General features: G+C 65.3%; 56 protein-coding genes and 8 pseudogenes (2 of these 64 only partly in view). 35 read left to right on the top strand and 29 right to left on the bottom strand.

Annotated features, from left to right (window positions below):
* Both M5I08_RS01805 and M5I08_RS01800 read left to right on the top strand, forming a co-directional pair.
* On the top strand, nt 1–824 hold the 3' portion of the coding sequence (locus M5I08_RS01805) for a carbamate kinase (RefSeq protein WP_219070856.1). The gene continues 133 nt to the left of window position 1, outside the view; 824 of the gene's 957 nt are visible here — the last part of the coding sequence; the start codon falls outside the window, past its left edge; it ends in the stop codon at nt 822–824.
* Nucleotides 825–860: 36 nt separating this feature from the next.
* A pseudogene (locus M5I08_RS01800) lies at nt 861–1,856 on the top strand (Acg family FMN-binding oxidoreductase).
* Between the two features lie 439 nt (nt 1,857–2,295).
* Here M5I08_RS01800 and M5I08_RS01795 read toward each other — a convergent pair.
* Complete coding sequence (locus M5I08_RS01795) at nt 2,296–2,715, bottom strand: group II intron maturase-specific domain-containing protein (RefSeq protein WP_219070855.1); 420 nt, start codon at nt 2,713–2,715, stop codon at nt 2,296–2,298.
* A 36-nt stretch (nt 2,716–2,751) separates the two neighbouring features.
* Here M5I08_RS01795 and M5I08_RS01790 point away from each other — a divergent pair, with 36 nt between their 5' ends.
* The 9 genes and pseudogenes from M5I08_RS01790 (at nt 2,752) to pgl (ending at nt 11,816) form a co-directional block, all read left to right on the top strand.
* Nucleotides 2,752–3,042, top strand: a complete 291-nt coding sequence (locus tag M5I08_RS01790; protein ID WP_249763042.1) for a transposase — start codon at nt 2,752–2,754, stop codon at nt 3,040–3,042.
* The gene (locus M5I08_RS01785; protein WP_249762864.1) at nt 3,039–3,962 is read left to right on the top strand and encodes an IS3 family transposase; all 924 of its coding nucleotides are present in this window, start codon (nt 3,039–3,041) and stop codon (nt 3,960–3,962) included. The genes M5I08_RS01790 and M5I08_RS01785 overlap by 4 nt, the downstream gene beginning before the upstream one ends.
* A 198-nt stretch (nt 3,963–4,160) precedes the next feature.
* On the top strand, nt 4,161–5,048 hold the full coding sequence (locus M5I08_RS01780) for a fructose bisphosphate aldolase (RefSeq protein WP_219069158.1): 888 nt from the start codon (nt 4,161–4,163) through the stop codon (nt 5,046–5,048).
* A 223-nt stretch (nt 5,049–5,271) separates the two neighbouring features.
* Nucleotides 5,272–5,616 (top strand): annotated as a pseudogene (locus M5I08_RS01775) (thiamine pyrophosphate-binding protein); the annotation flags it as partial.
* 79 nt (nt 5,617–5,695) lie between these two features.
* Nucleotides 5,696–7,330 carry a transketolase family protein gene (locus tag M5I08_RS01770; protein WP_370328555.1) on the top strand — a complete coding sequence of 545 codons (1,635 nt, stop codon included), beginning with the start codon at nt 5,696–5,698 and terminating at the stop codon, nt 7,328–7,330.
* On the top strand, nt 7,327–8,403 hold the full coding sequence (tal, locus tag M5I08_RS01765; RefSeq protein ID WP_219069157.1) for a transaldolase: 1,077 nt from the start codon (nt 7,327–7,329) through the stop codon (nt 8,401–8,403). Before M5I08_RS01770 ends, tal begins: the two co-directional genes overlap by 4 nt.
* A 35-nt stretch (nt 8,404–8,438) precedes the next feature.
* Nucleotides 8,439–10,076: a glucose-6-phosphate isomerase gene (gene pgi / locus M5I08_RS01760; RefSeq protein WP_219069155.1), complete on the top strand. Its 1,638-nt coding sequence runs from the start codon at nt 8,439–8,441 to the stop codon at nt 10,074–10,076.
* Between the two features lie 17 nt (nt 10,077–10,093).
* Nucleotides 10,094–11,107 (top strand): phosphogluconate dehydrogenase (NAD(+)-dependent, decarboxylating), encoded by a 1,014-nt coding sequence (gnd, locus tag M5I08_RS01755; protein ID WP_219069167.1) that lies wholly within the window; start codon nt 10,094–10,096, stop codon nt 11,105–11,107.
* Nucleotides 11,108–11,114: 7 nt separating this feature from the next.
* Nucleotides 11,115–11,816 carry a 6-phosphogluconolactonase gene (pgl, locus tag M5I08_RS01750; RefSeq protein WP_219069153.1) on the top strand — a complete coding sequence of 234 codons (702 nt, stop codon included), beginning with the start codon at nt 11,115–11,117 and terminating at the stop codon, nt 11,814–11,816.
* Here pgl and rpiA read toward each other — a convergent pair.
* Nucleotides 11,791–12,450: a ribose 5-phosphate isomerase A gene (gene rpiA, locus M5I08_RS01745; protein WP_219069151.1), complete on the bottom strand. Its 660-nt coding sequence runs from the start codon at nt 12,448–12,450 to the stop codon at nt 11,791–11,793. The two genes, pgl and rpiA, sit on opposite strands and share 26 nt — an antisense overlap.
* A 115-nt stretch (nt 12,451–12,565) precedes the next feature.
* Between rpiA and zwf the strand changes: the two genes are divergently transcribed.
* On the top strand, nt 12,566–14,005 hold the full coding sequence (gene zwf, locus M5I08_RS01740; protein WP_219069150.1) for a glucose-6-phosphate dehydrogenase: 1,440 nt from the start codon (nt 12,566–12,568) through the stop codon (nt 14,003–14,005).
* A 2-nt stretch (nt 14,006–14,007) separates the two neighbouring features.
* Nucleotides 14,008–14,820 carry a Cof-type HAD-IIB family hydrolase gene (locus M5I08_RS01735; protein ID WP_249763040.1) on the top strand — a complete coding sequence of 271 codons (813 nt, stop codon included), beginning with the start codon at nt 14,008–14,010 and terminating at the stop codon, nt 14,818–14,820.
* Here M5I08_RS01735 and M5I08_RS01730 read toward each other — a convergent pair whose 3' ends face one another.
* The 5 genes from M5I08_RS01730 to M5I08_RS01710 all read right to left on the bottom strand — a co-directional run bounded on the left by M5I08_RS01730 (nt 14,821) and on the right by M5I08_RS01710 (nt 18,185).
* On the bottom strand, nt 14,821–16,200 hold the full coding sequence (locus M5I08_RS01730; protein ID WP_219069146.1) for a dihydrolipoyl dehydrogenase: 1,380 nt from the start codon (nt 16,198–16,200) through the stop codon (nt 14,821–14,823).
* A 37-nt stretch (nt 16,201–16,237) separates the two neighbouring features.
* Nucleotides 16,238–16,621: an NAD(P)/FAD-dependent oxidoreductase gene (locus tag M5I08_RS01725; protein WP_219069144.1), complete on the bottom strand. Its 384-nt coding sequence runs from the start codon at nt 16,619–16,621 to the stop codon at nt 16,238–16,240.
* A 343-nt stretch (nt 16,622–16,964) separates the two neighbouring features.
* Nucleotides 16,965–17,717 (bottom strand): sulfite exporter TauE/SafE family protein, encoded by a 753-nt coding sequence (locus M5I08_RS01720; RefSeq protein ID WP_219069142.1) that lies wholly within the window; start codon nt 17,715–17,717, stop codon nt 16,965–16,967.
* Nucleotides 17,678–17,854, bottom strand: coding sequence for a hypothetical protein (locus M5I08_RS01715; RefSeq protein WP_249763039.1), 177 nt, complete (start codon nt 17,852–17,854; stop codon nt 17,678–17,680). Before M5I08_RS01715 ends, M5I08_RS01720 begins: the two co-directional genes overlap by 40 nt.
* 52 nt (nt 17,855–17,906) lie before the next feature.
* The gene (locus M5I08_RS01710; RefSeq protein ID WP_249763038.1) at nt 17,907–18,185 is read right to left on the bottom strand and encodes a YgaP family membrane protein; all 279 of its coding nucleotides are present in this window, start codon (nt 18,183–18,185) and stop codon (nt 17,907–17,909) included.
* Nucleotides 18,186–18,768: 583 nt separating this feature from the next.
* Between M5I08_RS01710 and sqr the strand changes: the two genes are divergently transcribed.
* Genes sqr through M5I08_RS01695 form a run of 3 tightly spaced genes read left to right on the top strand, consistent with a single transcriptional unit; the run spans nt 18,769 to nt 20,830 of the window.
* Nucleotides 18,769–20,010: a type III sulfide quinone reductase, selenoprotein subtype gene (gene sqr / locus M5I08_RS01705; RefSeq protein WP_219069140.1), complete on the top strand. Its 1,242-nt coding sequence runs from the start codon at nt 18,769–18,771 to the stop codon at nt 20,008–20,010.
* A 14-nt stretch (nt 20,011–20,024) separates the two neighbouring features.
* Nucleotides 20,025–20,342, top strand: coding sequence for a TusE/DsrC/DsvC family sulfur relay protein (locus tag M5I08_RS01700; RefSeq protein ID WP_219069138.1), 318 nt, complete (start codon nt 20,025–20,027; stop codon nt 20,340–20,342).
* 17 nt (nt 20,343–20,359) lie between these two features.
* Complete coding sequence (locus M5I08_RS01695) at nt 20,360–20,830, top strand: DsrE/DsrF/DrsH-like family protein (RefSeq protein WP_219069136.1); 471 nt, start codon at nt 20,360–20,362, stop codon at nt 20,828–20,830.
* Between the two features lie 5 nt (nt 20,831–20,835).
* On the opposite strand, the gene M5I08_RS01690 is transcribed toward M5I08_RS01695, so the two are convergent.
* The 5 genes from M5I08_RS01690 to M5I08_RS01670 all read right to left on the bottom strand — a co-directional run bounded on the left by M5I08_RS01690 (nt 20,836) and on the right by M5I08_RS01670 (nt 25,776).
* Nucleotides 20,836–21,558 (bottom strand): hypothetical protein, encoded by a 723-nt coding sequence (locus tag M5I08_RS01690; protein ID WP_219069135.1) that lies wholly within the window; start codon nt 21,556–21,558, stop codon nt 20,836–20,838.
* The gene (locus M5I08_RS01685) at nt 21,555–22,097 is read right to left on the bottom strand and encodes a hydrogenase maturation protease (RefSeq protein ID WP_249763037.1); all 543 of its coding nucleotides are present in this window, start codon (nt 22,095–22,097) and stop codon (nt 21,555–21,557) included. Before M5I08_RS01685 ends, M5I08_RS01690 begins: the two co-directional genes overlap by 4 nt.
* On the bottom strand, nt 22,081–22,797 hold the full coding sequence (locus M5I08_RS01680; RefSeq protein WP_219069131.1) for a cytochrome b/b6 domain-containing protein: 717 nt from the start codon (nt 22,795–22,797) through the stop codon (nt 22,081–22,083). Before M5I08_RS01680 ends, M5I08_RS01685 begins: the two co-directional genes overlap by 17 nt.
* Entirely contained in the window at nt 22,797–24,404 is a 1,608-nt protein-coding gene (locus M5I08_RS01675) for a nickel-dependent hydrogenase large subunit (RefSeq protein WP_219069129.1), read from the bottom strand. The genes M5I08_RS01680 and M5I08_RS01675 overlap by 1 nt, the downstream gene beginning before the upstream one ends.
* A 115-nt stretch (nt 24,405–24,519) precedes the next feature.
* Entirely contained in the window at nt 24,520–25,776 is a 1,257-nt protein-coding gene (locus tag M5I08_RS01670) for a hydrogenase small subunit (RefSeq protein ID WP_219069128.1), read from the bottom strand.
* Nucleotides 25,777–26,055: 279 nt separating this feature from the next.
* Between M5I08_RS01670 and M5I08_RS01665 the strand changes: the two genes are divergently transcribed.
* Complete coding sequence (locus tag M5I08_RS01665) at nt 26,056–26,367, top strand: HypC/HybG/HupF family hydrogenase formation chaperone (protein WP_219069126.1); 312 nt, start codon at nt 26,056–26,058, stop codon at nt 26,365–26,367.
* On the opposite strand, the gene M5I08_RS26095 is transcribed toward M5I08_RS01665, so the two are convergent.
* The 4 genes and pseudogenes from M5I08_RS26095 to M5I08_RS01650 form a co-directional block, all read right to left on the bottom strand.
* Nucleotides 26,337–26,474 (bottom strand): TSUP family transporter, encoded by a 138-nt coding sequence (locus tag M5I08_RS26095; RefSeq protein WP_219069124.1) that lies wholly within the window; start codon nt 26,472–26,474, stop codon nt 26,337–26,339. The two genes, M5I08_RS01665 and M5I08_RS26095, sit on opposite strands and share 31 nt — an antisense overlap.
* Nucleotides 26,456–26,848 (bottom strand): sulfite exporter TauE/SafE family protein, encoded by a 393-nt coding sequence (locus tag M5I08_RS01660; RefSeq protein WP_219069121.1) that lies wholly within the window; start codon nt 26,846–26,848, stop codon nt 26,456–26,458. The genes M5I08_RS26095 and M5I08_RS01660 overlap by 19 nt, the downstream gene beginning before the upstream one ends.
* Nucleotides 26,849–26,928: 80 nt before the next feature.
* Nucleotides 26,929–27,231: pseudogene (locus M5I08_RS01655) on the bottom strand (IS256 family transposase); the annotation flags it as partial.
* Between the two features lie 156 nt (nt 27,232–27,387).
* The gene (locus tag M5I08_RS01650; RefSeq protein WP_219069119.1) at nt 27,388–28,809 is read right to left on the bottom strand and encodes an NAD(P)H-hydrate dehydratase; all 1,422 of its coding nucleotides are present in this window, start codon (nt 28,807–28,809) and stop codon (nt 27,388–27,390) included.
* A gap of 31 nt (nt 28,810–28,840) precedes the next feature.
* On the opposite strand from M5I08_RS01650, the pseudogene M5I08_RS01645 reads away from it, so the two are divergent.
* Both M5I08_RS01645 and M5I08_RS27225 read left to right on the top strand, forming a co-directional pair.
* Nucleotides 28,841–29,393 (top strand): annotated as a pseudogene (locus M5I08_RS01645) (class I SAM-dependent methyltransferase); the annotation flags it as partial.
* Between the two features lie 77 nt (nt 29,394–29,470).
* Nucleotides 29,471–29,848, top strand: coding sequence for a hypothetical protein (locus M5I08_RS27225; protein ID WP_440271471.1), 378 nt, complete (start codon nt 29,471–29,473; stop codon nt 29,846–29,848).
* Here the strand turns inward: M5I08_RS27225 and M5I08_RS01635 are convergent.
* Genes M5I08_RS01635 through M5I08_RS01620 form a run of 4 tightly spaced genes read right to left on the bottom strand, consistent with a single transcriptional unit; the run spans nt 29,813 to nt 31,828 of the window.
* On the bottom strand, nt 29,813–30,124 hold the full coding sequence (locus M5I08_RS01635) for an Ig-like domain-containing protein (RefSeq protein ID WP_219069118.1): 312 nt from the start codon (nt 30,122–30,124) through the stop codon (nt 29,813–29,815). The genes M5I08_RS27225 and M5I08_RS01635 overlap by 36 nt on opposite strands.
* Nucleotides 30,125–30,170: 46 nt before the next feature.
* Nucleotides 30,171–30,368, bottom strand: a complete 198-nt coding sequence (locus M5I08_RS01630) for a hypothetical protein (RefSeq protein ID WP_219069116.1) — start codon at nt 30,366–30,368, stop codon at nt 30,171–30,173.
* Nucleotides 30,369–30,415: 47 nt separating this feature from the next.
* Entirely contained in the window at nt 30,416–30,985 is a 570-nt protein-coding gene (locus tag M5I08_RS01625; protein ID WP_219069114.1) for an IS607 family transposase, read from the bottom strand.
* Nucleotides 30,986–31,027: 42 nt separating this feature from the next.
* Nucleotides 31,028–31,828, bottom strand: a complete 801-nt coding sequence (locus M5I08_RS01620; RefSeq protein WP_249763034.1) for a transposase family protein — start codon at nt 31,826–31,828, stop codon at nt 31,028–31,030.
* Nucleotides 31,829–32,204: 376 nt separating this feature from the next.
* On the opposite strand from M5I08_RS01620, the pseudogene M5I08_RS01615 reads away from it, so the two are divergent.
* The 3 genes and pseudogenes from M5I08_RS01615 to M5I08_RS01605 all read left to right on the top strand — a co-directional run.
* Nucleotides 32,205–32,550 (top strand): annotated as a pseudogene (locus M5I08_RS01615) (cbb3-type cytochrome c oxidase subunit I); the annotation flags it as partial.
* A gap of 11 nt (nt 32,551–32,561) precedes the next feature.
* Nucleotides 32,562–33,296 (top strand): peroxiredoxin, encoded by a 735-nt coding sequence (locus M5I08_RS01610; RefSeq protein ID WP_370328554.1) that lies wholly within the window; start codon nt 32,562–32,564, stop codon nt 33,294–33,296.
* 321 nt (nt 33,297–33,617) lie between these two features.
* Nucleotides 33,618–35,420 (top strand): potassium channel family protein, encoded by a 1,803-nt coding sequence (locus M5I08_RS01605; RefSeq protein ID WP_219070012.1) that lies wholly within the window; start codon nt 33,618–33,620, stop codon nt 35,418–35,420.
* A gap of 123 nt (nt 35,421–35,543) precedes the next feature.
* Here M5I08_RS01605 and M5I08_RS01600 read toward each other — a convergent pair.
* From M5I08_RS01600 to M5I08_RS01585, 4 genes and pseudogenes are all read right to left on the bottom strand, one after another.
* Nucleotides 35,544–35,651, bottom strand: a pseudogene (locus tag M5I08_RS01600) (hypothetical protein); the annotation flags it as partial.
* A 387-nt stretch (nt 35,652–36,038) separates the two neighbouring features.
* Entirely contained in the window at nt 36,039–36,674 is a 636-nt protein-coding gene (mobA, locus tag M5I08_RS01595; RefSeq protein ID WP_219070013.1) for a molybdenum cofactor guanylyltransferase, read from the bottom strand.
* Entirely contained in the window at nt 36,655–38,187 is a 1,533-nt protein-coding gene (locus M5I08_RS01590) for a molybdopterin dinucleotide binding domain-containing protein (protein ID WP_249763279.1), read from the bottom strand. Before M5I08_RS01590 ends, mobA begins: the two co-directional genes overlap by 20 nt.
* Before the next feature lie 33 nt (nt 38,188–38,220).
* Entirely contained in the window at nt 38,221–38,625 is a 405-nt protein-coding gene (locus tag M5I08_RS01585; protein ID WP_219070015.1) for a pyridoxamine 5'-phosphate oxidase family protein, read from the bottom strand.
* A 339-nt stretch (nt 38,626–38,964) separates the two neighbouring features.
* Between M5I08_RS01585 and M5I08_RS01580 the strand changes: the two genes are divergently transcribed.
* Nucleotides 38,965–40,536, top strand: a complete 1,572-nt coding sequence (locus tag M5I08_RS01580) for a PPE family protein (protein WP_219070032.1) — start codon at nt 38,965–38,967, stop codon at nt 40,534–40,536.
* 137 nt (nt 40,537–40,673) lie between these two features.
* Complete coding sequence (locus M5I08_RS01575) at nt 40,674–41,999, top strand: cupin domain-containing protein (RefSeq protein ID WP_219070034.1); 1,326 nt, start codon at nt 40,674–40,676, stop codon at nt 41,997–41,999.
* Between the two features lie 137 nt (nt 42,000–42,136).
* On the opposite strand, the gene M5I08_RS01570 is transcribed toward M5I08_RS01575, so the two are convergent.
* Complete coding sequence (locus tag M5I08_RS01570; RefSeq protein ID WP_219070017.1) at nt 42,137–42,559, bottom strand: TOBE domain-containing protein; 423 nt, start codon at nt 42,557–42,559, stop codon at nt 42,137–42,139.
* A 119-nt stretch (nt 42,560–42,678) separates the two neighbouring features.
* Here M5I08_RS01570 and moaA point away from each other — a divergent pair, with 119 nt between their 5' ends.
* Together moaA and M5I08_RS01560 are read left to right on the top strand one after the other, a co-directional pair.
* A complete protein-coding gene (moaA, locus tag M5I08_RS01565; protein WP_219070019.1) occupies nt 42,679–43,758 on the top strand; it encodes a GTP 3',8-cyclase MoaA in 1,080 nt (359 codons plus the stop codon).
* A 1-nt stretch (nt 43,759) separates the two neighbouring features.
* Nucleotides 43,760–44,017, top strand: a complete 258-nt coding sequence (locus M5I08_RS01560) for a MoaD/ThiS family protein (RefSeq protein WP_219070020.1) — start codon at nt 43,760–43,762, stop codon at nt 44,015–44,017.
* 8 nt (nt 44,018–44,025) lie between these two features.
* Here the strand turns inward: M5I08_RS01560 and M5I08_RS01555 are convergent, their stop codons facing one another.
* On the bottom strand, nt 44,026–44,451 hold the full coding sequence (locus M5I08_RS01555) for a molybdenum cofactor biosynthesis protein MoaE (protein ID WP_219070021.1): 426 nt from the start codon (nt 44,449–44,451) through the stop codon (nt 44,026–44,028).
* 79 nt (nt 44,452–44,530) lie between these two features.
* Here M5I08_RS01555 and moeA point away from each other — a divergent pair, with 79 nt between their 5' ends.
* From moeA to M5I08_RS01540, 3 genes and pseudogenes are all read left to right on the top strand, one after another.
* Nucleotides 44,531–45,736: a molybdopterin molybdotransferase MoeA gene (gene moeA, locus M5I08_RS01550; protein ID WP_219070023.1), complete on the top strand. Its 1,206-nt coding sequence runs from the start codon at nt 44,531–44,533 to the stop codon at nt 45,734–45,736.
* 76 nt (nt 45,737–45,812) lie between these two features.
* On the top strand, nt 45,813–46,238 hold the full coding sequence (gene moaC, locus M5I08_RS01545) for a cyclic pyranopterin monophosphate synthase MoaC (protein WP_249763035.1): 426 nt from the start codon (nt 45,813–45,815) through the stop codon (nt 46,236–46,238).
* Nucleotides 46,238–46,710 (top strand): annotated as a pseudogene (locus M5I08_RS01540) (MogA/MoaB family molybdenum cofactor biosynthesis protein). The gene moaC and the pseudogene M5I08_RS01540 overlap by 1 nt, the downstream one beginning before the upstream one ends.
* Nucleotides 46,711–46,751: 41 nt before the next feature.
* Here the strand turns inward: M5I08_RS01540 and M5I08_RS01535 are convergent.
* Both M5I08_RS01535 and M5I08_RS01530 read right to left on the bottom strand, forming a co-directional pair.
* A complete protein-coding gene (locus M5I08_RS01535; protein ID WP_219070027.1) occupies nt 46,752–47,018 on the bottom strand; it encodes a hypothetical protein in 267 nt (88 codons plus the stop codon).
* Nucleotides 47,019–47,099: 81 nt separating this feature from the next.
* Complete coding sequence (locus M5I08_RS01530; protein WP_219070036.1) at nt 47,100–48,344, bottom strand: IS701 family transposase; 1,245 nt, start codon at nt 48,342–48,344, stop codon at nt 47,100–47,102.
* Between the two features lie 523 nt (nt 48,345–48,867).
* Here M5I08_RS01530 and M5I08_RS01525 point away from each other — a divergent pair.
* Nucleotides 48,868–49,668, top strand: a complete 801-nt coding sequence (locus M5I08_RS01525; protein ID WP_249763034.1) for a transposase family protein — start codon at nt 48,868–48,870, stop codon at nt 49,666–49,668.
* On the opposite strand, the gene ltrA (M5I08_RS01520) is transcribed toward M5I08_RS01525, so the two are convergent.
* Nucleotides 49,639–50,973, bottom strand: a complete 1,335-nt coding sequence (ltrA, locus tag M5I08_RS01520) for a group II intron reverse transcriptase/maturase (RefSeq protein ID WP_249763033.1) — start codon at nt 50,971–50,973, stop codon at nt 49,639–49,641. The two genes, M5I08_RS01525 and ltrA (M5I08_RS01520), sit on opposite strands and share 30 nt — an antisense overlap.
* A gap of 721 nt (nt 50,974–51,694) precedes the next feature.
* Between ltrA (M5I08_RS01520) and M5I08_RS01515 the strand changes: the two genes are divergently transcribed.
* From M5I08_RS01515 to ltrA (M5I08_RS01490), 5 genes and pseudogenes are all read left to right on the top strand, one after another.
* Nucleotides 51,695–52,921: an IS110 family RNA-guided transposase gene (locus M5I08_RS01515; protein ID WP_249763278.1), complete on the top strand. Its 1,227-nt coding sequence runs from the start codon at nt 51,695–51,697 to the stop codon at nt 52,919–52,921.
* Between the two features lie 154 nt (nt 52,922–53,075).
* Nucleotides 53,076–53,534, top strand: a complete 459-nt coding sequence (locus tag M5I08_RS01510; RefSeq protein ID WP_249763032.1) for an integrase catalytic domain-containing protein — start codon at nt 53,076–53,078, stop codon at nt 53,532–53,534.
* 36 nt (nt 53,535–53,570) lie between these two features.
* Complete coding sequence (locus M5I08_RS01505; protein WP_249762859.1) at nt 53,571–53,852, top strand: transposase; 282 nt, start codon at nt 53,571–53,573, stop codon at nt 53,850–53,852.
* Nucleotides 53,853–54,208: 356 nt separating this feature from the next.
* Nucleotides 54,209–55,104 (top strand): annotated as a pseudogene (locus M5I08_RS01500) (transposase).
* A gap of 348 nt (nt 55,105–55,452) precedes the next feature.
* Nucleotides 55,453–56,140 carry the 5' portion of a group II intron reverse transcriptase/maturase gene (gene ltrA / locus M5I08_RS01490; RefSeq protein ID WP_249763030.1) on the top strand. Its footprint extends 578 nt past the window's final position, so the window shows 688 of its 1,266 coding nt (coding positions 1–688); the start codon lies at nt 55,453–55,455; its stop codon lies off the right edge, out of view.

The raw sequence follows: 56,140 nt of genomic DNA, 5'->3' as shown, positions 1-56,140 counted from the left end.
TGATCTGTCACGGCAACGGACCGCAGGTCGGCATGCTCTCGCTGGAGAGCGAAACCGACCACGCCCTGACCCGCCCCTACCCGCTCGATGACCTCGTCGCGCAGACCCAGGGCATGATCGGCTACTGGCTGGCCCAGGCACTGCGCAACGCCGGGGTCAAAAAGCCGGTCCTCGGACTGATTACGCAGACGCTGGTCGATGCCGCTGACCCGGCGTTTGCCGCCCCGACCAAGTTCGTCGGACCCGGCTACGCACGGGACCGAGCCGAAGAGCTTGCTGGCCAACATGGCTGGACCGTCGCCGTCGACAATGGCCGGTGGCGGCGTGTGGTGGCCTCACCCGAACCGCTCCGAATCGTCGAGCAGGATTCCATCACCAGGCTGCTGGACGCCGGTTCGGTGGTGATCTGCGGCGGCGGTGGGGGCGCGGCGGTGACCGACAACATCGCCGGCCAGCTGAGCGGTGTCGACGCGGTCGTGGACAAGGATTATGTCGCGTCGTTGCTGGGCATTGCGGTGGGAGCTCAGCGCTTGCTGGTGCTCACCGACGTGTCCGCGGTCATGGAGCACCACGGCACACCGGAGGCCACACCACTGACGACTCTGGATCCAGATGATCTGGGCGACATGGCATTTCCGGCCGGATCGATGGGACCCAAGATCGAGGCCTGCCGTCGATTCGTCACCGCGACCGGGCACCCGGCCACCATCGGCGCTCTGGCCGACGCGCAGGCACTGCTCGCGGGCACCGCCGGGACCACCATCACCCCGACAACCACAAGGGGTACTCACCCTGGGGGTTGGCGGCCGGCGAGGGCCCAATAGCGCTCGCATCCAAGGAACACGAACAGAAGGTTGATCATGCAGGACACGTTGATAGATACCGACATACTCAGGGCCGCAGTACAGTTGGCGTGCCGGGCCCCGTGATTGCACAACACCCAGCCCTGGTAATGGGTTGCCGAGGGTTCGGAGCTGCACCTATACGTCGATCACAGCCGGATTCTTCCCTGCACCGACAAGTCGGGGCGGGAGGCCTACATCAGCTGCGGCGCCGCGCTCGACCATCTATGCGTCGCGATGGCGGCAGCCGGGTGGACGGCCAACGTCGAGAGATTTCCCGACCCGAATTATCTCGATCATCTCGCGTCACTCGATTTCAGCCCCCTGAGCCTCGTCACCGATAGCCAACGCCGCCGAGCCGACGCGATCCTGCACCGACGCACCGATCGGCTTCCCTTCGCCACACCGAGGAACTGGGAGTCCTTCGAACCTCTGCTGCGCAAGGCCGTCGGTGCCGGCACAGTTCACCTCGACGTGATACCTGACGAGCGCCGCCCGGAACTGGCGAGGGCGTCACGACTTACTGAATCGTTGCGACTCTGCGATTCCTCGTATCATACCGAATTATACTGGTGGACTGGTCATTTCGAGAATTCTGATGGGATTCCGCGCAGTTCGCTGGTGTCGGAGGCCGAAAGTGATCGGGTCGACGTCGGACGTACCTTTCCGGTTAGCGATCACGACGAGCGGCGCGCCGGCTTTGGGCAAGACCAGTCCACAGTGCTGGTTCTGTCCACCGACGAGGACACCCGCGAGGATGCCTTCAGGTGCGGGGAAGCGTTGTCCGCCGTGTTTTTGGAGTGCACGGTGGCCGGCAAGGCGACCTGCCCACTGAGCCAGCTGACGGACCTATGGTCCAGCCGTCACCTCATCGGCACCTTGACCGGACGCGCCGCTATGCCGCAACTTCTGATCCGCGTCGGCGAAGCCATTGTCCTTGGCGAGGTACCCGCCATGACGCCGCGGCGGCCACTTCGCGATGTTCTGACGTTTCACCCCGATACGTGTGGTTGAGCGGCGGGGCGACCATCACACACCGACGGGCTGCGACCGCGACGTCGCAGCCGAATCCTCGGCACTCGCAGGCCGGTTCGTGGACACGTCGGCGATACCCGAGAACACACGTACCCGGCGTGAGTGGGCGCACCTTCGCGGGAATGCTCCATTTCGAGACGCCGGTGGCCGGCATCCTGCTAATGGCGAGTTTGCTGAGACGACTCCGGCGGCTAGCAGGCGGTCCAGGGGGGTCTGGGGCTTGTCGTAGAGCCGGCGGCGTTGACCGTCGCGGCTGCAGCCGTAGCCGATGGGTTTGATGGTGGGGGTCAGGTAGTTGAGCCGGTCGTTGACCAGGGGCCAGAGCCGGTTGAGCACGGCGCGTTCTTCGTCGTCGGTCGAGTAGCCCGGGGGAATCTCACCCCCGGGCTCTCACAGAACCGTGCTTAACAGTCTCCCGTTACACGGCTCTTGTCGTCTTGATCATCAGCGGGTAGGACACCCACGCCCAGTGAGCGAAGTAGCGAGGATAGGTCGTGGTGACGTATGCCCATCTCGCTTGGGCCTTGCGGACTGCCCGAAGCCGTTTGTATTTCTTGCGGACCCAACGCACCAGGTAGGTGTTTATGCGTGCTAGCAGTGTGGACAACGCCGACGGGTAAAACGCCCCGTAGTAGTTCATCCACCCCCGCACAATCGGGTTGATCATCCGGGCGAGACCGGCGAAGTCAAGATCGGTACGCCGGTGTAATCGCCACTGGCGTACTTCATGTCCCATCTTCTTCAAGGCGTCCTTGCTGACCGCAGGCAAAAACCCGGAGAACACCACCCCGTGTTTGTTGCGTGCCCCTGGAGGACGACCGCTTCCGTAGACAGTCATCGAAGTGGAATGATTGTCTGCAAGGAGAAAACTGTTATGGGTTCGACACGGCGGAAGTTCACCCCTGAGTTTAAGTCCGAGGCCGTAGAGTTGGTCATCAGCTCGGGTAAGCCGATAGCCGAAATTGCCCGAGATCTTGGAATCGGTGACGGAACGTTAGGGAACTGGGTGAAAGCAGCGAAGAAACGCGGCGAGTTCAAGGAAAAGCCACTCGAGATCGACGAGCGTGCACGACTGAAGGAATTGGAAGAGGAAAACCGCCGTTTGAGGATGGAACGGGAGATTCTAAAAAAAGCGGCGGCGTGGTTTGCGAAAGAGAGCATGTGAAGTTCGCTTTCATCCGCGATCTGGATGAAGAAGAACGACGTAAACCACGCAAAGCTAGAATTCCTGTTTCCTTGATGTGCGACGTCCTCGATGTATCCCGCAGCGGTTGGTATGCGTGGCTGAAACGAGACCGGTCAGATCGAGAAAAAGACGACGCGGAATTGACCGAGGTGATCAAAAAGATCCACGAAGATCACAAGGGGCGCTTGGGTATCGATCGGCTCGTCGCCGAGCTGGCCAAGCAGGGCCGGCGACATTCACCGCGGCGGGTCCGCCGCCTCGCCCGCGGCGCGGGCCTGACATGCGTGCATCCGCGCCCGTACCGGGCCACCACGATCCAGGACGACACCAACAGCGACGGTCTGGTCGACCTCGTAGGGCGCGACTTCGTGCCAGAGGGGCCGAACCAATTGTGGTTCACCGACATTACCTACATTCGTACGTGGGGTGGCTGGGCGTATTTAGCCGCGGTTATCGACGGCTATTCAAGAAAGATCGTCGGTTGGTCGGTAGATAACCATATGCGCACGACCTTGGTCACCAACGCGTTGAGGATGGCAATCGAACGGCAGCGACCGGGAATCGGGGATGTCATAATCCATTCCGATCGCGGCTGTCAATACACGAGTATCGACTTCCGCACTCTCGCGTTGGCGAACGGCATAATTCCTTCAGTCGGAAACACCGGTATTTGTTACGACAATGCCATGGCTGAATCGTTCAACGCCACCATCAAGAAGGAACTCATCCATTTGCACACCTGGCCGACTCTACGCGCGGTGAGACACGCGGTTTTCGAATATATCGAGGTCTACTACAATCGTCAGCGTCCGCACAGCAATATCGGAAATGCGACGCCGTGTGAAATGGACCACAATTCGCTCGAATCAATTGACGATGAATTGGCCGCAACAGCATAATGCTAGTGTCTACGAAAGTGGGGGTTCTCCACTCGTCGAACGCCCCGACGACCAGGTCGCTGACGAAACCGGGGAGGAGGTCGCCTGAAAAAATCCCGATCCACAGGTATTGACAATTGCTCTCCTCGTCCCTTTATCGCATCAGGAGTCTTGTGATGATAGCCATGGTGTGAGGATATAACTGATGGAAGTCATAATATGAATCAAGATCAGTTCGAAAAAATCACGCACGGGAATGGCTTGATTGCCGCGCTCGACCAAAGTGGTGGGAGTACTCCTGCCGCACTCGCCCGTTATGGCATATCGCATAGCGGCTACAACGACGATGACGAGATGTTCGACCTTATGCATGAGATGCGGACTCGGATCATCGCCGATCCGAGCTTCAGCGGTGACCGCATCCTTGCCACCATCTTGTTCGAGGACACGATCGATCGCCAGATCGATGGAATTGATTCGGCAGGTTACGTCTGGGGCAGGAAACGTGTGGTGCCATTTTTGAAGGTGGATAAGGGACTGGCATCTGAAACCGACGGAGTTCGTTGTATGAAGCCGATGCCCGACCTTGATGCGCTGCTGGAAAAGGCCGTGCGTAAAGGGATTTTCGGAACCAAGATGCGCTCGTTCATCCAGATAGCCGACTCGGCCGGTGTCCAGGCGGTGGTCGACCAGCAATTCGAGATCGCTCACCGGATCTGCGCGACTGGCCTGGTGCCGATCCTGGAGCCCGAAGTCGACATCACGAGTCCCGAGAAACAAGCAGCCGAGAATCTTCTGCGAGACGCTTTGGCGAATCATCTGGATCAGTTAGATCCCGATGAGCACGTGATGCTGAAACTGACTTTGCCCGAGCAGGGTGATCTCTATGCCCCGCTCATGGAACAGCCCAATGTCCTTCGGGTCGCCGCGTTATCGGGTGGCTACAGCCGGGAGGAGGCCACCGGGCGGCTTGCCCGTAACCATGGCATGATTGCCAGCTTCTCCCGGGCCCTTACTGAGGGCCTCAAGGTCACCATGAGTGACGCCGAGTTCAGCGCCGAGCTGCACACCTCGATCGAGCAGATCTATGCCGCGTCTATCACCTGAGCGTGAGCGCAGGAATCGGGGCAGGAAGTGATCAGCGATAGGAAGATTCGGGACTCAGATTATCGGTGCCCCGTTTGCGTGCATATGCATCATCGTATCGGTGGGTCGATGGCCAAGAATCCCATACCGCAGCTGATGCGGATGTTTCTGCGACCACAGTATCCGGTGATGGAGGCCAAGAAAATCGAAATCTTCCACACAACACAAACCACAAGGGACATCGATGAATATCGCAGAGGCTGATATCGACACCAGGTGTGTGAACACCATCCAGGGGCTGTGCATCGACGCGGTGGAGAAGGCCAACTCGGGGCATCCTGGCACTCCGATGGGCATTGCCCCGGCCGCCTATGTGTTGTGGCAGCGGTTGTTGCGTTTCGGTCCTGCCGATCCGATCTGGGCAAACCGGGATCGTTTCGTTCTCTCCGAGGGGCACGCTTCGACGCTGCTGTGGTCGCTGCTGCATCTAGCCCGCGTCCACGCGGTCGACACCGACTACGAGGTGCTGGGACGACCGGCGGTGACGATGGCCGATCTTGAGACGTTTCGTCAGCTGGATTCACGCTGTCCCGGCCATCCCGAATACCACTGGACGAGCGGGGTGGAAACCACCACCGGCTCGCTCGGGTGTCGCCACCTCGGTGGGGATGGCGATCGCCGGGAAATGGCTGGCCGCGCGCTACAACCGGGAAGGCGACCCGGTCTTCGATTTCGACGTCTATGCCTTGGCCGGCGACGGCGACGTGATGGAGGGGGTTTCCTCGGAGGCGGCGTCGCTGGCGGGTCATCTCGGGTGGTCCAACCTGTGCTGGATTTACGATTCGAACCGGGTGACGATCGAGGGCCATACCGACATCACGTTCACCGAGGACGTCGCTGCCCGGTTTCTGGCCTACGGCTGGAACGTCACGGTGGTGGCCAATGTCAATGATCTTGACGCGATCTCCCGGGCGCTGCACTGCTTCAAAACCGAGCACGAACGCCCGACGTTGATGGTGGTCCACAGCCACATCGGCTACGGCTCGCCGGTGGAGGATTCCCCCAAGGCTCACGGCGAGCCACTTGGTCCTGATGGTGTGCGTGTGACCAAGGCGTTTCTGGGGCTTCCCGTCGACGTCGAGTTCTTCGTGGCCGACGGTGTCTATGACGCGTTCGCGGCCGGGATCGGCGCCCGCGGCGCCGCGCTGCACGCGACGTGGGACACGATGATGACCGGCTACCGCAATGCCTATCCGGTTCTTGCCGACGAGATCGACACCATGCAGCGACGCGAGCTTCCCGAAGGTTGGCAGGCCAGCCTGCCGCCGTTCGTGGCCGACGAGTCGGGACTGGCCACACGCGATTCGTCAGGGTTTGTCCTCAACGCGTTGGCTAAGCAGATTCCCTGGCTTGTCGGGGGGTCGGCAGACCTCTCGCCGTCGACCAAGACCACCTTGCTGGGGGCCAGCTACATCCAGCGCACCGATTGGGATGGTCGAAATCTGCATTTCGGGATCCGCGAGCATGCCGCGGCGGCGATCGCCAATGGGTTGGCGCTGTGCAAGCTGCGGCCGTTTTGGTCGAGCTTTCTCATCTTCTCCGACTATGCCCGGCCCGCTATTCGGTTGTCTGCGCTCATGGAACTGCCCGTTGTGCATATTTTCACCCACGATTCCATCGGGCTTGGTGAGGACGGCCCCACCCACCAGCCCGTCGAGCAGCTGGCTTCGCTTCGGGCCATGCCGGGGCTGCTTGTTTTTCGACCCGCGGACGCCAACGAGGTCGTCGAGACTTGGCGGGTCGTGAGCGGGCTTCGTCACGAGCCCGCGGTGGTGGTGCTCACCCGCCAGGCGCTACCGACCGTGGACCGCTCGGTGTACGCCTCGGCCGACGGGGTTGCCCGGGGTGCCTATATCCTCGCCGACACCGATAACGAGCCCGACGTGATCTTGCTCGCGACCGGATCGGAGGTGCAGCTTGCCCTGAGTGCCCGCGAGGAGCTTGCCGCCGTTGGGCTTTCGGCGCGGGTGGTGAGCATGCCGTGCTGGGAGCTGTTCGACCGCCAGGACGAGGCCTACCGCCGCCGGGTGATCCCGCCGCAGGTCCGGGCCCGCGTCGCGATCGAAGCGGCCCCCACCCTTGGATGGGACCGCTACATCGGTGAGGATGGGGTGGTGGTGGGTATGCACACCTTCGGGGCGTCCGCACCGCTGAAAGCCCTGATGTCCAAGTTCGGTTTCACCCCCGAGAAGGTGACCGAGATCGCCCGCCGATGTGCGCAAACCCCCAAGGAGCACCGATGAAACCGACCGAAGCGCTGCAGAAGTTGGGCCAAAGCCTCTGGCTGGACAACATCACCCGGTCCCTGCTCGACTTGGGAGCAATCGCACGCTACATCGATCGATATTCGGTGACCGGGCTCACCTCTAACCCGTCGATCTTCGACAAGGCGATCGCCTCGGGCGACTACGACGACGCGATGCGTGCCCTGGCGGGCCGAGGGCTAGCCGGTGAGGAGCTGTTCTTCGAGCTGGCAGCCGAAGACATCCGGCGCGCCGCGGACTTGTTCCTCGGCGTGCATGAACGCAGCAAAGGCCTTGACGGCTGGGTGTCGCTTGAGGTTTCACCGCTGCTGGCACACGACACCGAGCGCACCGTCACCGCTGCGCGATCGCTGCACCAAAAGGTGGGCCGCCCCAACCTGATGATCAAGATTCCCGGCACCGCCGAAGGTCTTGTCGCGATCGAGACCTGCATCGCAGACGGGATCGCGGTGAACGTGACGCTGCTGTTCTCCGCGGGCCACTACCGGGCGGCGGCCCAGGCCTACCTGCGCGGTGTCCAACGGCGTCTGGCTGCCGGTCTGGACCCGGCGGTCGGCTCGGTGGCCTCGGTGTTCATCTCTCGCTGGGACGCCGCCGTCGCCCACAGCGTTCCCGCTGAACTACGCGACCACCTCGGGCTGGCGGTCGGTCTCGACGTCTACCGCTCGTATCGCCAGATCCTCGACGGCGAGCGGTTCCAGGCGCTGGCCAATGCCGGCGCGCGACCCCAGCGCGTGCTGTGGGCGAGCACCGGCACCAAAGACCCGACCGCATCCGACACGCTCTACGTGCATGGCCTGGCTGCGCCTCTGACCATCAACACCATGCCCGGCCCGACCCTGGAGGCATTCTTCGACCACGGTCAGGTGGGTGATCCGCTGCCCGCCGATGGCGGCGATGTTGATCAGTGGCTGGCCCGCTTCAACCAGGCGGGCGTCGACCTCGACGCGCTCGCCGGCAAGCTTCAAGACGACGGCGCCGCAGCCTTCGTCGACGACTGGCACGACTTGCTTCAGCGGATCGACACCCAAAGCACCTCGCTGACGCGATGAGCACTACCGATCGACAGACGAGCGGACAACACGCCATGACCGAATCTTCCTTGCGTCAAACTCCAGCCTGGCAGGCTCTGCAACGTCACCACAGCCAGATCAGCGACCGGCATCTGCGCGAGTTCTTCGCCGATGATCCCGGGCGCGGGCAGCGCCTCGTCGCCGAAGCGGCCGGTATCTATGTGGATTACTCCAAACATCGGATCACCGACGAAACCCTGCGCCTGCTGATGCGCCTGGCCGAGGACCGCCAACTCGCCCAGCGGCGCGACGCCATGTTCGCCGGCGCGCCGATCAACGTCTCCGAGGGCCGCTCGGTGCTCCACGTCGCGCTGCGCATGCCCCGAGGCACCCACCTGGTGGTCGACGGCGCCGATGTCGTCGCTGAGGTCCACCACGTTCTGGACAAGATGGCGCGATTTGCCGATCAGGTCCGCTCGGGCACCTGGCGGGGCCATAGCGGCAAACCGATCCGCAACATCATCAACATCGGTATCGGCGGATCCGACCTGGGGCCGGTGATGGCCTACGAAGCGCTGCGGCACTACTCCAGGCGCGACATGACGTTTCGCTTCGTCTCCAACGTCGACGCCACCGACCTGATCGAAGCCACCCGTGACCTGTCCGCCGAAGAGACGCTGTTCATCGTCTGCTCCAAGACGTTCACCACCTTGGAAACCCTCACCAACGCCGCCTCGGCTCGCCGCTGGTTGGTGGACAGCCTCGGCGACGACGCTGCGGTGGCCAAGCACTTCGTGGCCGTGTCGACCAACGCTGCAGGGGTCGCCGAATTCGGTATCGACACCGCCAACATGTTCGGCTTCTGGGACTGGGTCGGGGGCCGCTACTCCATGGACTCAGCTATCGGCCTGTCGACCATGCTGGCGATCGGCCCAGAGCATTTCGCCCAGATGCTGGCCGGCTTTCACGACATGGACATCCACTTCGCCACCGCGCCCATGGAAAACAACCTGCCGGTGCTGATGGGTCTTTTAGCGGTCTGGTACGGCAATTTCTTCGGCGCCCAAAGCCAGGCGGTGATCCCCTACGAGCAGTACCTGAAGCGGTTCCCGGCCTACCTTCAACAGCTGACCATGGAATCCAACGGCAAACACGTCACTGTGGATGGCGCCACCGTCGATTACGACACCGGCGCCATCTATTGGGGCGAGCCGGGCACCAACGGCCAGCACAGCTTCTACCAGCTCCTTCACCAAGGGACGCGTCTAGTGCCGATCGATCTCATCGGTTTTGCCCGCTCCCTCAACCCGCTCGGCGATCACCACGACATTTTGACCGCCAACGTTTTCGCCCAGGCCGAGGCGCTCGCCTTCGGCCAGACCCCAGATGAGATCAAAGCCCAAGGAGTCCCCGAGGCGGTGGTGGCGCACAAAGTCATGGCGGGCAACCGCCCGACCTCGGTGCTGCTCGCCGATCTGCTCACTCCCCGTCTGCTCGGCGGCCTCATCGCCCTCTACGAGCACTCGGTGTTCACCCAAGGCGTCATCTGGGGCATCGACTCGTTCGACCAATGGGGGGTTGAACTGGGCAAGGTGCTGGCCAAGCGCATCGTCCCCGAGCTCAGCGCCGCCGACGAGCCCGACCTGAACCACGACTCCTCCACCAACGCCCTGATCCGCCGCTACCGAACCCTCAAGCAAGGAGCCTGCTGATGCCAACGAACCATCGGATGCAAGTAGGGATGCTCGGCGCCGGGCGGATGGGCGCCAACCTGGTACGCCGGCTGCTCGGCGATGGGCATCGCTGTGTGGTCTTCGACGTCAACCGTGACGCGGTCGCAGCGCTGGAAACCCAAGGGGCTACTGGTGTCGCATCGATCGGCGAGTTCGTCGCCAAACTCGACAAGCCGCGGGTGGTGTGGTTGATGCTTCCCGCCGGCGTCGTCGGGGCGACCATCGACGAGCTGACCCCGCTCCTGGAGCCCGGCGACATCCTCGTCGACGGCGGCAACTCCTACTATCGTGACGACATCGTTCGGGCGAAGACGCTCGCCGCCCGGCAGATCTCGTATATCGACTGCGGGACCAGCGGCGGAGTCTGGGGACTCGAGCGAGGCTACTGCCTGATGATCGGGGGGGAGGAAGGGGCGGTTCGCCATCTCGATCCCATCTTCAAGACGATCGCTCCCGGAGCAGCCAGCGCCGCACCCACCCCGGGGCGCACCCGCACTAACGGCACGGCGCCCGAGGGTTATCTGCACTGCGGGCCGAGCGGGGCGGGGCATTTCGTGAAGATGGTTCACAACGGCGTCGAATACGGGATGATGGCCGCCATCGCCGAAGGTCTTAACGTCATCGGCCATGCTGATGCCGGGCTTCATCCCCGCGAGGTCGACACCGAGACCGCTCCGCTCACCGATGCCTGGGCCTACCCCTACCAGATCGACATCGCCGAGGTCGCCGAGCTGTGGCGGCGCGCGTCGGTCGTCAGCTCGTGGCTCGTCGACCTCGTCGCCGACGCGTTGGCCCGCTCGCCAGGCCTCGAGGACTTCTCCGGACGGGTATCGGACTCGGGTGAGGGCCGTTGGACGGTGAACGCGGCGATCGAAATCGGGGTGCCCGCCGGGGCGATCACCGCCGCGCTCTACGAGCGCCTCGCCTCCAGAGACAGGGGCCAACTGGCCGACAAATTGCTCTCGGCCATGCGCTCGGAGTTCGGCGGGCACGCCGAAAAGAAAGCCTGAGCAGCCCGTGCGTCATGAGCTTCTGCAACTGCCTGACGTCCAAAGCGTCGCTTCTCGGGCGGCGGCGTTTGTCACCGAACGCGCTCGGGTCGCGATCGCGCAGCGCGGCCGGTTTGACTTCGCGGTCAGCGGCGGGCGCACGCCGTGGGCGATGTTCGCCCGGCTCGCCGCCGGCGACGCTGCCTGGGAGCAAGCGGTGTTTTATCAGGTCGACGAGCGGGTCGCTGCCGCGGGTAGCCCGGATCGCAACCTCACCCACCTGCGCCAAACCCTCGGCGGCATACCCGCGCATATCGTGGCCATGGCGGTCGAGCGCCCCGACCTCGACGCCGCCGCCGCCGACTACGCCGCACTGCTGCCCGAACGCTTCGACCTTGTCCACCTAGGTCTTGGCGCCGATGGGCACTGCGCCTCTCTGGTGCCCGCAGACCCGGTGCTCGAGGTCACCGATCGCCTCGTCGGCCTCACCGAGCCCTACCAGTGGCATCGGCGTATGACGCTGACATACCCGGCCCTTAGCCGAGCCGACCAGCTGCTGTGGTTGATCACCGGAGCCGACAAACACGACGCTCTCGCGCGTCTGCTGCGCGGCGACGACACCATCCCCGCCGGGCGGGTGCACGCCGACGCATCGCTGATCATGGCCGACCAGGCAGCGGCGGCGCCCGACCCGGCGGGGACCGTCAAGGAAGAACGGGACCGAAAGTGAGCCTGTCCACGGCGCCAGCCCGCCCGACCAGCGCCATCGTCACCATCTCGGGAGGGAACAAGCCGTGCTCGACCACGCCCGGGATGCCCGAAAACCATGACGCCGCAGCCCCCGGAGCATCGAGTGCGCAGTCGACGTCGGCGATGACCCCGCTGTCAGGACTGCGGGGGACGTCGCGCAACGCGACAGTGCCGAGCCTGCGCATCGTCGAGCCGATACCGAAAGCGAGCAGCTCAACGGGGACCGGACCATGCAAGCACGCGATGAGCTTCGTCGAGTCAGCGATCACGACGAACCGCTCGGCGGTGATCGCCACCAACTTCTCGCGGGTATGCGCAGCGCCGCCGCCTTTCATCAGCCACCCGTTGGGGGCGATCTGGTCGGCGCCGTCGATGGCAAGGTCTAGGCGGTCCACGTTGGCGAACGGCTCCACATCGATGCTGAGTCGGCGGGCCCGCTCCTCGGTTCGCGGCGAGGTCGCCACACAGCGGATAGCGCGTTTCCGCTCCGCGATCGCCGGCAGCAGGTGGGCGACCGTCGAACCGGTGCCCAGCCCGACCCACATGCCGTCTTCGACCAGGTCGGCGGCTGCTTGGGCCGCGGCGTCCGCCTCGGCCGCAGTGTCGACACTCATCAGCTATCCCCCAGATCGTGCCGAATCAAGACCATCACGTACCGCTTTGGCAGCCTGCCCAGCTCACGCAGCGCTAAGCGGCTAGTCCACCTGGAAGCATTCAAGGAGCGCGCCGATGGATAGTCTAACCCGCCCCGATGACCATGTGATCGTATTGTTTGGCGCCACAGGCGATCTGGCGAAGCGCATGCTGCTCCCCGGCCTGTATCGTCTCGCGGCCAGTGATCTGCTTCCGGCGCGCTACCGGATCATCGGCTCGGCCCCGGCTGCGGTAGCCCTGTCCGACGAGGGTTTTCGCCGGCACGTCCGCGACGCGGTCACCGAGTTCGGAACCCTGCCGCCCACCGGAGCTGCCTGGGACGACTTCGAGCAGAAGCTGTCCTTCGCCGCCGCCGACGCCGATGATCCCGCCCCGCTGGTGACCGCTATCGCCACAGCCGAGAAGCAGATCGGCGGCATGGTCAAGCGCCTGTTTCACCTGGCGGTGCCGCCACCGGCGTTCCCGTCGATGATCGCGATGCTCGGCGCGGCCAACCTCGCCGAGCGGACATCGATCATCGTGGAGAAGCCCTTCGGCAGCGATCTGGCTTCCGCCAAGCAGCTCAACGCCGCTATTCACGCCGTATTCGACGAGTCGCAGATATTCCGCATCGACCACTTCTTGGGCAAAGAATCCATCGACAATTTGCTTGCCCTTCGTTTCGGCAACGGCCTGTTCGAACCGATCTGGAACCGCGAGCACATCGCCTATGCGCAGATCGACATCCCCGAGACGCTGTCCATCGAGAGCCGCGCCGCCTTCTACGAGGACACCGGCGCCTACCGCGACATGGTCGTGACCCACCTGCTTCAGGTCCTTGGCTTCATCGCCATGGAGCCTCCGACATCGCTGGCGGCCCGACCGCTGCGAGACGAGCGGCGCAAGGTCTTCGAGGCGATGCGGCCCGTCGACCTCGCTCATGTCGTGCGAGGTCGCTACGACGGTTATCTCCACGAGCCCGGGGTGAGCCCCACCTCGACGACCGAGACGTTCGTCGCCTTACGGGTCGAGGTCGACAACTGGCGCTGGCAGGGAGTGCCCTTCCACTTGCGCACCGGCAAGTGCCTGGCCGAGAGCCGCCGGATGGTGACGCTGGGTTTTCACCAGCCCACCTTGCGCATGTTCGACCTCGACACCCTCACGCGCTCCCCGAGTGGTCGCAACCAGCTGGTCATCGACTTCTCCGACCCCGGCACCATCGAGGAGGTGTTTCTCGCCAAAGAACCCGGTCCGACGATGCGCCTCGGGCAGGCTATCATGGTGTTTCGCTACGGGGAATCATTCAATTCAGCCAACGGGCTCGCCGCATACGAGCGGCTTCTGCTGGACGCCATGACCGGTGATCAGTCCTTGTTCACCGACGCCGAATCGATCGAGCGGCTCTGGGAGATCTCCGCGCCCGTTTTGCAGAATCCGCCGCCGCTGCAGAGCTACCCGAAGGGGTCCTGGGGGCCGGCCTCGATCGCCGACGTCGCCGCCCCGTACCGCTGGCACCTGCCCGCACCGCCCCGATGACGATGCCTTCGCCGCCCATTCGCCTGCTGCTCGCCGATGTCGACGGCACACTCGTCACCGGCGACAAGTCGCTCACAAACCGGGCCGTCACCGCCGTACGCAGCCTCGCCGCCGCCGGCATCCTCTTCGCGGTGGTCAGCGGACGCCCTCCCCGCGGAATGTCCATGCTCATCGAGCCACTCGAACTCACGACGCCGATCGCCGCCTTCAACGGCGGGCTCATCGTCGACACCCAGATGCGCACCCTGGTCCAACAAGTCCTGCCACGAGATCTGGTCTTGCCGATAGCCGCTGCGCTTCGCGCATTCTCCCTCGACGTCTGGATCTATCGAGGCACCCGATGGTACGTGCAAAACGCCACCGGGCCTCATATCGCAAAAGAGACAGCAACGGTCGGATTCGCCCCGGTTGTCGTCGAGGCCTACACCGAACTCGTCGACGACGTCAGCAAGATAGTCGGAGTCAGCGACGACACCGCCGCGGTAGCCGCCGCGGGAGAGGCAGTGCGCACCAACTTCGGCGATCACGTCTCGGCCGCCTGCTCCCAGCCCTACTACATGGATATCACCCATCCCCACGCCAACAAAGGATTCGTGGCTGGCTGGCTCGCCGAGCGATACAACATCTCGACAAACCAGATCGCCACGATCGGCGACATGCCAAACGACGTGCTGATGTTCGCCCACTGTGGGCTCAGCATCGCCATGGGCAACGCCAACCCAGACGTGCAACGAGCCGCTCGCCGGATCACCACCTCCAACGAGACTGAGGGCTTCGCCAACGCCGTCGAACGTTTCGTGCTGCCCAAGACCTAATCAGAACAGGCTTCGGGCGGCGCGGGAGATTCCTTCGGCGCTCATCGGGTGCTGGTCGGCGAAGGCGGCAAGATCTCGGGCATCCAGTCCCCGCGAGACCGCCAGCCCGATCTCGCCGATGAGGTTGCCCGCATCGATGCCGACGACCCAGCCGCCCACCAGCCGCAGTGAGCCCGTCTGGAAGAACAGCCGAATCTCGCCATCGGTTTCTCCGAAGATCTGCGCCCGGCTGTCCTCGGCGAACGAGTAGGCACCCTCTTCGACGCAGATTCTTCTTGCGGCCGCCGATGCGCGGGTCAGACCCACGTAGGCCGCGGCGGGAAGCGTGAAGACGGTGGTGGGAATCGACAGAAAGTCCACCGAATCGGCGTGCCGATCCCCCGCCAGGATGTTGGCCGCGGCCGCGACGGATTGGCGGACCGCGGCATGGAAGAGCGGGGTTCTGCCGTTGACGTCGCCGCAGGCGTAGATGTGGCGCAGATTGGTTTGCAAAGTGGGATCGGCCTGCACGCCGTGGGCGCCGACCGTGACGCCGATCTCGGGCAGGCCCGCGGGGATCACCGGGTGGCGGCCGAGCGCTTGAAACGCGATCTCCGCGGTCCTGTGCTGCTCGGCGGCTCCGTCGAAGAACACCACCCGCATGCCTTGGGGGGTTTGTTCGACCCGTCTCACTTCGGCTTGCGTGATGATGTCGATATTCGGATCAAGCAGCGGAGCCAGCAGCGCGACCATGTCGGGATCCATCCCGGGCAGCACCTGGGCTTCGCGTTCGAACACGGTAACCCGAGCGCCGAAGGCCGCAAAAAACGAGGCGGTCTCCAAACCGACGTAACCGCCGCCGATGACCAGCATCGAGGCCGGCAGCCTCGATAGAGGCGGGTGAAGTGCGTAGAGGTCTCGGCTGTTGAGGCAGTGCTCGAGCCCGGGGATCGGCGGCACGGAAATATCCGAGCCGCTGGCGATGATGATGTTGCGCGCTCTGAACCGGCGGAGCCCCTGCGCGGTGTCCACCGCCACGGTGTGGGGATCTTCGATGCGCGCGGTCCCCGTGAGGAGGGTGACGTTGGGTGTCGCCCTCAACTGCGCGTCGTGCTGCGCGTAGCGATGGGTTTGCACCTGATCCTTGTGGGCGACCACCCCGGAATAGTCGACGCGGACCTCCCCGGGCAGCCCACTTTCTTGAAAGCGGCGCTGCCGCTGGAGGTGGTGGGCGATTTCGCGAACGGCTTTGGAAGGCACGCAGCCCTCGGCCAGACAATTTCCGCTCATCACCCCCTTAGGGTCGACCATCACGACGCTGCGCCCGGCCGCCGCCAGCCGGAAAGCCGCAGGGTAGCCGCCGCCACCAGCGCCGATGGTGAGCACATCGATGTCATCCATTCAACAATCCTCCCTGCCCTGGCTCGGGCCCTGTCTGTTATTCGCCGGGGAAGTGGTCCATCAGCAAGTGACTGGCCGGCACCCCGAACGCCGGGGGCTTCCCTCCGGTGCGAAAGTACATCTCTTTGAACGCCAGCTTCATCGCATAGGGAGCGTGACCCATTTTGAACACGGAGGTGTGACCGCCGTACCAGGTGTCCGAGTAGATGTAGAAGCCCTGGTGTCCGCCGATGTCGCCGAAGCAGAGAATCTCGGGCTCGTATTCGGGTCCGGCGTCGCCGGGGGCGAGCGCGCCGACGTCGATGGCGATCTGGCGGGCCACGATCTGCGCTTGTTGATGCCCCAGGCCGCCCAGCTTGGGCACCGTAAGTGCCGCCGCGTCGCCGACGGCGAACAACTCGGGATGGGCGGGGTTGCGCATCCGGCGGTCCGGCCCAGGTTGCTAAGTCGCCACCTCCACGTCGCCCTGCACTGTGTCGGCGTCGAACATCTGATCATCGGTAAGGCCCGGGGCCTGCAACGACACCGCCCACACGGCTATCTGCACACCGCTGTGCGCAACTCGGCGAACCGCTGCTCGAACTGCGGCGAGTTTTGCCAGCGTTGGCCCGCACGAACGCCTCCCTGCCGGTGGTGAGCACAACCAACGTCGACTGCCGTGCCGGCGCCGCCCTTCTCACCTCTCCCACTCGTCGATGTTCATTGAACCCACCACCGGCCACGAGCTAGACCGCCGCCCTATCCGGCTAACTCGCGCCGCTTACTCACGCCGCCATCACCGACTGGGCGGCGGTGTAGATGGCGACCGCCAGCATCAGCCAGACGAACCATGCCGTGAGCCGCGCCGCCGGCGCCCTGGCGGCGATCGCATCACCGAGGAGCACCCCGGCGATTCCCGCCGCGGTGAACGGTATCGCCACCGCCCAGTCAACGGCGCCGCTCGAGAGGTGAAAGAACAGCCCTTCGGCCGAGCTGATGGCGATCACCAGCAGGGAAGTGCCGACCGCGACCGGCATCTGATAACCCAGCGCGAGGACCAGTGCGGGCACGACGACGAAGCCACCGCCCACACCGAAGAACCCGGTGAGAAACCCCACCACGGTTCCGGCGATCACTACCCGCACGACGGTGCCCATTGCGGTTTTCGCGTGATCGGGTGATCGCGTCGAGCGGGCCGAATCCGGGCCGTGGGTGCTCGCCGGCGCAGCGTCTGCCTGAATGTCAGTTCTGGCCGAAGAGTGCTGCGCGGCGTGACACGGTGTCTCTGCGGGACAGCGGTGCAAACGCCACGCGGCCACCAGAATCAGACCGGAGAAAGCCAGCAGCAACACGTTACCGGGGATCGCCTGACTGCTCATCGAGCCCAGAAACGAGCCGCCAATGCCGACAAGGCCGAATACGAGACCCCAGATCAGCCGCACCCGCCCGGCGCGCAGATGGCCCACCATCCCCACCAGGGCAGATGCCCCAACCACAATCAGCGAGGTCGTCGCCGCCGCGTGCGGGGTCTCGCCCACCCCGTAGACCAGCGCAGGCCCGCCAGTATCGATCCGCCGCCGCCCAGCGCGCCCAGCGACAAGCCGATCAAGAAACCCAACGGCGCCGACGCCACGAGACGGGTGGCGCTCGGCGTCATCGCAACCGCAGCGCTCACCACCGGTTCCTGGCTATCCGCCTCATACGCCACACCTGGCGTCTCGGCTGCTTTAGACGCTGGCGCCGGATGCGCGTTCAGCCGCCGTCGGAACACCCAGCCGATGCAGCAGAAGACTCGTCGGGCACCACCCGACGGCCGCATCGAGCAGCAGGTTCGCCCCGACGAAGCCGGTCAGGATCCTCCACCGCGGTGAGCGGGTGTGTCCAAGGGTCAAGGTGGCCAGGATCATGCTTCCCGCCATGAGCGACACGACCCGTTCGATCGTCCACCCCTGCGGCCGGGGCATCCCGAACACTCCACGTTGGATTAGATCTGGCTGATCCGTCATCCCATGATTTTAGCCGTTCGCGCCGGGCCTTCGCGGCCGCTGGCCGCGACTTGCTCGGTACGCTAGAGCCAATCCTCTGCACCCCGCCGCCCGCGCCCACATGGCCTACACGGTCCATAATGGCCGGGCGTGTCCCTCGGGCGGTGTAAAAGGGTTCGGACGTAGGTTCCCTCGAAGACCGACAAGTCTGAAGGAGCAATCAGCACCGGGACCGTGGAACCCGGCGTCACCGCCCGACACGCGGCGCCGAGAACTACCCGGCACCACGAAAACAAGATCAACAGGCGTCAGCCTCCCACTTCACAGGACCACCCGCACCCGCGTGAAATTTTATGGCCTGTGATCTCAAGGCGGAGAAAGGGCGACGCGTTCGTTTTAATCCGATGAATCAGCCCCTAGCTGGGCCCGCCTAGGCCTGCGGGCTGAGTTGCACTCTGCGGTAGTGCGCCCAGGTGTCGCGACTAGCATGATCAACTGCTCGAGAGAACTCACCATGCCCGCGCCCGCATCGGGGACCTTGTGCAGCGGCGATGGGGACCAAAGACCCTGCGATCCGGACCGGCGATGAGGCATCCTTAAATGCGTGAACAAACGCATCGTCATTCTCGGCGGTGGAACGGGCGGCACGTTGACTGCAAACCGGTTGCGCCGTATGTTCTCTGACGCCGACATCACGGTCGTGGACCGCGACGACACACACGTCTATCAGCCCGGCCTGTTGTTTGTGCCGTTCGGATTGATCCGCCCAAAAGACATTGTGAAACCCCGCAAACGCCAACTGCGCTCGGGGATCCGCTACGTCCAGTGCGATATCGACCGGGTCGACATCGACGGCGACCGGGTTCACCTCACCGACGGCGCCGTGCTGGATTACGACGTGCTCGTCATCGCCACTGGTGTCAGGCTGATGCCCGAGGAGACCGAGGGCATGACCGGGCCCGGCTGGATGCGCAACGTCTTCACGTTTTACAATCTGGAAGGCGCATCGGGGCTGGAACGCGCGCTGTCGGCATTCGACCATGGCCGGCTCGTATTGAACGTTGTTGACATGCCGATCAAATGCCCGGTCGCGCCGCTGGAATTCTGCTTTCTCGCCGACTGGTATTTCCGTCGCCGGGGCATTCGCGATCGCGTCGAGCTGGTTTACGTGACGCCGCTGGACGGCGCGTTCACCAAGCCGGTGGCCTCACGTGAGCTGGGCAACGTGCTGCAGCGAAAGGGCATCGAACTGGTCACCGAGTTCAACACTGGACAAGTCGACGGGGACGCCGGCCGGCTGATCTCCTACGACGAACGCACGGTCCCCTTCGATCTCGCGGTCGTCTGTCCGCTGCACGGCGGGGCCGATTTCGTCGGCCGCTCCTCCGGCCTTGGCGACGAGTTGAACTTTGTGCTGACCGACCAGCGCACCTTGCAGTCGACGGTGCGGCCGAACATCTTCGCGATCGGCGACGCGACCAACGTTCCGACGTCTAAGGCGGGGTCGGTCGCCCACTTCGAGGGCGACGTGCTTGCCCACAACATCGCGCAGTTCCTCGCCGGGAGGCCGCTGGACGCGCAGTTCGACGGCCACACGAACTGCTTCATCGAAAGCGGACACCACAAGGCGCTGCTCATCGACTTCGACTACGATACCGAGCCGCTTCCCGGGCACTTCCCATTGGGCGTGGGCCTGCCATTGCTCCGGGAATCCCGGCTCAACCACCTGGGCAAGCTGGCCTTTCGCTGGCTGTACTGGCATCTGCTGTTGCCTGGGCGCGACATTCCCGGCATCGCCAGCCGGATGCCGCGCGCCGGCAAGCGATTCGAGACCATTTCACAGTAAGAGGAGGACATCACATGACGACAAAGGTCTACGCGGGAACCGAAGTGACCGTGAACGACGAAGGCTTCTTCGTCGATCCCAAGCAATGGAACGCGGACATGGCTCCCGGGATTGCCCAGGAATGGGGCATTCCGGTGCTCAACGACCAGCATTGGCAGGTCGTCAAACAGATGCGCCACGAATACGAACAGACCGGCAGCGGGCCATCGGTGCGCGCGCTCAGCAAAAGCTCCGGCGTCAGCATCAAGGACCTCTACCAGCTGTTCCCGAAGGGACCCGCGAAGGTGGCCGCGCGAATCGCCGGCATTCCCAAGCCTATCGGTTGCATCTAAGGAGAACGGCGCATCACATGGACGACCCAATCGAAAAAGTCTCCATCATCATTTCCCAAGGTTCCCTGGAAGGTGTCTACCCGGGTCTGATCATGGCGAACGGCGCCCGGGCCGAAGGTATGGACGCGAACTTGTTCTTCACGTTCTTCGGCCTCGACGCCATCCACAAGAACCGGCAGAAGGGCATCAAGATCGCCTCCGTCGGCAACCCGGGCCTGCACGTCCCCACCTGGATCGGTGGCCTGCCCGGGATGTCGTGGTTCATGACGCGCCAGATGACAGACCGGATGGCCAAGCTGGACATCCCGTCGGTGCCCGAATTCATCGAGATGATCGCCGATACCGGCGCCGGCCTTTATGGCTGCAAGGCGTCAGTGGACCTCTTCGGTTTCGGCCCCGAAGACTTCGTCGACCCGGTGAAGGACCAGATCATCACCGTCGGCGACTTCTACCGATTGGCCGCAGGCGGTCAGATCATCTTCACGTAGCTGGTTCACTCAGCCGTCTCGGCTGGGAAGAGCGTGAGTACGCGCGATCGTGCTAGACCGCTCTGGACGCGGCTGCGCAGGATCCGGTTGCCGGCGAATAAGTCGCCGGCGCACACAACGACATCGGCCGGCTGGTCGCGGAGCAGCCGGCCGATCGCATCGGCGACGAAGTCGCCGAGCGACTCGAAGACCGAGTTGGCCAACAGGGCCGTGGGCGCGTCAGCGATCCGGTAGCTCATCAGACTGCGCAGCAGGCGCCGTCCGTCGAACAGGTAGCGTCCGTCCTGCTCGATCACGATGGTGTCCACCTTGGGCCCGCCGCCGTTGCGGCGGGCCGCGGCGAGGTCGGCGTCGTCGGGGGAGAGGACGAGACCGCAAGCCAGGAACAGCCAGCCAAGCGCGGGAGTCTCGACGTCGTCCAGGTCGGCTCCGAAAGCGATCAGCCGCTCGGTCGCATCCGGGAATGCCGTCTGGTAGTTGTCTACCAGACGGGGTGCGTTCTCGTCGATGCGGCCGACCTCGTCCAGCAGGTCGGCGCCGCGCATCGGCAGTGCGAGGAACTCGACGACCGGTGTGAGCCGGCCACCCGGGTCGCATACGCCGATGACGCTGTTCGTGCCCAGCACCGACAGATGGGCCACCACGGCGCCGACGCCGGCTTTGCGGTGGTGCCGGAGGACGGCGGTTATCTCGCGATCCTGGTCCGGCTCGGTGGTTGGCGTGGTCATCGCGCTCCCTCGACCAGACCGCCGACGACCTCGTCCAGCGAGACGGACCGGACGCGGTCGGCGTGGATGCCCCGCTGCCGCAATTCGGCGAGCACAGCCTCGATGAACGCGGGAAACGCCGAACGCAGCTGCGGGGTCAGACCCACCTCGAATCCGCTGGTGTCGGCGGGAACGACGCCGATGAGCGCGAGGTCGAGGGGGTCGCCGAGCGCTTTCGCAAGCTTGAGCTGCTGCACCGGATCCACTTCGTGGGCCATGGGTTGGGCACCCGGGCCGAGCCGCAACAGTTCCTCAGCTGGAAGCCGGTAGACGGCGCCGGGCTGATCGTCAGCGAGCAGGGCATCCAACACCAACAACTGGGCGCCGGCGCGGAAGTAGTCCGTCAGGGCGAAGCCGAGCATCGCGCCATCCACCAGCTCGATGGCCGGACGGAATCGGTAAGCCGCCCGCAGATGATGGACGGCGTAGACGCCGACGCCCTCGTCGCGGTAGAGGATGTTGCCCATCCCCAGGACGGCGAGCTCACTCCGGTTCGGCATAGGCATCGGCGTCCTTGTAGCCTCCGAACGCGATGGCGATGTCGCCTTCCTTCCACATCACGGTTCGCCACACCTCGTAGTAGATGTGCAACATCGCCCAGGCGATGATCGGGTACATCATGATGTGGTGGGCCACCCGCACGCCGCCGAGGCCGCCGAACACGGGTTGGGTCCAATCGGTGGAGACGTGCATGAGCCAGGGCCACCAGGCGCCGACCGAACTGATGCCGCTTTCCATGCCGGCGACGTAGAGCTGCAAGCCGGTCACCATCTGGAACACGACCATCACGTGCAAGAGGGTGAACAGCAGCGCGTTGAACGGGTCAGGGCGGCTGGAGTCGAAGCGCTTGCGCCGGTTCATCGTGACGACGTTGAGGAACGCCTCCTGGAGCCGTAGCAGGTTGGACCGGGTGGGGCGCAGTTCCCGGCGCACGACAGGATCTTCCCGGCTGAACAGGTACAGGTAGGCGATGACGATCACGCTGACGTCGAGCACCGTCGCCGCGGTCAGGTGGACGGTGCGGTTCCATGCCATGACGTACGGGTAGCTCGCGGCGTAGAAGGGGTTGGCGATGTAGAGCCCCGTCACCGCGGCCACCACGATGGACAGCGCGTTGGCCCAGTGGATGGTCCGCCGCCAAACGCCCATCCGGTAGACCCGCGCAGGCGCAGGCGCTCGGGGAGCAGAGATCACGGACATCACCGGCCTCCTCCGGACGGCTGCACCTGGTATGTGCCGATCTCCCGTCCGCGCGCGTCGACGACATGCACCGCACAGGCCAGGCACGGATCGAAGCTGTGCACGGTCCGCAGGATCTCCAGCGGCTGGTCGGGCTTGTCCAGCCGGACCCCCTTCAGCGCCGATTCATAGGCGCCCACCCGGCCCTTGCCGTCGCGTGGCGACGCGTTCCAGGTGGTGGGGACCACCGCCTGGTAGTTGACGATCTTCCCGTCCTTGATCCGGACCCAGTGGCCCAGCGACCCACGGTTTGCCTCCCACAGGCCGTAGCCTTGCGCGTCCGCCGACACCTGCCGGAAGTCGAACGGTGTCCACGTCGCCACATCCCCTCCTGCGACGTTTTCCTGCAGTTCGGCGAGCCACCCTTTCATCGCCTCGGCGACGATTCGCGTCTCGATCATCCGGGCCGCCGTCCTACCCACCGTTGAGAACAGCACGTTGATCGGGAAGCCGGCCGCCGCCAGCACGGCGTCCACATTGCTGCGGATGTTGGTGTCGCCGGATGCGTAGCCGACGATCATCCGGGCCAGTGGCCCGACCTCCACCCGGTTGTCGTCGTAGACGGGAGACTTCAGCCAGCTGTACTTCTCGTCCGTTTTCAGATAGGCGACGCCGTTGTTTCGGTTCAGGCCGGTGTAGTGCGGCTCGGTGACGCCTTTGTAGGGATGCAACGTCGCGTTGCCCTGATACCAGGAGTGCGTCACGTCCTCGGCGACCTTGGCCTGATCGAACGGATGCACCGTGGACAGGTCGCCGCCGAGCACGAGTCCCTTGGGGAACAACGTCTTCGCCCCATATAGCGGGGTGTCGTCCAACTCGTAGCCGCCGTAGGCAAGGTAGGAGCGCAGCCCGGCGCCGACCCCCGCGAGGGCCTCCTGCGAGTAGGCCTTGCCCACCATCAGCACATCCGGTAGGTAGGCCGTCTCGACAAATCGGGAGGTCTCGGCCAGCAGCGAGCCGAACAACCCGAGGCGCTCCGGGTTCTCGATGTCCTGCACGCAGGTCACCCCGCCGACCACGGTCGACTGCGAGTGCGGGTCCTTCGCGCCGAAAATCGCCGCCATCTTGCCCGTGTTGCGTTGCACGGTGAGCGCGTCCAGGTAGTGGGACACGGCGACCAGGTTCTCCTCAGGTGACAACAAGTATGCGGGGTTGCCCCAGTACGCGTTGCCGAAAATGCCCAGGCTGCCCGCCTTGGCGAAGTTGGCGAGCTTGGCCTGGACGGCCCGGTACAGCGACTCGCCGGAGTTCCACGGGTCGTTGCTGTACTCGCGGGCCACGTCGGCCGCCTTCTTCGGGTCCGCCTGCAGCGCGGAGAGCAGGTCGACCCAGTCGAGGGCGTGGAGCTGGTAGAAGTGCACCACGTGATCCCGCAGAAGGATGCTGCCCTGCAACAGGTTGCGCACTAGGCGCGCGTTCTTCGGCACGGTCACGCCGAATGCGTTCTCCACGGCGCGAATGCTGGCCTGGTAGTGCACCCCGGTGCACACCCCGCAGATCCGCTGGGTGAGCATGCCGGCGTCGCGCGGGTCGCGTCCGTTCAGGATCAGCTCGACGCCGCGGAACATGGTTCCGGCGGAGTAGGCGTCGGTGATGGTGTTGTTGTCGTCCAGGACGGCCTCGATCCGCAGGTGGCCCTCGATGCGGGTGATCGGGTCGACGACGATGTGCTGAGTCGTGATGTCAGGTCTCCTCGGCGAGTTCGGGCTCTGGGGTCTTGCCGTGTCTGTCGCGGCGCCGCGCTGTCGCGGTGAGCGCGGCGTGGACGGCGATGCCGGCGCCGGCCACGCTGAGTAGTCCGACGCCGAACTTGTCGATACCGCTCTCGACGCCGCCGCCGAACAACCCAGGCGCCCGGATGTTGGCCTCGGCCATCGGCCGTTCGGTGGCGTAGCGATCCCAGAAGTTCGGTGCGGCGCAGGCGATGCAGCCGTGTCCGGCGCCGACGGGCCAGTTGGTGCCCTCGTTGTAGCGGACGATAGAGCAGTTGTTGAAAGCCATCGGCCCCTTGCAGCCCATCTTGTACAGGCAGAAGTTGTTGCGCGCGGCGTCGTCGCCCCACTGCTGCACGTACTCGCCCGCGTCGAAATGGGCGCGCCGCTCGCAGTTGTCGTGGATGCGGTAGCCGAACGCGAACTTCGGCCGTAACAGCGAGTCGAGCGCGGGGAGTTGGCCGGTGAGGGTGTAGTGCAGCAATGTCCCGTTGAAGTTGACCGGGTTGATGGGACAGGATCCGATGTTGACGATCGGCGTGCCCTTGACGACGTCTGAGACGCCAACGGCGTGGGTGGGGTTCGGATGGGCCGCCGGCAGCCCGCCGAAGTTGGCGCAGTTGCCGACCGCGATCACCGCCGCCGCGCCCGGGGCGAGTTCGGTGACCGTCTCGATGAACGGGGTGGCGTTCGGACCGATCGTCGCGTACGCGCCGTTCAGGCCGCGCGGGATGGAGCCCTCGATGACGAGCAGATACTTGCCGTGGTTGTCCTTGGTGGCTTGCTGCAGGCGCTCCTCGGCCTGGAACCCCGCGGCCGCCATCAGCGTCTCGTGGTATTCCAGCGAGATCACATTGAACAGCAACTCGTCGATGGTGGGGCCGTTGGCGTGCAGGAACGCCTCCGAGTTGCCGGCGCAGTCCTGTCCCTCGAACCAGATCACCGGGACGCGGTTCATCACTTCAGCCGCCCTCGCGACCAGCGGCTCGAACCATGGATGCAGCATCAGCAATGCTGTTGCCGCCGAGGTCCAGCCGAGGAACGCACGGCGGCTGACCCCGTTGGCGGCCAGCAGGTTCTTCAGGTCGAGGCCGCTCAACGGCGTCATGCTCTCCAGCTCGTCGAGGCGCCGTTCGCACCTGCGCAGCAACGCAAGGTCGACGTTGTCGGACTTCGATGGCGTCGGGCTCAGCAGCGATGAGAACAAACTGCGCCGATCTGTCGACATGTCACACCCTTATATCAAGTGATTACAGCGAGCTACGGATCTCCCCCGGCCACCGTCGCTTGCGACCTGTCGCTGCCCGTCACGGTGAACTCCTTCTGGGGTCTGCGTTTAGACCGCAGTAACTTCGGTTTAGACCTTTCGGCGAGTCGGTTGAATGGTCGCACGCAGCGAATTGTTGTGTCCTGGGCCACATTGCCTCTGATGATATGACCTTCGGCCCTATTTCGTCGTGCGCGATGCGCTCGTACCATCGAGGTCATTCCGGTGAGGGGGTGCGACATGTGCCTCGGGGTCCCCGGGGAAATCGTTGAATTGAACGCAGATCTCCCCGAGTTTGCCGAGGCCGAGGTGAATGGCGTTCGACGCGCCATCAACATCGGCCTGCTCGAACCGCGGACGCTGACGCCGGGTGATTGGGTGCTGATCCACCTCGGGTTCGCGCTGTCCAAGATCGATGAGGCTGAGGCGAAGGCGACACTGGACTTCCTCACCGGGTCTGGGCGCACAGACACCAGACGGAACACGAGTCCTTCCGCCGAGCTGATTGCGATCACCAGCAGTCAGGTTCCCACTGCGACGGGCATCTCGTAGTCGAGCGTCAGGACCAGTGCCGGCACGATCACAAAGCCGCCGCCCACCCCGAAGCAGCCGGTGAGAAAGCCCACGACGCTACCGGCGATCACCACCCGCCAGGCCATCGCGGCCACCGTCCGCCACTGACGGCCACCTTCGCCCGCGACGTGGTATCCGGGCGCGCAGAAGCCGTCGACGCTGAACTGGTGCTCGTGGCGCCGGTGGCCGGTTGGTCCCGGCCATCCCCGGACATGGCCTGGACCAACTGCTTTGCGTGGCAGGGTGTTTCGGTGTGTCGCTTATACATGCGCCACGCGGCCGCCAGGATCAGCGCCGAAAATGCAAGCAGCAGCACATGGTTGGGAACCATCCGGCTGAGCAGGGAACCGAGCAAGTTGCCGCCGGTGCCGACCAGCCTGAGGGTCAGCCCGGAGACGAGCTGCACCGAACCGGCACGCAGGTACCCCACCATCCCGACCAGTGCGGTGGATCCCACCATCACAAGCGAGGGCGTCGTCGTCGCAGACGTACAGTGCTCACTGCGGCTCACATCTGGGGCGCTGGCGTGCGTTCATGCTTCTATGCGGTGGCGCCGACAAGCTCGGTCGTTGCCGCGCCGATTTCGGTGAGAGTTTCCGAATTCCTTTGTGGCAGTTGGGTTGGCTGGTCGTGCAGTGTGCGGCATGGGTCGGCCAGCAACCACAGCCCGGCCGGGGTCATGGTGAACCCGCGCCAACCCGCCGAGGCCCGGTCAAGCACTGCCCAGACCAAGGAGACGCAGGAGTGCTCGCCGGGCAGCCGGCCGATCACCTTGATCCGACGACGCGTCTCGCCGAAGCTGCGCTCGACGAAGTTCGAATGCGTCAGACTTTCCTGCTCTTCGAGGGAACCTACGTCCGAATCCATTTACACCGCCGGAGGGACACGACCCTTGCCTTCATCGGTGATGCTGTCGTGGGCAACCGCGCGCCGGGACGGGGGCGATCGGGTGCGCGGGCACGGACGGGTGTTTCGGCGCGGCGGGTCCTTTCTAACGGTTTACAGGCCGGCCAGGGCGGTTCGGATGTGGCCGAGGATGCGCGACGCCGACGTCGGCGCGTCGCCGGGACCGGGATCGCCGGCCGACAGCGCCGCCGCCCGGGCATGCACGAACGCCGCCGCGGCCGCCGCCTCGCCGGCCGGCAGCCCGGTGGCCAGCAGCGCGCCGATCATGCCGGACAGCACGTCGCCCGAGCCGGCGGTGGCCGCCCAGGACTGGCCGGCCGGGTTGAGGTACACCGGCCCGCCGGGTTCGGCGATCACGGTGACGTTGCCCTTGAGCAGCACGGTGGCGTCGAACGCATCGGCCAGCTTGCGGGTGGCGCCGACGCGGTCGTCGCCCGGCCGGCCGCCGGCCAGCCGGGCGAACTCCCCGGCGTGTGGCGTCAGCACGGTCGGCGCGTCGCGGGAGACGACCATGTCAGGGTGGGTGGCCAGGATGGTCAGCGCGTCGGCGTCCACGATCACCGGCAGGTCGGTGTCCAGCGCGAACCACAGCGCGGCGGCCCCGGCCTCCCCGGTGCCAAGGCCGGGTCCGACGGCCCAGGCCTGCACCCGCCCGGCCGCCGCCGGGGTGGGCGACGCGATCACCTCGGGCCAATGCGCGAGCACCTCGCTGTGCGCGCTGCCGGCGTAGCGGACCATGCCGGAGGTGGCCGCGACCGCCGCGCCCGTGCACAGCACCGCGGCCCCCGGATACGCCGACGAGCCCGCCAGGACGCCGGTGACGCCCTGGGTGTACTTGTCGTCGCGGGGGCCGGGCACCCGCCAGCGCGCTGCCACGTCGGCGGCCTCGAAACCGCGGAGGTCGGTGTCGGGCAGGTACAGGCCGATGTCGACCAGCCGGACCCGCCCGCAGTCGGCCAGCGCGTGCACCGGTTTGAGGCCGCCGAACGTGACCGTCAGCGCGGCGTGCACCGCCGGACCGGTGATCGCCCCGGTCGCGACGTCGATGCCGCTGGGGATGTCGACGGCCACCACCGGGATCGCGGCCGCGTCGAGCGCGGCGAACACCTCCGCCGCCGCCGGCCGTAACGGGCCGCTGCCGGAGATGCCCACTACGCCGTCGATGACCAGATCGGTCGTCTCGCGAACGCGGTCCACAATCCGCCCACCGGCTTTGGTGAACGCCGCCAAACCCTTGCGGTGGGCCCGCTCCGGATTGAGCAGCACGGCGTCGGCGGCGGCGCCGCGACGGCGCAGGAACGTCGCCGCCCACAGCGCGTCACCGCCGTTGTCGCCGGAGCCGACGACCGCGCACACCCGCCGACCGGCCACTCCGCCGGTGCGGGCGGTCAACTCGCCGATGATCGCGGTGGCCAGCCCGAACGCGGCGCGCCGCATCAACGCGCCGTCGGACAGGGCGGCGAGCAGGGGCGCTTCGGCGCCGCGGATCTCGTCGGCCGAGTAGTAGTGCCGCATCAGCTGGTGACTCCTCCGCTCGCCGCCCGTCCTGTTCGCGCCTCACCCAGGTTACGTGGCGCTAACCACCGCCACCGGAGTCGTGGTCGGGCGCGCATTGGCCAGCCGGGGCGCCAACCCACAGATCAACGATCCGTTCGCCGAACCCCTGGTCCGCGCCGTCGGGGTGGAATTCTTCACCGGCTGGCCAGCGCCGAGGTCGACGCCGGGGAAGTCGACGACAACGACGAGTTCGGGTGCAGCGCATGCGGGACATGACGGCGGTGCGGACCCATTCCTTCGACGACTTCTTCGCCGAGGCGGCCGATAGCGGGATCCGCCAAGCGGTGATCCTGGCGCCCGGACTGGACGCCCGCGCCTACCGGTTGTCCTGGCCGGCCGGGGCCACCGTGTACGAGATCGACCAGCCCCGAGGATCGAGCTGAAGACCACCACGCCGGCCGATTTGGGCGTCGCCCCGACGGTCGACCGCCGGGCCGTGGGGCACGGCAGGCCTGCTGCCGCTCCTGGCGCCCGAGGCGAAGGACCGGCTGGATGCCATCACGATACTCAGCGCCGCGGGCAGCCGGTTGGCCACCGAAAATTTGAAGGCCAGCTTCATCGCGTAGGGCGCGTGGCCGATCTTGAACACGCTGGTCGTCCCGCCGTACCAAGTATTGGAGTGGATGTAAAAGCCCTGGAAGCCGCCGATGTCGCCGAAGCAGAGGATTTCGGGTTGATAGTCGGCGCCGGTGTCGCCATGGCCGAGTGCCCCGACGGCGATCGCGATCTGACGTGCCACGATCTGGGCCTGCTGGTGACCGAGACTGCCGAGCTTGGGGACGGTCAGGGCCGCGGCGTCACCGACCGCCAAGATCTCCGGGTGGGTGGGGTTGCGCATCCAGCGATCGGTCAGCACGAAACCGCGTTCGTCGGTGATCGACAGCTCCACCAGGAACCGGTGCGGCACCGCGGCGCATCGGTCTTTCCGACACCTCCCACCCCAGATCGCGCAAGTCAGCGATCAGCGGCGGCGAACCATGCAACCGTTCCTGTTTAGTGAGCAGAAGTGAGTTCTGCTTGTCGCGCGGACCCGCCCGTCACGCTGCGATGCCCGCAACCCGGCGGTGTGCACTGCGATGGTGACAGGTTGCCCGACCGGATTCCCGGAGGCATCCAGCACCCAGGCGGCGAGATGATCAGCGTTGAGGTCCACGCCAAGGACCTGCCCGGTTCGCAGCGTATCTAGGTCGGGCACCGGCTCGGGGGTCGCGGTCCAGGAGGCGTCCAGATACCAGCGGCCCCGCTGTGGATCGAAGGTGATGTCGTAACGCACCGCCCGGCGATCACGAACCCGTTGGCCCCACTCATCGCCGTGCCGCTTACGGTCCAGGCGACCCAGCCCGACCCGACCCGACCCGACCCGACAACTCCGTGCGATACACCGAACCCAGAAACTCATCGACCGCGGCCAGTGCGTCCGCCTCGGCGCCGGTGAGGTGCAGCCGGGTACGGATCCGAACCCCAGCCGGGCCCGCCGCGATCACCGGATCACCGATCCGACGCAGCCGCTTACCCATGGCCGTCATCTTCGCTCACGACCCCGACAACTGCGGCCGGCCCGACATCACGCTGCGCGCAGCCAACGGCCTTGAGCGCCACTGTTCCGGGCACTGCGCCGACCGCAGAGACGCGCGCAAAACGAAGTCTGCACCTCCACCATGTCGCGCACCAAATCATCGGTGACCTCACCGGAATCGAGCACCAGCAGCCGCCGACCATGCGCCGAGAGCGCAGCTTCGACCAACTCGGTGTTCATCCGCCCCAATCGGTCCCGATGCTCAACCACCACAGCAGTGACCCGCCGATCGGCCAGCGGCCGCCGGACCTTCGACCGTGAACCGTTCATCCCCGACCCAACCTCGGCCTCCACCCGCACCACACGGCCGCCGGCCTGCGCGGCCCAACGCGACAGGCGAGTGACCTGCCGATCCAGATCCGACTTCTGATCATGCGAAGACACCCGCGCATACAAACCGAACGCCGCCACCGCAGCACCCGGCAGCCTATCCGGCGCCACCAGCACCGAGCGGGAATTCACCCGAACCGCCGGCACCGGCAACGTGCCGTCCCGAAACCAGCGATACGCCGTCTGCGGATGAACACCCTGCGACTGCGCCCACTCCGTCAGGTTCACCCCCCAGCATATTCACTAGAACGTCCGTACACTGACGTTTTCTCAGTAATTTCCGCGTTGGAGAGTCGATAGTACGATCGCCGCTGCAACAACTGCGCCAATCCTGTTTGGGCACAGGCGGATTCGACGGAGGCAGCGCCAACGTTGTTTGAGTTCGGCGTTGGCGCGTTCACCGATGGCACGCGCCGCGGTGAGCAGCATGTTGTAGCTCTGATTCTCCACGGCCAGGCCGCGGCCCTTGACCGGAGTGTGCACCCCGATCCCCGCTCCTTCGTAGCCCTTGTCGGCCAGCGTCGGCACCCCGTCGGCCGCGGACTTGTACAGCGCGCCCAGGCAGTGCGCGCGGGCGGCGGTGATGTCGTGCACGCTGCCCGGTTCGGCCTCGCTCGACCACACCGGGAACCCGCCCGGGTCGGCCAGTATCTGCACATTGCCGCCCTGGGTTTTGTGCTTGCCCGAATACCACCGGTGATGGCCGGCCTCGTTGCGCTCGTCCACCCGGTCGATGGCGATCAGCGTCCCGTCCAGCGTCACGTGCGACCACTGTTCGGCCTTGGCCCGGTCGAGCACTTCGTGCAGGTCAGGAGCTTGTTCGGCGATCACGTCGATCGCCTCGTGCAGATAGCGGTAGCTGGTGGAGATCGGCAGCCCGGCCTCCATCGCCAACAACCGGATCGGGGCGTCGTCGCGGAACCACCGCAGCACCAGCTTGGCCTGCGTGCGCACCGTACCCGACCGCCGCCCGGCCCGCGTTCTGATCTCGCGCCGGTGAACGTGCAGCAGCGCGGTCACATGCAGCAGGGTTTCCTCCGGCACGTCGCAGATGGCAGAGTAGGTGAACACGTGGGGTCCTTTGCAGCGGAGCGGGTTTCCTCGTCGAAACCGAATCCTTGAGCAAGGACCCCACGCCCAGCCACTACGACACGCCGAAAACTCCAGTCACACCAGACTCACAAGCCCCAAGTGAGAAAACCTCACTCACTATTACTCACTAAATTACGAACTGCTGTGAACCCCTTGGCTTGGCCGCCGTGAACGCCGCAACGATTCCCCAGGAATCATCCGTTGCGGTTGGATTTCCTCGACGGCAAGCGCTTGGCAAGAGGAATGATCGGTGATAAACCAATCACACCAGCATCACAAGCCCGACGTGAGAAAACCTCATTGATTTCGGGTTTGAGGTTCGCTGACGTCGGGAACATCTGGGGACGGAGGTGTCATGACCGTAGAAGGACTATCTGTTGCGTCGTTGGAAGCGCGCCGACCGTTTGCGGCCCGGTTGGGCCCCAAGGGTACGTTGCTCTACAAGCTGATCACGACCACCGACCACCGACCACAAGATGATCGGGATCATGTATGTGGTCACTTGTATGAGTCTGTTTTTTGTGGGCGGGCTGATGGCGCTGTTGATGCGCGCCGAGTTGGCTTCGCCGGGGCTGCAGTTTTTGTCCAATGAGCAGTAGAACCAGTTGTTCACCATGCACGGCACCATTATGTTGCTGTTGTATGCGACGCCACGCGAATTGTTCCACGCTATGCAGTTCCTAAGATACAAGATCGGAAGCGATATTATATTATGATCACCACTGCCGAGGGGGCGGCCACCATCACATCCATGCCTCGCATTGGCGACCCTGCCCCCACATTCACTGCTGTCACCACCCAGGGTGAGATCCATTTTCCCGCCGACTATAAGGGCAAGTGGGTTATCTTTTTCTCTCACCCAGCTGATTTCACGCCGGTCTGCACGACAGAATTTATGACTTTCGCTTCGATGCAGCAGCAATTAGCGGCTTATAACACAGAATTGTTGGGGCTCTCGGTCGACGGGATTGCTAGCCATCTTGCCTGGCTGCAGACAATCAAAGATAAGATCACTTTCCGTGATTACAAAAATGTCGATGTCACTTTTCCGCTGATTGACGACGCCTCTATGCAGGTCGCGCAGAAATATGGGATGATCATGCCGGGTGAGGATTCCACCAAGGCGGTGCGAGCGGTCTTTTTCATCGATCCCAAAGGTATCATCCGCGCGATCATCTATTATCCGTTAATTCTCGGGCGCAACTCCGAGGAGTTGCTGCGTGTTATCAAGGCGCTGCAGACCAGCGATCATTTTGGTGTCGCCACTCCAGCAGATTGGCAGCCCGGCGAACCAGTCATCCTGCCCATTCCCGAAAGCTTGAGCAGCATGCAAGAACGAAAAGACGCACCGACTCAGGGCACCACATGCCAAGACTGGTTCTTTTGCACCAGGGAAATTCCTGCCGATGAGGTTGAATCCGCCATCCGAATCAAGCACGGGATCTAGCGAGTCATCCTCGAGATTGTTGTGGTGGTCGCTGAGGTAAACCGTTTCCAACTCGAGATCCGAGATCCGAAACTGCTCAATCCGATAAAGACGACGTCAGGATGCGGTTGCGGGAAAGCCAATGACGCTGAGCGAGAATGCCGTCAGTCACCGCTGGGTGACGAATAAATCGTGCTGTCAGCAAAAGTGGCTGTCAAGGCCGGACGAGACGTAGCCGTAGTGTAGCCTCTACCAGTAATGGCATCGGCGAAACGGGTGCCTCCGCGCGCTGAGTCTTTGGACTCGATCGCAATCAGGTATTCCCGAGTGGCGGATGAGGGCATGCATGATCACATCATTGTCAGCGGTGATGACGCGCTGGCCGCGACGATCATCGGGGAGCTGAAAAGGGCCGGCTCGCGCGTCGTCAAGCTGAATAGCGCAGAGATCGCCGAGGGCGGTGTAGCGCGCGAACTCGCCCGCGCCGACGTCGCGCGCGCCGTAGCCGTCGTCTGCGCCGGGGATGACGACGCGCTCAACCTCGAAATCGCTTTGCTGGCACGAAGAGCCAGCCAGAACGCGCGTGTGGTGGCACGGCTGACCAACGATGTGTTGCGTGCTGCGGTTGCCGACGACAACGGGCCCGGCGCCATCTTCAACGTCGCAGAACTCGCCGCGCCGGCGATCGTCGAAGCCTGCCTGTCGCACACCGCCCATCCGTTTGAAGCCGCTGGCCTCAAATTCGTCGCCACCGGAAGCGACGCCCCCCGGGACGGGTCGCTTCGCGAGATCTACGGCGAGATGGCGCCGGTGGCGATCATCCACGGCGAGAACTCCCCCACCCCGGGTGAGGTGGTGGCGTGTCCGACTCGAGATGAGCGGGTGCATGCCGGTGACTGGACGGTGGTGATCGGGACCGCCGATGAGGCGGCCGCCCGCGGCGTCAAGGTGCGACGGCCCACCGGAACCCGCACACGACGGCGTCGGCTACGCCGAGCGTTCGACGCTATCCGGGCGGTGCTCGATGACTTCAACCCGGCGTTCTATCCCGCGCTGGGCGCCACCGGCATGCTCGTCGCCGCCTCGGTGCTCGTGTTGCACTACAACTACCGGCGCCCCCGGATGTCGTGGATCGACGCGCTGTACTTCACCGTGGAAACGATCACAACCACCGGATACGGCGACTTCAGCTTCGCCCAGCAGACTACGTGGCTGCGCTTGTTCGCTGCCTCGCTGATGTTCGGCGGCGCGATAACCATTGCTCTGCTGGTCGCGTTCATCGCCGACGTGTTGCTCTCGCAGCGCTTCGTCCTGGATGCCGCCCGTCCACGGGTGCGTCATCTGCGCAACCACATCATCGTCGTCGGGCTGAGCGAACTCGGGATCCGCGTCGTCGCCGACCTGGTCAACGCCGGCCACGACGTGGCGGTGATCGAGCGCGACGAGGAGAACCGCTTCTTGCCGACAGCAAAAGAGCTCGACGTGCCGGTGATCTTCGGGGACGCGACGTTCCCGCAGACGCTGGAGTCAGCGCGGGTAGATCGTGCCCGTGCGGTGGCGGTGGTGACCCGCGACGACATGATCAACATCGAGACCGGGATCATCTTGTCTGAGATATTAGGGCCGCGGGTGCTGCCCGCGATCAACCGGCTGGCCGAGGTGCCGCTTGTCCTGCGGGTATTCGAACGCAAGTTGGGTTTCGCGGTCGCCCAGCGGTTCGGGTTCGACAGCGTGCGGTCCACCATCGAGCTGGCCGCACCCTGGTTCATCGGCGCCGCCAGCGGCCTGAAGGTGCTGGGAACGTTTTCGGTGGGGCAGAGTTCCTTTATGGTCGGCGCCATGCGGGTGGCACCCCGCAGCGAGCTGGACGGGCTGTTGATGGCCGATCTGTCGACCCAGGTCCGGGTCATCGCGTTCACCCGAGAAGACGAACAGGTGCAGGTGCGCCCACGCCGAGATGACCGCCTCGAGGCGCGCGACATCGTCTACTTGGTCGGCCCGTACCGGGAATTGCTGGCCACGTTACGCAGAGCGCTGCCTCCCCGCCAACCCGCGAACGGCGAGGATGCGCCCCGCGGCGGGCGAGCTCAACCAGACACAGATGCGGCAGACCTCGACGTCAAAGGCGAAGCGCGGGCCGGTTGACACCGTTGCCTATCCCGCCCCCGCCCCCGGCTGCGTTGCCAGCCAATTCACAGAAAACCCTGATTAAGCTTGGCCCAGTTGTCAGCCAGAGCCATCGACGGCTCCTCGATTTTGTCCGGGCAATCAGCACGAAGTCCGCGTTGCGGCCCGCTGTTTGCGGGTGCAGTGGAATCGTATCCGGCGGGCCGAGTTTTCGGTATTGCGCGGCAAGCCGTAGGCGGCACGTTTGACCTGTCTGGCGAGGCGGTTGCAGCCCTCGGTGGCCGCGTTGGTGAGAAATTATTGTACGAGCGTCGGACTGGAATGTGCAGTTGGTGGAGTGCGCGACGGTCACTTTCGCTGGCCGAACCGGTGCGTCTGGTCGATGAGCGCCGCGCGAATGACGACTCGCAGTGGACGGCGAACGTGTCGAAATGCTCAAGGCTGCGACGCGTTTCTTCGCTGGAAAACGGTGGCGCTCGACACCGCTGATCGGCCGGTTCGTCGACACTCACCGGTCGGCCCGAGTCATAGAAGGCGAACCGTGCCGTGCCGGCCCATGTCGGGATCGATGAGAAGGCGGGCGGCGAGGGCCAGGACTACCCGGTCATACCATGACCTGCGGGGCCGCCCGGCGGGCTAGCTCCGGCTAGGAGTTCTGGTGCTGGCTGCTTGGGCCCGCGCCGCTGCGAGCTGGTCGGGGGTGTCGACGTCGGCGACGTCGCCCACCGTGGAGAGCACCGCGTTGGTGGGCAGCAGCTCCCGCACTCGCGCGGGGGTGGTGGCTAGCGCGGCGGCCAGTGCCACCGAATCCCAGACTGCGGTCAGGTATTGGGTGCGGCCATCGTCGTCGACCGCAAGGGCGACCGGGGCGTCACCGCGGGCGGCTGCCAGCGCTGCCACAGCCGCAGGGGTGATCCGCGGCAGATCAGCCGCCAACACCACAACGTCGGCCGGGCCTTCGGGCAACGCCGCCACGCCCGCCGCGAGGGCAGCGACGGGGCCGGATCCGGGCGGGTCCTCGCATACGACGGTGATCTCGGCGGGCACGTCGCGCGGGGGCCCCACCACCACGACGGCGTCCGCTCCGGCAACCGCGGCAAGCGCGATGTCCAGCAACCGCCGCCCGCCGACGCGCTGTTCTGGCTTGTCGGCGCCGAGGCGGCGCGACGCGCCGCCGGCGAGCACGATGGCCCGCAGCGGGCGGCGGCGGCCCATCGCGGCATCGGCGCCCGGTGTCGGGCCTGTCCCGGCGTCAGGGGTGGCGGCGTTCAATAGACATCCCGCACATAACGACTCTCGGCTGACATCGCCTGCAAGTAGGTTTCGGCGCACTTCGGGCTCCGTCGACCGTGCTGGGCGACGATACCCTGGAGCGCCTCGTGGACGTCGCGCGCCATGCGGGAAGCGTCGCCGCACACGTACAGGTCGACACCGTCGCCGACCACGTCCACAGATCGGCAGCATTTTCTTGCATCCGGTCTTGGACGTAGAGTTTATCGGCGCTGTCGCCGGAGGATGCGGTGTCCAGCCGTGTGCGCACGCCCGATCGGGCGAACGCGTCCAGCTCGTCGCGGCAGTAGAACTCCGACGCCTGGTGCCGCTCGCCGAAGAACAGCCAGTTGGCGCCGTTATGGCCGCGCCCGCCGTCGGTCGCCGCAGTCGACGACTCGAACTGGACGACCGATGTGGCCACATGCACCTTTGTCGGGTCCTCGAGCGGACTTGACGAGATCGTATTCAGCCGCGGGGTCAGCGGGCGCAGCACACCGATCCGCTCGTCGACCTCCGCTTTCACGGGGTGGCTCGCCAGCAGGTCGAGAGCTTGCCGCCGCCAGGTCCGTTCAGCGAACTGCGTGGGCTCCTCGATCACCGCCTGCAATTCGTCGGCAGGATGACGCTGGTGCACGAACCGCAGCAAGCCGGGCGTGATCCGGGTGATGTCCAGCCGTGCGCGCAGGGCCTCAACCAGTGGCATCGCCTGGTCGCCGACGCTGACTTCTACCGAACCGTCCAGACCGGTGCGGTCGAGAAACTCCGCCACTGCGTCAGGCCGGTTGTGGGGCCACACGCCGAGCGCGTCGCCCACGCCGTACTCGAGTGTGCCCTCGGGCAGGTAGATCCCGACGTTCCGCACGTCCTTGTCGGAGTCTGCCCCACACAGCGCGACGTTGCTCGCGACGGTGGTCCGCAGCGGGCTGGCTCGCGAATACGATGGCGCCACGGAGTGTTTGGGCGTCGCCGGGCGGGCAGAGTCTTCGCCCAGCATCGCGGCGACGCGGTCGGTCCAGGCCTGCGCGGTGGACTCGAAGTCCGGCTCACAGCACACGCGGTCGACGATGCGATGCGCGCCCAGATGCTCCAGGCGCGCATCACGCTTACGGGCGAAGCTGCGGAAGTCGGCGTAGGAGGAGTCATCGAAGCCCAGCACCGAGAAGCCCAGCAGGTCGGCCTCGCTGAGCGTCGCAAGCGAAGGCAGCGGGCCGAGTGCGGCGGCGAGCGCTTCGATTGGCGCCGCCGCGGCCTTCGGGGTGAGTTGGGTTGGGGACGCCTCGGTCTCGATCGCCGTAACCGCCACGGCGCACACCGTGAACTCGGGCTGCAGCGAGTCTGCGTCGACCGCGCCATTAGTCACCGCGTTGACCGCCACATCCGGTCCGAACGCATCGGCCCAATGCACGGGGGCGAAGCACACGCCCGGCCGAACGGCGTCATCGACCACCACGTCCAGTAAGGCACGTCCACGGCGGGAACGGGTTTCGGTCGTGTCACCGTCGCATACACCGATCCGGTCGGCGACTTGGACAACCAGCCGACCGTTCTACGTCGCGACGAAAACTACGCAGTCGTGGCGGAAACCTGTCGCGGATCCGGGCCTGCGCGGGTCGGCATTGCGGTGCAGCAGCGCACGGGTCGGCACCACGCGAAGTGCAGCGGTCTCGTCATCAGAGTCGGCGACTTCGGCCCGTCCATCAACGACGAGCGAATAGCCGCCCGGCTCGCTCGGTGGCCACAACAGTGTGGCAGCGCCGCGGCTTTCAACGTTGGTCCGGGTACGGCCACCGATCAGCCCGACGTCCATGACGCCCCCGTTCAGCTCCGGTTCGACGGTCACGGTGTGCACGCGGTATTTCTCGTCGACGGTGACAAGGTAGGCGAACCGGTAACCGTCCAACGCCGAAGCCAGACGCTTGAAGTCGACGTTCTTGGGGGTCTTGCTGCTCATTCTCAAAGCATAAGCGCCGAAGCGGGGGGTAGACATGGGCGCACGCCGCGTACCTGCGGTTACGGGCATATAGCTGATTCTGATCAGCAAACACGGTCAAAATATATTAATATCCACGCGTCTGCGGTTCTGCGCGGCGTAGGCTACTGACCCGGTTTCTGCTTGCCGGCGGAGGCCGAGTTGATGACGCAGATCAGCTCGCTGTGTGGGTTCGCGGGCGGATCTGCACGTGTGGTGTCGCTGCTAGCGGCGACGTTCGCTCGGGAGTCTGAAATGACATTGCGAGTTCTTCCTGAAGGTTTGGCGGCAGCCGATGCGCCGGTCGAAGCGTTGACCGCGATGACCGGACCGATCTGGATGGCTTCGCCGCCGGAGGTCCATTCGGCGTTGTTGAGCAGTGGCCCGGGGCCCGGATCGTTGCTGGCGGCTGCGGCGGCGTGGAAGTCGTTGAGTGCCGAATACACCGCCGCGGCCGACGAACTCGGCGCTTTGTTGGCGTCAGTGCAGGCCGGGGTGTGGCAGGGGCCCAGCGCGGAATCTTATGTGGCCGCCAATATGCCGTATCTGGTGTGGCTGATACGGGCCAGCGCCGACAGCGCGGCCGCGGCCGCGCAACATGAAACCGTGGCCGCCGCCTACACTGCCGCGTTGGCGGCCATGCCGACCCTGGCCGAGCTGGCCGCCAACCACGCCGTCCACGCGGTGTTGGTGGCGGCCAACTTCTTTGGTGTCAACACCATCGCAATCGCGCTCAACGAGGCCGACTATGTGCGGATGTGGACCCAGGCCGCCACCACGATGGCGACCTACCAAATAGTGTCGAGCACCGCGGTGGCGTCAACACCGCAGACCGACCCGGCGCCGCGGATCCAGAAAGCCAGCAGTGCAACCGCCAGCGGCAGCGCGAGCAGTCGCATCCAAGACAGCGGGCCGGGCCCAACCCACTTGAGCTGGTACACAACTCGCATCGACGACGTCATCGATGCCGCCGTGAAGGACTTGTCGCATTTTTCCTCAAATCCGTCCGCGGCGATATACAACCTGTTGCACGATCCGGTGCTGACGACCGACGTTCCGCACTGGGCGGGCGAACTCTACCTCGCGTTCGCCCCGCAATTGACGCATTTGGCGCAGCTCTCCTTCGGTCTGATCGCCCCCGTGGGACCTATCGGCGGTGTCGCGGGGCTGGCCGCGCCGGCTGGACTGGCTGGACTGGCTGGGGTGGCCGGTGTGGGCGCAGTGCCCGAGGTTTCCGCCGCGGCTGCAGCCCCGGTCGCCCCGGTCACCGCGCCCACCCCGGTCGCCGATGTCGCCCCCGTCTCGAGCCCGGTCCTGACCCCTGCCCCAACCGCGACCACGACCTCTGCCCCGGCACCGGTGCCCGCCGCGGCTACTGCGGCCCCCGTGCCTCCCGCGCCCGGCGCCACGCCGCCACCGCCGATCACCGATGCGCAGGGGTTCGGTTACCTGGTGAGCAGTGGCCACATCGAGTCGACGGTGCAGGCCCACACCAAGGCCAAAGCCAAGGTGCCGGTCTCCGATACCGCGGCGGCCGCCCTGGCCGCTGACCCCGCGCGCGAACAGGTGCGTCGTCACCGCCGCCCGGGGGCGGGGCGCATAGACCGCGGCCACCGCTACGAATACATGGTCGCGGACCTGGATTCGGATGTGGACCCAGAACCCCGTGGGCAATCGGACGCTCAGCCCGCCGCGTCGACGCTGGCCTCAGGTCAAACTATCGGGCCGTTGGGTTTTGCCGGTGCCGTGCGCATGCAGACGCCTGCTGAGGCGGCGGGATTCATCACGCTGGCCGGTGATGAATTCGGCGTCGGCCCCACGGTGCCGATGCTGCCGGGCAGCTGGAACCCCGACGAAGGCTTCAACTCGGAGAATGGGGAAGGTCATCACTGAATGCAGTCGCACGGCAATGGCGGTCGATCACATAACCAATACCATGTCCACACTCGCCCGCGAGCAGGCCGACGCTCGGTCCCGTCGGCGCTCTCCTGCGACGCTTACCAGCCCGTTCCCGCAAAGTCTGGGGAGGTATTGCCGTCGAGCTAGCCTGGTTGCTTGAACCTCTCACGGTGGAGGCCTTTCTTGACGAAATTTGGGGTGCCACGCACTACCACGTCAAGCGACGCTGCGCAGGCTACTTCGATCGCCTCCTGAACGGCCCGTCGGCGGCCGAGGAACTCTTGGAGCGTGTTCAGCCAGAGCCATCGGCGGTGCGCCTGGTAAGAGGGGGCGAGGATAAGGATCCTGACACCTACCGGCTTGCTGATGGCGGTCTCGATCTAGTCCGTGTCAGCGACAACTTCGCCGACGGCTACACGATCGTCCTGAATGGGGTTGAGCGATACGTGCGAACGATTTCCTCGCTGTCCCACTCCATCGAGGTTGAGCTGAACTTCCCGACACAAGTCAACGCCTACATCACGCCGCCCGAATCGAGAGGTTTCGTTCCTCACTACGACCCCCACGATGCGTTGATTCTTCAGATCCAGGGATCCAAGGTCTGGCATGTTTCCGACGCCGACGATGTTCCACCGCGCGAAATGCAGCGCCGGGAGGGCGTTGCTCCGGCCGGCCTCCCGCTGCCCATCGACCTGCGCCTAGAAGCCGGCGACGTGCTGTATGTGCCCCGCGGCCGATTTCACGCGGCCGAAACACACGTGGAGCCATCGGTCCACTTGACCGTCGGAATCCACGCGCCCACCATGCTCACGCTTTTCACTCACATGCTTCACTCGCTGAGTTTGCGAGATGACCGCATACACACTCGGCTGTCGCCACGGCATCTTCATGATGACGGCGTACGCACGAGCCTGGGCGCCCTGGTGCGCGAAATCGTCAAGACCGTCGAGGATCCGCATGTCATCGCAGAAGGTCTCGGCGCAATGGAAGATGTCCTGCTCCGGCGTGGCCGCTGCCCGCCGGTCAGACCGGTCTCGAACGCCGCCGGAATCGACGGACAAACACAGGTAGTGAAATACCAACCGCTCTATTCGCGGGTGACGGCCACCGAGGGTGGTGTTGCGCTGCAATTTGCTCAGTGGTCGATAACTGCCGGTCTCGACCACCAAGCCGCGATGCTGTTCCTCTCAAGGAGCACCGAACCGTTTCGAGTTCGCGATCTCCCCGGGCTAACTACGGCGCAGCAGACGGAGCTAGCCCGCACCCTGGTCGTGAGCGGATTCCTTGTCCAGCTCGTGCCCGGCACACCCGCGGTGCGGCGGCCTGCAGATAGGCCTTCGTCGTCCCCCGATCCAGGGTCGCCAGCGCCTGATCCCGTTCCCCACCGTCGTAGCCCCAGGGCAGCGCTTTCGCCGCCGCGGGCACCGGCATCGCCTGAAGGCTCGGCCTCGCGATAGTCCTTGCGTTGGCGCAACATTTACCGGTTATAACCCTTCAGCCGAAGCCCTTCATACGCCCGGCTGCGCTTCACATCTTTCGATGACCGCGCCCACGGGCGCGCCGCACCCACCGGAGCCAAACGGCAAACCACGATTCATTCTGCGGCCAGAGCATCAGGCGCTTGAGGCGTTTCGACGATCACGGTGGTGGCCTTGACTACTGCTACGGCGAGACTGCCGGGCTCGAGTTTCAATTCCCGTGCGGCCTCTGTGCTCATCAGCGAGACGACCGTGTGCGGGCCACATCGCATCTCGACTTGTGTCATCACTTTGTCGCTGATCACGCTAGTGACCAGGCCGACAAAGCGATTGCGTGCTGAGCTGCCGGTGCCGAGCGGGTTCGGCGGTAACGGGCGGGCGTTGTTGCGCCAGAACTCGGCCAAGACATGCCCGGCGACCACCTTGCGCCCGGAGTCGTCTTGGCTGGCAGTCAAAGCGCCGTTGTCGATCCAGCGGCGGACGGTGTCGTCGCTGACTCCCAGCAGTTCAGCGGCCTGACGGATCCGCATCGATGGCACGGATAAATGCTAGTCGACGCCATGACCTGCAGGAAGGCGCGCGAGATCCCGGTTTCGGCGTGCCAATGGATGCCAATGGATAATGAAAAGGTTGCTCGCGACCAGATTCGGATGGTGCCATGACGATCACGACGCTCGGCCTCCCACGAGTGCCGCGCCGCCTTGTCAGCCAGGCGACACAGCCCCCGTCCAGCGGCCCTTTGGTGGACAGCTTCGGGCGGGCCGCGACCGACTTGCGGGTGTCGTTGACCGACCGCTGCAATCTGCTATGCGCCTACTGCATGCCTGCCGAGGGTCTGCCGTGGTCAGCCGCCGAGCAGCTGCTGCAACCCGACGAATTCATTCGGCTGATGCGAATAGCCGTGGCCCGGCTAGGCATCACCAAGGTGCGGTTCACCGGGGGAGAACCGTTGCTGGCCAAGCGTCTTGACGACATTGTCGCCGCGACAGCCGCGCTCCGGCCGCGTCCGCAGCTCGCGCTGACCACCAACGCAGTTCTGTTGGCCGACCGCGCGGAGGCGTTGGCGCGAGCCGGCCTGGACCGGGTGAACGTGTCGTTGGACAGCGTGGATGGCCTGCGCTTCGCGGCGATCACCCGCCGTGACCGGCTGGCCGATGTGTTGGCCGGCCTGGCCGCCGCGCGGGCAGCGGGCCTGCGGCCGGTGAAGGTCAATGCCGTGCTGGACCCGCTGACCGGCCTCGACGATGCGGTGTCGTTGGTGCGGTTCTGTCTCGGTCATGACTACCAGTTGCGGATCATCGAACAGATGCCGCTTGATGCCGCACACCAATGGCGCCGCGAGGCCACGGTGACTGCGAACCAAGTGCTGGCGCAGCTTCGACGTCATTCGTTCACTCTGGAACCCGATCAGGCGCCGCGGGGTTCGGCGCCGGCCGAATTGTGGACGATCACCGATCCCGCGACCGGCCGCACCGGGAAGGTCGGGATCATCGCCTCGGTGTCGCACCCCTTCTGCTCGGGTTGTAACCGCGTCCGGTTGACCGCAGACGGGCAGCTTCGCAGTTGCCTGTTCGCCGTCGAGGAGACCGACCTGCGGCGGCTGCTGCGCAGCGGCGCCGACGACACCGCGATCGAGACGGCGTGGCGGACCGCGATGTGGGGCAAGCCCGCGGGTCATGGCATCAACGACCCGAACTTCTTCCGGCCGGCGCGGCCGATGAGCGCGATCGGCGGCTGAGGTGACGGCCCAGACGATCACCGTGCGGTATTTCGCGGCGGCGCGTGCTGCCGCGGGATCCGATTCCGAGCAACTGGCCGTGCGCTCCGGCGCCACGCTCGGCGAGCTCATCGACACGCTGGGCAGCCGCAGCCGGGAGCTTGCCCGCGTGCTCGTCCGATGCTCTTTCCTCTGCGATGGGTTGGCGGTGCGGGACCAAGCCCAGCCGCTGCAGGCGGGCAACACGATCGACGTCCTACCGCCGTTCGCCGGAGGATAACGGGCCCGCTAAGCCGAGCCCACCCACTCGTCGGTTCCGTCGGCGAAGATCTGGCGCCTCCACACTGGTAAGCGCGCCTTGATGGCGTCCACCAGCTGTGCGCAGGTGAGAAATGCTCCTTGGCGATGGTCGGCGGCGACCGCGACGACCAACGCCGCTTCGCCGATTCGCAGGACACCGATCCGGTGGCTGACCGCAATGGCCCGCGTCCCTGGAGACTTTCCGGCGATGTCGGCCACCACGTCGGCGATTATCTCGGCGGCCGACGGGTGCGCGGAGTATTCCAGCTGCACCACGTGGCGTCCATTGTCGTGGTCGCGAATCATGCCGACGAACCCCACGACGGCTCCGGCTGTCTGATGGCTCACCAATTCCTGGTGTTCGGCGAGCAGAATCGGTTGATCCGTCAGCGCGGCCCGCGCCACCAGCGTCATCGTCCATCCACGGACGGACGTCCCATGAAGACCAACTATATTCGTCTGGGGGTTTCAGGGAGGTTGCGGGTCTAAGGCCATGCGGTCGGTTGAAGAGCATCAACGCGTTGTCGCCGGGCTGATCGCTGCCCGGCCCGCCGTCACCGTCGCACTGCCCGACGCACAAGGCCGGGTGCTGTCGCAGGACGTGACCGCGATGGTGGCATTGCCGGTTTTCGACAATTCGGCAATGGACGGTTATGCGGTGCGCGCCGATGAGGTGGCCTCGGCGACCACCGATCACCCGGTCCGGCTGCGGGTGGCCGAGGATATTCCGGCCGGCCGAAGCGACATCCTTGAGCTCGAGCCGGGTACCGCGCATCGCATCATGACAGGGGCGCCGATCCCGGCCGGGGCGACGGCGGTGGTGCCGGTCGAGGCCACCGATGGGGGGACCGATGTCGTCAGGATCGACGTGCCCAGCGTCGAGGGACGCCACATCCGCCGTGCCGGTGAGGACGTCGCCGCGGGCGCCACGGTGTTGCGGGCCGGGCAGGTGGTCACCCCGGCGGTGATCGGCTTGGCCGCGGCGCTGGGACTGTGCGAGCTGACTGTGATTCCGCCCCAGCGGGTGCTGGTGATTTCCACCGGATCGGAGCTCGTAGCGCCGGGCACGCCGCTGCGGCCAGGGCAGATTTATGAGTCCAACTCGGTCATGCTGGCCGCCGCTCTCCGCGAGACCTGCGCCGAGGTGGTCGCCGCCGTGACAGTTAGTGATGACGTCGCCCGGTTCACCGCGGTGCTGGGCCGATACGCCGCCGAGTCGGATCTGATCATCACCAGCGGCGGCGTCAGCGCGGGCGCCTATGAGGTGGTCAAGGACGCATTCGGCCGGCGCGGTGATCAGGGGGTGGAGTTCGTCAAGGTGGCGATGCGGCCGGGTATGCCGCAGGGCGCCGGCCGGGTGGCGGGCACACCCATCGTCACCCTGCCCGGTAACCCGGTCAGCGCGCTGGTCTGCTTCGAGGTGTTCATCCGGCCGGTGCTGCGCTCAGCCATGGGGCTGCCGGCTCCGCACCGGCCGCGCCGATCCGCCGTGCTGACGGAGACGTTGACATTATCGCCGGGTAAGCGCCAGTTTCGCCGCGGATTTTTCGACGCCTCCACTGGCGCCGTCGTCAGCCATGGCCCGCCGGGGTCACACCATGTGCGGTGGCTGGCGTCGGCGAACTGCCTGCTGGACATTCCGGCAGACGTCACCGAGCTACCGGCCGGGGCGCAGGTGCAGATCTGGGATCTGCGCTAACGCGGAACCTGTCAGAATAGGACACGTGGCTGATGCCGGTCCGCTCTCGCACATCGATGATCTGGGCGCGGCTCACATGGTCGACGTCGCCGAAAAGGCCGCCTCCAAACGCACGGCCGTTGCCGCAGGCTCACTGCGTGCCTCCGCGCAAGTCATCGAGCTGATCGCGGCGGGCGGACTGCCCAAGGGCGATGCCCTGGCCACGGCGCGCGTTGCGGGCATCCTGGCCGCCAAGCGCACGAGCGACCTGATCCCGCTGTGTCATCAGTTGGCGCTGACCGGCGTCGACGTCGATTTCACCATCGGCGAGACGGACATCGACATCACCGCGACGGTGCGCAGCACCGACCGCACGGGGGTGGAGATGGAGGCGCTGACCGCGGTGAGTGTGGCGGCCCTGACCCTTTACGACATGGTCAAAGCGGTCGATCCCGCTGCGCGGATCGATGGCATACGGGTGCTGCGCAAGGATGGCGGCCGGCACGGGACGTGGGTGCGGTGATGGCAGGCAGATCGGCGCGTGTCATCGTCGCCTCGACCCGCGCGTCGGCCGGGGTCTATGCGGACCGCTGATCGCTGAATGGCTCGCACAGCGCGGGTTCTCGCCGGTGCAAACGGTGCTTGTCGGTGACGGCGGCCCGGTGGGCCAGGCGCTGCGCGACGCCCTCGTCGAGGAAGTCGAGGTGGTGATCACCGCCGGGGGCACCGGCATCTCGCCCAGCGACGACACTCCCGCTCAGACCACGGCGGTGCTCGATTATGAGGTTCCTGGGCTGGCCGACGCCATCCGACGGTCCGGTCTACCGATGGTGCCAAGCTCGGTGTTGTCGCGCGGTGTCTGCGGGGTTGCCGGCCGCACCTTGGTGGTCAACCTGCCGGGCTCGCCGGGCGGGGTCCGCGACGGCCTCGGCGTGCTCGCCGATGTGCTCGACCACGCGCTGGACCAAATCGCAGGCAAAGACCACTCCCGATGAAAGCCGGCTGGCTTGAGTGCTCGACGGCTCGTCTGCGCCCGTCAAACATATTGAGTCGGTTCCGGGCCAATCACTGGTTGCGCATGCGAGCGGGAGCCATCGCCTTCGCGGCGAGGCTGCCATGCTCGAAGCGAGCGGACCAACCACCAGATCATCAGCCCCCCGACGATGGCGACCGCGAGGTCACCGCGGAAACCGATGATCCCGACCGCAAGCGCCAAGGCCCAGTGCGCGGGGTGCCGCAGATCTTTGAGCAGCGCGACATGCAGCAGGCCGGCGACCGTCAGCAGGCCGGCCAGGATCGGCACGGGAAATACGGATAGCGCAGCGGTCAGAGTCGCTCCGAGTGCGAGTGCGACCGCGATTAGTACTGCAGCCGTAGTTCGTGATCATTGGTTTTCCTGTCGCTGGTAGTGGGATAGCTGGGTTCGGTATTGGTGTCGTCGTCGCCATTGCGACCAGGCCCGCAGGCTTTTGATGGTGCGGCGGGCGGTCAGCAGCAGCATGTCGAAAAGACGACGAAATTCGTTGACGGTCAACGCAATCAGGCCGACGGGGGTGGGTTGTGTGTCGCGTTCGACGGCGGTGGACACGGCCAGGAAGGCATGAGCGAGCATGGCCAGGGTGGTCCAGCGATGCCAGGAGCGCCAACGGCGGACCTGGTGTTGGTCGAGTCCGGTCGGGCCCTTGGCGGCCTGGAAGGATTCCTCAATGCGCCAGCGTTGACCGGCGACGGCGACCAGGGTGCGCAAGGTGGCTGGGCGTGGTGTGTAGCAGCGCAGGTAGGCCAGCTCACCGGTGGTGTCGTTGCGCCGTATCAGCAAATGATGGTGGCCGGTGTCGGTGTCGTCTTCGGCGTCCAGCGCAATCCAGGCCCAGGAGTAGTAGCGCTGTCCGTGGCTGCCGGCGCCGGCGGAGTGTTTCTGCCGCGCCCACGCTGGCAGCTGGCGGGGGAGTTGGTCGACGCGGGTCGGCCCGGCCGCGGTCGGCACTCGCCGGTTGGCGGCCACCGCAAGGACATGACCCAGGCCGTGGCCGCGGATGGCGGCACGCAGTTTCGGATCAGCGCCGTAGACCTCGCCGCCGGCCACCCAAGCCGCCGGAACCTTCGCTTCGACGGCGCGGGCGATCAACCCGGCAGCCAGGGTGGGTTTGGTGGCAAAACCTCTGCTATTAGCCGGTATCCCCGCCTCGTCGCAACGATCCAGATCCTCGGTCCAGCAGCGCGGCAGATACAACGCCCGGTCGATCAGGGCATGCCCGCGCGGGGCAGCATAGGTCAGATACACCGCGACTTGGGAATTCTCAATGCGCCCGGCGGCGCCGCTGTATTGGCGTTGCACCCCGACGGTGGCGGTGCCCTTCTTGACGTCGCCGGTCTCGTCGATGATCAGCACCGCGCCGGGATCGCCGAAGGCGTCGACGACGTAATCACGCAAATCGTCGCGGACCGCATCAGCGTCCCACTTGGCGCGGGCCAGCAGGTGCTGCAAGCCGTCGGGGGTGGCATCGCCACGGTGTTCGGCGATCGTCCAGCAATTCTTGCGATCCAGCCCGCAGGCCATCCCGGCCATCAGCGCGGCGGCATGCCGCAACGGTTCATGGCGGCTAAACCGCGGCGCGATCCGGTCGATCACCTCCGAGAACTGACTCCACCACCGGTCAGGGTCTACGCTGACAGCCGCGGCGGCCGCGGCGCATTCAGATGTGTTCACAAACTCCGAACAATGCCCCGGCCACCGCTTCTACCAGCGCAGACACGCCGAAGCACCCCAGCCCCGAACTAGGAGGGTCGGGGGCTGGCGCGGTGGCGAATGGTTCGGCTGTAGGTCTGGCGCTCCTGCCGGGGTTTCCCGCGGGCAGCTTTCGCTTCAACCGTGGCCGTATCGCTTCCGTTTCCAGCCCCCGCCCGTCAAACCGTGCATGCGGTTCTCCCGCACACGGCTTACCGACGTTCTTCACCGGCGGCATTCGACTTTCCAGGCCCGAAACGGCCTGGGCGGGACGACGATCCCATCAAGACTGAGGTTTTCTCACTTGGGGCTCGTGAGTCTGGTGTGACTGGAGTTTTCGGCGTGTCGTAGTGGCTGGGCGTGGGGTCCTTGCTCAAGGATTCGGTTTCGACGAGGAAACCCGCTCCGCTGCAAAGGACCCCACGTGTTCACCTACTCTGCCATCTGCGACGTGCCGGAGGAAACCCTGCTGCATGTGACCGCGCTGCTGCACGTTCACCGGCGCGAGATCAGAACGCGGGCCGGGCGGCGGTCGGGTACGGTGCGCACGCAGGCCAAGCTGGTGCTGCGGTGGTTCCGCGACGACGCCCCGATCCGGTTGTTGGCGATGGAGGCCGGGCTGCCGATCTCCACCAGCTACCGCTATCTGCACGAGGCGATCGACGTGATCGCCGAACAAGCTCCTGACCTGCACGAAGTGCTCGACCGGGCCAAGGCCGAACAGTGGTCGCACGTGACGCTGGACGGGACGCTGATCGCCATCGACCGGGTGGACGAGCGCAACGAGGCCGGCCATCACCGGTGGTATTCGGGCAAGCACAAAACCCAGGGCGGCAATGTGCAGATACTGGCCGACCCGGGCGGGTTCCCGGTGTGGTCGAGCGAGGCCGAACCGGGCAGCGTGCACGACATCACCGCCGCCCGCGCGCACTGCCTGGGCGCGCTGTACAAGTCCGCGGCCGACGGGGTGCCGACGCTGGCCGACAAGGGCTACGAAGGAGCGGGGATCGGGGTGCACACTCCGGTCAAGGGCCGCGGCCTGGCCGTGGAGAATCAGAGCTACAACATGCTGCTCACCGCGGCGCGTGCCATCGGTGAACGCGCCAACGCCGAACTCAAACAACGTTGGCGCTGCCTCCGTCGAATCCGCCTGTGCCCAAACAGGATTGGCGCAGTTGTTGCCGCCGCGATCGTACTATCGACTCTCCAACGCGGAAATTACTGAGAAAACGTCACTGATCAGGCCCAGATGGTTCTCCGATCTCAACACCTGGGTCATTCCCCATCCCCGAGCTCGGCGGCGTTTGCCCCGTTTGGACAGCCACAGCGCGAGCCGGGTCAAGGCATAGTTCCTGATCTGGCCAAGCATCAGTGCGGAGTTACCAAAGCGGAAATACCCCGCCCATCCGCGCAGGAACAAGTTGAGTTCCTCCACGATCCGCTCGACCGGCACCAGCAAGCGGGATCGGGCCGTGATCGCCCGAATCCGATCCCGTGCGTGTTGGACCGCCTTACGCGCAGGCCACCGACCGAGGAAAACCAGGTGCGCCGACCGGGGAGTCCGCCCGCGCACCAGCCGATTGTGGAAGCCGAGGAAATCCACTCCCTGACCACCGTCGACCAGATGCACGATGCGGGTCTTGGATGCCTTGGGCTGCAACCCGAGATCACCCAGCAGGACCGTCAACCGCTCCAGGGCGGCCTCGGCCTGGTCCCGCGACCGGCACATCACTACCAGGTCGTCGCAGTAGCGCACCAGCACACCGTGCTCGCTGGTGTCCCACACTCGGTCCAACCGATGCAGGTACACGTTGCACAGCAACGGCGACAGCGGACCGCCCTGCGGGGTTCCGGACACCTCACGGCGCACGGACCCCTCCTGCATCACTCCCGCACGCAGCATCGCGCGCAGCAGCTTCAACACGCCCTGGTCACTGACCCGTTCCTCGATCGCTTGCATCAACTTCTCATGCGGAATCGCCGAGAAACAATTGGCGATGTCCGTCTCGACCACCCACCGTTTGCCCTGCCAGGACTCGTCTATGAGCACTTGCAGCGCATCGTGTGTCGACCGCTTCGGGCGGAACCCGAAATTGCACGACAAAAACCCGGCCTCGAAGATCGGCTCGAGCACGATCTTCACCGCGGCCGCCACGACACGGTCACGAACCGAGGGAATCGACAGCGGACGCTGTTCGCTCGTCCCCGGTTTGGGGATGAGCACCCGCCGCGCGGGCAGCGGACGCCACCGATTGGCCCTCAAGTCCTCGGCCAGTTCATCCAGAAACCGGTCGACACCGTATTCCTCGACTTCGGCCAATGTGGTCCCGTCAACGCCGGGCGCGCCGTTGTTGCGGCGCACCGCGACCCATGCCCGCCACAGGACGTCTCTGCGATAGACCTTGTCCTGCAACGCATGAAACCGTCGTCCCGGATCGGCCTTGGCCGACCGGTAAAGCGTGTGCTGCAAAGCTCGAACCGGGTCCAACACGGACCCCGACGCGGCGGGACTAGCCAGATCGGCACTCACCGGGCACCTCCTTCCAGACACAACGCGTGAACGAAGCAGCGGCCCTTCCCTTACCGCAGGTTACGTTGTCCTGCGGCTCGATCGGTACTACGACCGCCTCCGACTCCCACCCGGCGCCCGATCCACTTCCCGGCTCCACACCGGTTATAGGACAAGCTATTCCACGCAATTCGCAGTGCGTTTCGGCCGGGGAGGGCCTCCCCAGTTCCCGCCGTCACCGCCTGAACGTTCCGCGCCCTCTTACGCCGGGGAGTCCCTCGCGGCTGCACTTCCAGGGTCTTCACCGCTTCCATGGCCTTCACCGTGAACCGCCCGGCTCGGCTCTCCCTCAATGTCTAACGACGCGGCAGGCTTCACTCGTGTTACGGACCGCTCAGTTGCTTCCCCCAACGGGGCTTTCGACGCTGGGCTTCGACCCGACCCGTTTCCAGACCGAGCCGCCAGCCTGCTACCGGGCCTCCTAATGAGTATTAGCGGGTGCGGCCTTCGGGCAGACTTGCTATCGGTAGCGGCCGGTGGGTGAGTACTGATGCCTCCTGGATTTCGAGTCCTGATGTCAGATCGTCGCCCCCACCGGTTCGCCCGGGAGAAGGGATCGCTGATGGGATGTCGTGCCCGCCCGCGTGGCGTGAGCACTGCTTCATTAGGTTGCCGAGAGCTCTCCCGCACGCTGCCGGGCTGTAACCCGGACAACTGCAGACAGGAGCGAGGAGTGGCGAAATTGCTGTACGTGGGCGACGATTGGGCGGAAGATCATCACGACGTCGAACTGATGGACTCGGCGGGACGCAGGCTGGCCAGGGCGCGGCTGCCCGAGGGCGCGGCCGGGATCGCGCGGTTGCACGCGATGATCGGCGCCGAGCTGGGCGCCGACGCCGACATGGCCGAGGTGGCGATCGGAATCGAGACCGACCGGGGCCCGTGGGTGGCCGCGCTGATCGCGGCCGGATACACCGTGTACGCGGTGAACCCGCTGTCGGTGGCCCGGTACCGGGAGCGGCACAGCGTCTCCGGCGCCAAGAGCGACCCGGCGGACGCACACACGCTGGCCGACATGGTCCGCACCGACTCGCACCAGCTGCGCCCGGTGGCCGGCGACAGCGCGGCAGCCGAGGCGGTGAAAGTTGTTGCCCGCTCGCACAAGACGATGATCTGGGACCGCACCCGCCACACCCAGCGGCTGCGGCACGCGCTGCGCGAGTACTTCCCCGCCGCGCTGGAAGCCTTCGACGATCTCGACGCGGCCGATGCGCTGGAACTGCTCGGCAGAGCCCCCGACCCCGCGTCGGCGGCGAAGCTGAACCGCAGCCAGATCCGGGCCGCGCTCAAACACGCCGGTCGCCGCGACATCGACACCAAGACCAGCCGGATCCAGGACGCGCTGCGCGGCGAGCAGCTCGGCCGCGACCCGGTGATCACCACCGCGTACGCGGCTGCCACCCGCTCGATCGTGGCCGTGCTCACCACCCTCAACGAGCAGATCGCGATCCTGCAAGAGCAGGTGGAGGAGCATTTTCACCGGCACCCGGACGCTGAGATCATCCTGTCGCAGCCCGGCCTGGGACCGATCCTCGGCGCCCGGGTGCTCGCCGAATTCGGCGACGACCCAGCACGGTACGCCGACGCGAAGGCCCGCAAGAACTACGCCGGAACCAGCCCGATCACCCGCGCCTCCGGCAAGAAGAAGGTCGTGCTCGCGCGGTTCGTGCATCAGGACAGGCTCATCGACGCGCTGATGACGCAGGCGTTCTCCGCGCTGCGCGCCTCGCCCGGCGCACGCGCCTACTACGACAAGCAACGCGCCCGCGGCCTCGGCCACAACCCCGCGCTGCGCCAGCTCGCCAACCGGCTCGTCGGAATCCTGCACGGCTGCCTCAAGACCCGCACGCTCTACGACGAAGCCACCGCCTGGCCGTCCCACAATCGAGATCAACAAACCGCCGCTTGACATTTAAGCTCCTGGGATGTCTGACAGCTACCCGGACCGGACTCACACCGGCAGGCGACGACGAGCTTTTTTGATCAGGTCATGACCTAAACAATCACCTCCTGACCACTGGGCGCACCGGCTGCAGTACTAGGCGGGGGACCAGATCTCGGGTTTGTCGACGACGAAACCCTCACCACTGCTGCGGAATTCGATCAAGGTCCGCAAAGCAGGCAATGAGGTCGAAGAATCTCCGGGGTTCTTCGAAGGCGATACCGTCGCGCACTGCGGACCAACTCTCAGAGGCGAGTTCGCCCGGACGGTCAACCTCACCGACATGCATATCGGCTGGGTGTTCACCCGCACGGTGCGCAACAACGCCCACACCCACATCCTGGGCGCCCTCAAAGCCGGTATTACTGAAATCCCCTATGAGGTAACCGGTTTGGACTTCGACAACGGCACCGAATTCCTCAACAAGGCTGTCATCAAGTGGGCCGCGGACATGGAGATCTTCTTCACCCGCTCACGGCCCTACAAGAAGAACGACCAGGCCACCATCGAGTCCAAAAACAACCACCTCGTGCGCCGCTACGGGTTTGACCCGCCCGGCGACTTTCGGACAACGCCTTGATTATTGTTGAGGCCGAGCCGAATTGGAGTCGCAAGTATGGAACGTCGCCGGTTCTCCGCTGGGTTTAAAGCCAGTATTGCACTGGAGGTGATCGAGCATTCGCGTGCGATTGCTGATATTGCACGCGAAAACAACGTGTCGGAACAGTCTGTCTCGCGATGGGTCCGCCAGTATAAGGAGGAACATCCCGAGATTGGCGATAAATTGACAGAATCAGAAATGGACGAGTTGCGTCGGCTGCGACGACGTGTGAAATCACTGGAACAGGAGGTCGAGTTCCTGGGAAAAGGTGTGCCACGAACACGGGAGGCTGCGTGATGTAGGAGATCGCGGAGGAACGTGGTGCTGTGTGAATGATGAAGGGGTTGTGGCCCTTCGGAGTCGCCCGTCGGGTGGGAGGCTTCAAAACGCCTCATGCTGCGTTGGCTGAAGACCGTCGTGGTGAGCGATGAGGAAAAGGCGCTGTTAGAAGCGTCAGGTGGGGATCAGGAAGACGAACGCGAGTGAATCGCTGACGACGTGTCGAAATGGATGAGATGGCATCGAAACCGGGGCTTCTTTTTGGCTCTTCTGCCATAGTCGTGGGTTCGTGACCAGGGGTTTTGGGGCGCAACGCCGTGTCCTGCTTACGTTTTGGACTGCAATCGGGTTCAAGACGGAAGGGGTGTACGGCGTTGCGCAAATCCAGGGTATTCGCGACGGTCCTCGGTGGCCAGGACATGGTCATCGACGACGTGATGATCGAGACCGAGACTTCGCGCGGCAAGCGGCCGGTGACCAGCGAAGCGCTGGTGTTTGCGGTGCGGCCCAAGGCAAACCAGGCCAGCCGGTGCTCGCGGTGCCAGAAACGCTGTCCGGGCTATGACGGCGGGGACGCGATCAGGCGCTGGCGCAGCCTGGATCTGGGGACGACGAAGGCCTATCTGCAGGCCGCCGCACCGCGGGTAGCCTGCCCCGAGCATGGAGTGGTGGTGGCGCATGTGCCCTGGGCGCGGCCCGGCGCCCGCCACACCTGGGCGTTTGAGGACACAGCCGCGTGGCTGAGCGCGCATGCCGCCATCAGTGTGGTCGCGGTGTTTTTGCGGGTGGCCTGGCGCACCATCGCCGCGATCGTGGGCCGGGTGGTCGCCGATGGCCGCGACACCAACGACCTGCTCGTCGGACTGACCCGCATCGGCATCGACGAGATCGCCTACCGCAAAGGCCACCGCTACTTGACGTGCGTGATCGACCACACGACAGGCAGGTTGGTGTGGGCCGCCGAAGGCCGCAACAAAGACACCCTGGGCCGCGCGACGGCCGTCGTCTGCTGGCCGGTTGGCTGTCCTGGGCGTCGCACTCGCGCATCCCGGAGTTCGTCGCCGTAGCCCGCACCGTCCGCCGTCACAAGGAGCTCATCGGCAACACCCTCGACCACCAACTGTCGAATGCCCGCTCGGAAGCCACTAATACCCACCTGCGGGCCTTGACCAAGCGTGCGTACGGGTTTCACAGCCCTGAGGCGCTGATCGGCATGGCCATGCTCACCCGCGGCGGCCTGTGCCCCGCACTACCCGGCCGAGCAGCATGAAACCCGACCCACGGAAACGTCAGGAGATCCTTCTTTTTGGCGCCGGGATGAGTTTGGCGGGTATCCCGATTTCTGGCCAGGCGGTGTCCGGCATGGAGGCGACGTGATCCTGGTCTGCGGCGTTCACGCGGAACGTGGGAAGGCATGCCCCGATACAGTTTTCGCTTCGGTGAGGGCGAGAGGGAGCGCGGCGGGCAGCAGAAACTGTGAGCCGTTGAGTACCGACGCGGGGTGTGCTGGCGGACCGGCTCGTAGTAGCGCTGAACCGCCTGTAATGGGCGCGGAGCAAAGGGGCCGGACCATTCGGGTTGGTGAAGCAGTCAACCGGCGGCAGCCGGGAGGAGCTGGATGAAGCAATCGAAATCGCTGGGAAAGCCGTTCGAGATATCGAAATGGGCTGTTGCGGAGGCGTATCGCAGGGTCAAGGCCAACAAGGGTGCCGCCGGTGTGGACGGGTTGTCCATCGAGGGCTTCGAGTCCGACCTGAAGGGCAACCTCTACAAGGTGTGGAACCGGATGTCGTCGGGGACGTACTTTCCGCCGCCCGTGCGGGCGGTGGAGATCCCGGAGGCTGGCGGCGGTGTGCGGGTGCTCGGTGTGCCGACGATCGCGGACAGGGTTGCGCAGACGGTGGTGGCCATGGAACTGGAAAAGCGGGTGGAGCCAATTTTCCATCCGGGCTCCTACGGCTATCGACCCAAGCGTTCGGCGCTGGACGCAGTCGCGTCATGCCGACAGCGGTGTTTCAAGAAGGACTGGGTGCTCGATCTGGACATCCGCAAGTTCTTCGACACCGTCGACCACGAATTGATGGTCAAAGCGGTTCGGGCCAATACCGACCAGGACTGGGTGGTGTTGTATGTGCGGCGGTGGCTTTCGGCTCCGCTGCAACTCCCGGACGGGACGCAAGAGGTGCGGCATCGAGGTACCCCGCAGGGGTCCGCGGTGTCGCCGATTCTGGCGAACCTGTTCATGCACTACGCGTTCGACATGTGGATGGCCCGGAAGTTCTCGGACGTCGACTTCGAACGGTACG

The organism is Candidatus Mycobacterium methanotrophicum (genome assembly GCF_023515995.1).
GTDB lineage: Bacteria > Actinomycetota > Actinomycetes > Mycobacteriales > Mycobacteriaceae > Mycobacterium > Mycobacterium methanotrophicum.
The sequence above is the reverse complement of the archived record's forward strand: the minus strand, read 5'-3'. Positions and strand labels throughout refer to the sequence as shown.

Coding starts and splice junctions, on each gene's coding strand:
- moaC (WP_249763035.1), top strand. CDS start 45,813: ATGGTCGACGTCGCCGAAAAGGCCGCCTCCAAACGCACGGCCGTTGCC.
- M5I08_RS01795 (WP_219070855.1), bottom strand. CDS start 2,715: ATGACTGTCTACGGAAGCGGTCGTCCTCCAGGGGCACGCAACAAACAC.
- M5I08_RS01700 (WP_219069138.1), top strand. CDS start 20,025: ATGACGACAAAGGTCTACGCGGGAACCGAAGTGACCGTGAACGACGAA.
- M5I08_RS01665 (WP_219069126.1), top strand. CDS start 26,056: ATGTGCCTCGGGGTCCCCGGGGAAATCGTTGAATTGAACGCAGATCTC.
- M5I08_RS01780 (WP_219069158.1), top strand. CDS start 4,161: ATGAATCAAGATCAGTTCGAAAAAATCACGCACGGGAATGGCTTGATT.
- M5I08_RS01670 (WP_219069128.1), bottom strand. CDS start 25,776: ATGTCGACAGATCGGCGCAGTTTGTTCTCATCGCTGCTGAGCCCGACG.
- moaA (WP_219070019.1), top strand. CDS start 42,679: ATGACGATCACGACGCTCGGCCTCCCACGAGTGCCGCGCCGCCTTGTC.
- M5I08_RS01790 (WP_249763042.1), top strand. CDS start 2,752: ATGGGTTCGACACGGCGGAAGTTCACCCCTGAGTTTAAGTCCGAGGCC.
- M5I08_RS01675 (WP_219069129.1), bottom strand. CDS start 24,404: ATGTTCCGCGGCGTCGAGCTGATCCTGAACGGACGCGACCCGCGCGAC.
- tal (WP_219069157.1), top strand. CDS start 7,327: ATGAAACCGACCGAAGCGCTGCAGAAGTTGGGCCAAAGCCTCTGGCTG.
- M5I08_RS01770 (WP_370328555.1), top strand. CDS start 5,696: ATGGCGATCGCCGGGAAATGGCTGGCCGCGCGCTACAACCGGGAAGGC.
- M5I08_RS01685 (WP_249763037.1), bottom strand. CDS start 22,097: ATGCCGAACCGGAGTGAGCTCGCCGTCCTGGGGATGGGCAACATCCTC.
- M5I08_RS01610 (WP_370328554.1), top strand. CDS start 32,562: ATGATCACCACTGCCGAGGGGGCGGCCACCATCACATCCATGCCTCGC.
- M5I08_RS01660 (WP_219069121.1), bottom strand. CDS start 26,848: ATGGTGGGATCCACCGCACTGGTCGGGATGGTGGGGTACCTGCGTGCC.
- M5I08_RS01735 (WP_249763040.1), top strand. CDS start 14,008: ATGCCTTCGCCGCCCATTCGCCTGCTGCTCGCCGATGTCGACGGCACA.
- M5I08_RS26095 (WP_219069124.1), bottom strand. CDS start 26,474: ATGGCCTGGCGGGTGGTGATCGCCGGTAGCGTCGTGGGCTTTCTCACC.
- M5I08_RS01725 (WP_219069144.1), bottom strand. CDS start 16,621: ATGCGCAACCCCGCCCATCCCGAGTTGTTCGCCGTCGGCGACGCGGCG.
- M5I08_RS01710 (WP_249763038.1), bottom strand. CDS start 18,185: ATGACGGATCAGCCAGATCTAATCCAACGTGGAGTGTTCGGGATGCCC.
- M5I08_RS01630 (WP_219069116.1), bottom strand. CDS start 30,368: ATGGGTAAGCGGCTGCGTCGGATCGGTGATCCGGTGATCGCGGCGGGC.
- M5I08_RS01555 (WP_219070021.1), bottom strand. CDS start 44,451: ATGACGCTGGTGGCGCGGGCCGCGCTGACGGATCAACCGATTCTGCTC.
- M5I08_RS01690 (WP_219069135.1), bottom strand. CDS start 21,558: ATGACCACGCCAACCACCGAGCCGGACCAGGATCGCGAGATAACCGCC.
- zwf (WP_219069150.1), top strand. CDS start 12,566: ATGGATAGTCTAACCCGCCCCGATGACCATGTGATCGTATTGTTTGGC.
- rpiA (WP_219069151.1), bottom strand. CDS start 12,450: ATGAGTGTCGACACTGCGGCCGAGGCGGACGCCGCGGCCCAAGCAGCC.
- M5I08_RS01605 (WP_219070012.1), top strand. CDS start 33,618: ATGCATGATCACATCATTGTCAGCGGTGATGACGCGCTGGCCGCGACG.
- M5I08_RS01695 (WP_219069136.1), top strand. CDS start 20,360: ATGGACGACCCAATCGAAAAAGTCTCCATCATCATTTCCCAAGGTTCC.
- M5I08_RS01680 (WP_219069131.1), bottom strand. CDS start 22,797: ATGTCCGTGATCTCTGCTCCCCGAGCGCCTGCGCCTGCGCGGGTCTAC.
- moeA (WP_219070023.1), top strand. CDS start 44,531: ATGCGGTCGGTTGAAGAGCATCAACGCGTTGTCGCCGGGCTGATCGCT.
- M5I08_RS01505 (WP_249762859.1), top strand. CDS start 53,571: ATGGAACGTCGCCGGTTCTCCGCTGGGTTTAAAGCCAGTATTGCACTG.
- M5I08_RS01730 (WP_219069146.1), bottom strand. CDS start 16,200: ATGGATGACATCGATGTGCTCACCATCGGCGCTGGTGGCGGCGGCTAC.
- M5I08_RS01585 (WP_219070015.1), bottom strand. CDS start 38,625: ATGAGCAGCAAGACCCCCAAGAACGTCGACTTCAAGCGTCTGGCTTCG.
- gnd (WP_219069167.1), top strand. CDS start 10,094: ATGCAAGTAGGGATGCTCGGCGCCGGGCGGATGGGCGCCAACCTGGTA.
- pgi (WP_219069155.1), top strand. CDS start 8,439: ATGACCGAATCTTCCTTGCGTCAAACTCCAGCCTGGCAGGCTCTGCAA.
- M5I08_RS01580 (WP_219070032.1), top strand. CDS start 38,965: ATGACCGGACCGATCTGGATGGCTTCGCCGCCGGAGGTCCATTCGGCG.
- M5I08_RS01650 (WP_219069119.1), bottom strand. CDS start 28,809: ATGCGGCACTACTACTCGGCCGACGAGATCCGCGGCGCCGAAGCGCCC.